General features: G+C 69.3%; 54 protein-coding genes and 2 pseudogenes (2 of these 56 running past the window's edge). 25 read left to right on the top strand and 31 right to left on the bottom strand.

The features are described 5' to 3' along the window. Nucleotides 1-684: the final stretch of a phosphoenolpyruvate carboxylase gene (locus MKK63_RS28620; RefSeq protein ID WP_244007493.1), read on the top strand. Its footprint begins 2,067 nt before the window's first position; the window shows 684 of its 2,751 coding nt (coding positions 2,068-2,751); its start codon lies off the left edge, out of view; the stop codon is at nt 682-684. 162 nt (nt 685-846) lie between these two features. Further along, the gene (locus MKK63_RS28615; protein WP_244007491.1) at nt 847-1,818 is read left to right on the top strand and encodes an HpcH/HpaI aldolase/citrate lyase family protein; all 972 of its coding nucleotides are present in this window, start codon (nt 847-849) and stop codon (nt 1,816-1,818) included. Nucleotides 1,819-2,182: 364 nt separating this feature from the next. Here MKK63_RS28615 and MKK63_RS28610 read toward each other — a convergent pair whose 3' ends face one another. From MKK63_RS28610 to MKK63_RS28595, 4 genes are all read right to left on the bottom strand, one after another. After that, nucleotides 2,183-3,034 (bottom strand): glycosyltransferase family 2 protein, encoded by an 852-nt coding sequence (locus MKK63_RS28610; RefSeq protein WP_244007489.1) that lies wholly within the window; start codon nt 3,032-3,034, stop codon nt 2,183-2,185. Further along, nucleotides 3,031-3,624 carry a class I SAM-dependent methyltransferase gene (locus MKK63_RS28605; RefSeq protein ID WP_244007487.1) on the bottom strand — a complete coding sequence of 198 codons (594 nt, stop codon included), beginning with the start codon at nt 3,622-3,624 and terminating at the stop codon, nt 3,031-3,033. Before MKK63_RS28605 ends, MKK63_RS28610 begins: the two co-directional genes overlap by 4 nt. Beyond that, on the bottom strand, nt 3,621-4,358 hold the full coding sequence (locus MKK63_RS28600) for a PIG-L deacetylase family protein (RefSeq protein ID WP_244007534.1): 738 nt from the start codon (nt 4,356-4,358) through the stop codon (nt 3,621-3,623). Before MKK63_RS28600 ends, MKK63_RS28605 begins: the two co-directional genes overlap by 4 nt. A gap of 162 nt (nt 4,359-4,520) precedes the next feature. Further along, a complete protein-coding gene (locus MKK63_RS28595; protein WP_244007532.1) occupies nt 4,521-4,796 on the bottom strand; it encodes a multiprotein-bridging factor 1 family protein in 276 nt (91 codons plus the stop codon). Between the two features lie 244 nt (nt 4,797-5,040). Here MKK63_RS28595 and MKK63_RS28590 point away from each other — a divergent pair, with 244 nt between their 5' ends. Then, nucleotides 5,041-5,553 (top strand): META domain-containing protein, encoded by a 513-nt coding sequence (locus MKK63_RS28590; RefSeq protein WP_243922753.1) that lies wholly within the window; start codon nt 5,041-5,043, stop codon nt 5,551-5,553. Between the two features lie 94 nt (nt 5,554-5,647). Then, nucleotides 5,648-5,812, top strand: coding sequence for a hypothetical protein (locus MKK63_RS28585; RefSeq protein WP_244007485.1), 165 nt, complete (start codon nt 5,648-5,650; stop codon nt 5,810-5,812). A 381-nt stretch (nt 5,813-6,193) separates the two neighbouring features. Here the strand turns inward: MKK63_RS28585 and MKK63_RS28580 are convergent, their stop codons facing one another. The 3 genes from MKK63_RS28580 to MKK63_RS28570 form a co-directional block, all read right to left on the bottom strand. After that, nucleotides 6,194-6,475: a hypothetical protein gene (locus MKK63_RS28580; RefSeq protein ID WP_244007483.1), complete on the bottom strand. Its 282-nt coding sequence runs from the start codon at nt 6,473-6,475 to the stop codon at nt 6,194-6,196. A 148-nt stretch (nt 6,476-6,623) separates the two neighbouring features. Continuing rightward, complete coding sequence (gene ppa / locus MKK63_RS28575; RefSeq protein WP_244007481.1) at nt 6,624-7,157, bottom strand: inorganic diphosphatase; 534 nt, start codon at nt 7,155-7,157, stop codon at nt 6,624-6,626. Nucleotides 7,158-7,270: 113 nt separating this feature from the next. Further along, entirely contained in the window at nt 7,271-7,777 is a 507-nt protein-coding gene (locus MKK63_RS28570) for a GNAT family N-acetyltransferase (protein ID WP_244007479.1), read from the bottom strand. Between the two features lie 194 nt (nt 7,778-7,971). On the opposite strand from MKK63_RS28570, the gene MKK63_RS28565 reads away from it, so the two are divergent. Continuing rightward, nucleotides 7,972-8,697: a tyrosine-protein phosphatase gene (locus tag MKK63_RS28565; RefSeq protein ID WP_244007530.1), complete on the top strand. Its 726-nt coding sequence runs from the start codon at nt 7,972-7,974 to the stop codon at nt 8,695-8,697. A gap of 9 nt (nt 8,698-8,706) precedes the next feature. On the opposite strand, the gene MKK63_RS28560 is transcribed toward MKK63_RS28565, so the two are convergent. Together MKK63_RS28560 and MKK63_RS28555 are read right to left on the bottom strand one after the other, a co-directional pair. Continuing rightward, nucleotides 8,707-9,564: a prephenate dehydratase gene (locus MKK63_RS28560; protein ID WP_244007477.1), complete on the bottom strand. Its 858-nt coding sequence runs from the start codon at nt 9,562-9,564 to the stop codon at nt 8,707-8,709. Nucleotides 9,565-9,586: 22 nt separating this feature from the next. Beyond that, complete coding sequence (locus MKK63_RS28555) at nt 9,587-10,330, bottom strand: 3-deoxy-manno-octulosonate cytidylyltransferase (RefSeq protein WP_244007475.1); 744 nt, start codon at nt 10,328-10,330, stop codon at nt 9,587-9,589. A gap of 330 nt (nt 10,331-10,660) precedes the next feature. Here MKK63_RS28555 and MKK63_RS28550 point away from each other — a divergent pair, with 330 nt between their 5' ends. Next, a complete protein-coding gene (locus MKK63_RS28550; protein ID WP_244007473.1) occupies nt 10,661-11,629 on the top strand; it encodes a c-type cytochrome in 969 nt (322 codons plus the stop codon). A gap of 128 nt (nt 11,630-11,757) precedes the next feature. Beyond that, the gene (locus tag MKK63_RS28545; RefSeq protein WP_267427388.1) at nt 11,758-12,939 is read left to right on the top strand and encodes a multidrug effflux MFS transporter; all 1,182 of its coding nucleotides are present in this window, start codon (nt 11,758-11,760) and stop codon (nt 12,937-12,939) included. Between the two features lie 125 nt (nt 12,940-13,064). Here MKK63_RS28545 and MKK63_RS28540 read toward each other — a convergent pair whose 3' ends face one another. Together MKK63_RS28540 and MKK63_RS28535 are read right to left on the bottom strand one after the other, a co-directional pair. Then, a complete protein-coding gene (locus tag MKK63_RS28540; RefSeq protein ID WP_244007471.1) occupies nt 13,065-13,568 on the bottom strand; it encodes a GNAT family N-acetyltransferase in 504 nt (167 codons plus the stop codon). 65 nt (nt 13,569-13,633) lie between these two features. Next, nucleotides 13,634-14,830 carry an MFS transporter gene (locus MKK63_RS28535; RefSeq protein WP_244007469.1) on the bottom strand — a complete coding sequence of 399 codons (1,197 nt, stop codon included), beginning with the start codon at nt 14,828-14,830 and terminating at the stop codon, nt 13,634-13,636. Between the two features lie 62 nt (nt 14,831-14,892). Between MKK63_RS28535 and MKK63_RS28530 the strand changes: the two genes are divergently transcribed. Then, complete coding sequence (locus MKK63_RS28530; RefSeq protein ID WP_244007467.1) at nt 14,893-15,711, top strand: AraC family transcriptional regulator; 819 nt, start codon at nt 14,893-14,895, stop codon at nt 15,709-15,711. Nucleotides 15,712-15,796: 85 nt separating this feature from the next. Further along, nucleotides 15,797-16,408 carry an NIPSNAP family protein gene (locus MKK63_RS28525; protein ID WP_244007465.1) on the top strand — a complete coding sequence of 204 codons (612 nt, stop codon included), beginning with the start codon at nt 15,797-15,799 and terminating at the stop codon, nt 16,406-16,408. Between the two features lie 7 nt (nt 16,409-16,415). Here MKK63_RS28525 and MKK63_RS28520 read toward each other — a convergent pair whose 3' ends face one another. The 8 genes from MKK63_RS28520 to MKK63_RS28485 form a co-directional block, all read right to left on the bottom strand. Beyond that, on the bottom strand, nt 16,416-17,522 hold the full coding sequence (locus MKK63_RS28520) for a microcin C ABC transporter permease YejB (protein ID WP_244007463.1): 1,107 nt from the start codon (nt 17,520-17,522) through the stop codon (nt 16,416-16,418). Between the two features lie 4 nt (nt 17,523-17,526). Next, nucleotides 17,527-19,302: an extracellular solute-binding protein gene (locus tag MKK63_RS28515; protein ID WP_244007525.1), complete on the bottom strand. Its 1,776-nt coding sequence runs from the start codon at nt 19,300-19,302 to the stop codon at nt 17,527-17,529. Between the two features lie 74 nt (nt 19,303-19,376). After that, nucleotides 19,377-21,290 (bottom strand): extracellular solute-binding protein, encoded by a 1,914-nt coding sequence (locus tag MKK63_RS28510; RefSeq protein WP_244007461.1) that lies wholly within the window; start codon nt 21,288-21,290, stop codon nt 19,377-19,379. Between the two features lie 327 nt (nt 21,291-21,617). Then, entirely contained in the window at nt 21,618-23,702 is a 2,085-nt protein-coding gene (locus MKK63_RS28505) for a hypothetical protein (RefSeq protein ID WP_244007459.1), read from the bottom strand. 229 nt (nt 23,703-23,931) lie between these two features. Then, the gene (locus tag MKK63_RS28500; protein WP_244007457.1) at nt 23,932-26,751 is read right to left on the bottom strand and encodes a DUF4159 domain-containing protein; all 2,820 of its coding nucleotides are present in this window, start codon (nt 26,749-26,751) and stop codon (nt 23,932-23,934) included. 7 nt (nt 26,752-26,758) lie between these two features. Continuing rightward, nucleotides 26,759-27,670, bottom strand: a complete 912-nt coding sequence (locus MKK63_RS28495) for a DUF58 domain-containing protein (protein WP_244007455.1) — start codon at nt 27,668-27,670, stop codon at nt 26,759-26,761. Nucleotides 27,671-27,773: 103 nt separating this feature from the next. Beyond that, entirely contained in the window at nt 27,774-28,778 is a 1,005-nt protein-coding gene (locus MKK63_RS28490) for an AAA family ATPase (RefSeq protein ID WP_244007453.1), read from the bottom strand. Nucleotides 28,779-28,953: 175 nt separating this feature from the next. After that, nucleotides 28,954-29,502, bottom strand: a complete 549-nt coding sequence (locus MKK63_RS28485; RefSeq protein WP_243922707.1) for a formaldehyde-activating enzyme — start codon at nt 29,500-29,502, stop codon at nt 28,954-28,956. 411 nt (nt 29,503-29,913) lie between these two features. Here MKK63_RS28485 and MKK63_RS28480 point away from each other — a divergent pair, with 411 nt between their 5' ends. Beyond that, a complete protein-coding gene (locus tag MKK63_RS28480) occupies nt 29,914-33,042 on the top strand; it encodes a rhamnan synthesis F family protein (protein ID WP_244007451.1) in 3,129 nt (1,042 codons plus the stop codon). Between the two features lie 19 nt (nt 33,043-33,061). Beyond that, the gene (locus MKK63_RS28475) at nt 33,062-34,591 is read left to right on the top strand and encodes a glycosyltransferase family 2 protein (protein WP_244007449.1); all 1,530 of its coding nucleotides are present in this window, start codon (nt 33,062-33,064) and stop codon (nt 34,589-34,591) included. 374 nt (nt 34,592-34,965) lie between these two features. Here the strand turns inward: MKK63_RS28475 and MKK63_RS28470 are convergent, their stop codons facing one another. Then, entirely contained in the window at nt 34,966-36,243 is a 1,278-nt protein-coding gene (locus MKK63_RS28470) for an FAD-dependent monooxygenase (RefSeq protein ID WP_244007447.1), read from the bottom strand. Between the two features lie 101 nt (nt 36,244-36,344). Here MKK63_RS28470 and tesB point away from each other — a divergent pair, with 101 nt between their 5' ends. The 3 genes from tesB to MKK63_RS28455 all read left to right on the top strand — a co-directional run bounded on the left by tesB (nt 36,345) and on the right by MKK63_RS28455 (nt 39,461). Continuing rightward, a complete protein-coding gene (tesB, locus tag MKK63_RS28465; protein ID WP_244007445.1) occupies nt 36,345-37,244 on the top strand; it encodes an acyl-CoA thioesterase II in 900 nt (299 codons plus the stop codon). A gap of 298 nt (nt 37,245-37,542) precedes the next feature. Beyond that, nucleotides 37,543-37,881, top strand: a complete 339-nt coding sequence (locus MKK63_RS28460; protein WP_010683623.1) for a P-II family nitrogen regulator — start codon at nt 37,543-37,545, stop codon at nt 37,879-37,881. A gap of 80 nt (nt 37,882-37,961) precedes the next feature. Beyond that, nucleotides 37,962-39,461 carry an ammonium transporter gene (locus tag MKK63_RS28455; protein ID WP_243922695.1) on the top strand — a complete coding sequence of 500 codons (1,500 nt, stop codon included), beginning with the start codon at nt 37,962-37,964 and terminating at the stop codon, nt 39,459-39,461. A gap of 106 nt (nt 39,462-39,567) precedes the next feature. Here the strand turns inward: MKK63_RS28455 and MKK63_RS28450 are convergent, their stop codons facing one another. The 4 genes and pseudogenes from MKK63_RS28450 to trmD all read right to left on the bottom strand — a co-directional run bounded on the left by MKK63_RS28450 (nt 39,568) and on the right by trmD (nt 42,342). Beyond that, the gene (locus tag MKK63_RS28450; RefSeq protein ID WP_244007443.1) at nt 39,568-39,762 is read right to left on the bottom strand and encodes a type II toxin-antitoxin system HicA family toxin; all 195 of its coding nucleotides are present in this window, start codon (nt 39,760-39,762) and stop codon (nt 39,568-39,570) included. A gap of 35 nt (nt 39,763-39,797) precedes the next feature. Continuing rightward, nucleotides 39,798-39,986 (bottom strand): annotated as a pseudogene (locus MKK63_RS28445) (DUF1902 domain-containing protein); the annotation flags it as partial. A gap of 95 nt (nt 39,987-40,081) precedes the next feature. Continuing rightward, entirely contained in the window at nt 40,082-41,251 is a 1,170-nt protein-coding gene (locus tag MKK63_RS28440) for a phosphoserine transaminase (RefSeq protein ID WP_244007442.1), read from the bottom strand. A gap of 350 nt (nt 41,252-41,601) precedes the next feature. Then, nucleotides 41,602-42,342, bottom strand: a complete 741-nt coding sequence (gene trmD, locus MKK63_RS28435) for a tRNA (guanosine(37)-N1)-methyltransferase TrmD (protein ID WP_244007440.1) — start codon at nt 42,340-42,342, stop codon at nt 41,602-41,604. A 75-nt stretch (nt 42,343-42,417) separates the two neighbouring features. Here trmD and MKK63_RS28430 point away from each other — a divergent pair. Both MKK63_RS28430 and MKK63_RS28425 read left to right on the top strand, forming a co-directional pair. Beyond that, nucleotides 42,418-43,152, top strand: a pseudogene (locus MKK63_RS28430) (class I SAM-dependent methyltransferase); the annotation flags it as partial. Nucleotides 43,153-43,259: 107 nt separating this feature from the next. After that, complete coding sequence (locus tag MKK63_RS28425; RefSeq protein WP_244007438.1) at nt 43,260-44,051, top strand: DUF4239 domain-containing protein; 792 nt, start codon at nt 43,260-43,262, stop codon at nt 44,049-44,051. Between the two features lie 53 nt (nt 44,052-44,104). Here MKK63_RS28425 and rimM read toward each other — a convergent pair whose 3' ends face one another. The 5 genes from rimM to MKK63_RS28400 are packed head-to-tail and all read right to left on the bottom strand — an operon-like array spanning nt 44,105 to nt 47,316. Beyond that, a complete protein-coding gene (gene rimM, locus MKK63_RS28420) occupies nt 44,105-44,794 on the bottom strand; it encodes a ribosome maturation factor RimM (protein WP_244007436.1) in 690 nt (229 codons plus the stop codon). An 11-nt stretch (nt 44,795-44,805) separates the two neighbouring features. Beyond that, nucleotides 44,806-45,168 (bottom strand): 30S ribosomal protein S16, encoded by a 363-nt coding sequence (gene rpsP / locus MKK63_RS28415; RefSeq protein ID WP_020092607.1) that lies wholly within the window; start codon nt 45,166-45,168, stop codon nt 44,806-44,808. A 7-nt stretch (nt 45,169-45,175) separates the two neighbouring features. Next, nucleotides 45,176-45,508 (bottom strand): chorismate mutase, encoded by a 333-nt coding sequence (locus MKK63_RS28410; RefSeq protein ID WP_244007434.1) that lies wholly within the window; start codon nt 45,506-45,508, stop codon nt 45,176-45,178. Beyond that, entirely contained in the window at nt 45,505-47,082 is a 1,578-nt protein-coding gene (gene ffh / locus MKK63_RS28405; protein WP_244007432.1) for a signal recognition particle protein, read from the bottom strand. The genes MKK63_RS28410 and ffh overlap by 4 nt, the downstream gene beginning before the upstream one ends. Nucleotides 47,083-47,097: 15 nt before the next feature. Continuing rightward, nucleotides 47,098-47,316, bottom strand: a complete 219-nt coding sequence (locus MKK63_RS28400; RefSeq protein ID WP_244007430.1) for a glutathione S-transferase — start codon at nt 47,314-47,316, stop codon at nt 47,098-47,100. 278 nt (nt 47,317-47,594) lie between these two features. Here MKK63_RS28400 and MKK63_RS28395 point away from each other — a divergent pair, with 278 nt between their 5' ends. The 8 genes from MKK63_RS28395 (at nt 47,595) to MKK63_RS28360 (ending at nt 54,471) form a co-directional block, all read left to right on the top strand. Further along, nucleotides 47,595-48,161: an ATPase gene (locus tag MKK63_RS28395; RefSeq protein ID WP_244007428.1), complete on the top strand. Its 567-nt coding sequence runs from the start codon at nt 47,595-47,597 to the stop codon at nt 48,159-48,161. 412 nt (nt 48,162-48,573) lie between these two features. Continuing rightward, nucleotides 48,574-49,611 (top strand): aromatic ring-hydroxylating oxygenase subunit alpha, encoded by a 1,038-nt coding sequence (locus MKK63_RS28390; protein ID WP_244007523.1) that lies wholly within the window; start codon nt 48,574-48,576, stop codon nt 49,609-49,611. A 322-nt stretch (nt 49,612-49,933) separates the two neighbouring features. Beyond that, on the top strand, nt 49,934-50,170 hold the full coding sequence (locus MKK63_RS28385) for a DUF6894 family protein (protein ID WP_244007425.1): 237 nt from the start codon (nt 49,934-49,936) through the stop codon (nt 50,168-50,170). Between the two features lie 60 nt (nt 50,171-50,230). Continuing rightward, on the top strand, nt 50,231-51,292 hold the full coding sequence (locus MKK63_RS28380; protein ID WP_244007423.1) for an MBL fold metallo-hydrolase: 1,062 nt from the start codon (nt 50,231-50,233) through the stop codon (nt 51,290-51,292). A gap of 147 nt (nt 51,293-51,439) precedes the next feature. Beyond that, complete coding sequence (locus MKK63_RS28375) at nt 51,440-53,059, top strand: ABC transporter substrate-binding protein (protein WP_244007421.1); 1,620 nt, start codon at nt 51,440-51,442, stop codon at nt 53,057-53,059. A 99-nt stretch (nt 53,060-53,158) separates the two neighbouring features. Continuing rightward, entirely contained in the window at nt 53,159-53,401 is a 243-nt protein-coding gene (locus MKK63_RS28370; RefSeq protein ID WP_244007419.1) for a hypothetical protein, read from the top strand. A 198-nt stretch (nt 53,402-53,599) separates the two neighbouring features. Next, nucleotides 53,600-54,013: an EF-hand domain-containing protein gene (locus MKK63_RS28365; RefSeq protein ID WP_244007521.1), complete on the top strand. Its 414-nt coding sequence runs from the start codon at nt 53,600-53,602 to the stop codon at nt 54,011-54,013. A 188-nt stretch (nt 54,014-54,201) separates the two neighbouring features. Next, complete coding sequence (locus MKK63_RS28360) at nt 54,202-54,471, top strand: hypothetical protein (protein ID WP_244007519.1); 270 nt, start codon at nt 54,202-54,204, stop codon at nt 54,469-54,471. Nucleotides 54,472-54,488: 17 nt separating this feature from the next. Here MKK63_RS28360 and MKK63_RS28355 read toward each other — a convergent pair whose 3' ends face one another. Further along, entirely contained in the window at nt 54,489-54,851 is a 363-nt protein-coding gene (locus MKK63_RS28355; protein WP_244007417.1) for a hypothetical protein, read from the bottom strand. A 95-nt stretch (nt 54,852-54,946) separates the two neighbouring features. On the opposite strand from MKK63_RS28355, the gene MKK63_RS28350 reads away from it, so the two are divergent. Beyond that, nucleotides 54,947-55,375 carry a DUF1810 domain-containing protein gene (locus tag MKK63_RS28350; protein ID WP_244007415.1) on the top strand — a complete coding sequence of 143 codons (429 nt, stop codon included), beginning with the start codon at nt 54,947-54,949 and terminating at the stop codon, nt 55,373-55,375. A gap of 4 nt (nt 55,376-55,379) precedes the next feature. On the opposite strand, the gene MKK63_RS28345 is transcribed toward MKK63_RS28350, so the two are convergent. Further along, on the bottom strand, nt 55,380-55,629 hold the 3' end of the coding sequence (locus MKK63_RS28345) for a PBP1A family penicillin-binding protein (RefSeq protein ID WP_409564570.1). 2,180 nt of this gene lie beyond the right edge of the window; 250 of the gene's 2,430 nt are visible here — the last part of the coding sequence; the start codon falls outside the window, past its right edge — the gene reads right to left on this strand; the stop codon is at nt 55,380-55,382.

Below are 55,629 nucleotides of genomic sequence, written 5' to 3'. Positions count from 1 at the left end.
GAGGCGCTCGCCGGTGCCTCACGGGCTGCCTACGTGCAACTCCTCCAGACCGAGGGCTTGGTCGATTACTTCCAAGCTGCGAGCCCGCTGGATGAGATCGCCCTGCTCAACATCGGCTCTCGTCCGGCCCGCCGTTTCGGCGCACGGTCACTCTCGGACCTGCGGGCGATCCCCTGGGTGTTCGCGTGGTCGCAGAACCGGCACGTGATCACCGGATGGTACGGTGTCGGTTCGGGGCTTGCGAGCCTCATCGACGTGCGCGGCCCGGAGGGCGAGGCGACCCTGAAGCGGCTGTTCCAGGAGTCCCGCATCCTCCGCCTCGTCCTCGACGAGGTCGAGAAGACGCTGATGATGGTCGATCTCGACATCGCCCGGGCCTATGCGGGCCTTGTCCCGGATGCGGGAATCCGCGACCGGATTTTCGGGATGATCGAGGCCGAGTACGCGCTGACCCGCGCGATGGTGCTGCGGGTGAGCGGCGGCGCGGAGCTGGCCGAACGCTTCCCGCTGTTCCGCGACCGCCTGAAGGGCCGTCTGCCCACGATCAATCAAGTGAGCAGCGAGCAGGTGGAGTTGCTCGCCCGCTACCGCGCTGAGACGGACGAGGACCGGCGCGAGGCGGTGAAGTCGGCGCTGCTGCTGTCGATCAACTGCATTGCGGTCGGCTTCGGGTCGACCGGGTGAGGAGCGCCCGCGCGGTTCTTTCTCCCCGCGAAGGGGGAGGAGACGCGCCCGTCCTCGAATATCCGCTCTCGCTCTGTCGCCGAGCCTGACGAGCGCCACTTTCACCGCCGAGCGGATACCCCGCACCGGCATCAGAACCGTCACCAGGAGAGAGAAACACCCATGAGCTTCACCCTGATCCAGCAGGCCAAGCCGCGCCTGCACCGCTCCGAGCTGGCCGTCCCAGGCTCCAACCCGACCTTCATGGAGAAGTCGGCGTCCTCGTCCGCCGACGTGATCTTCCTCGACCTGGAAGACGCCGTCGCCCCCGACGACAAGGAGAAGGCCCGCACCAATATCATCCAGGCGCTCAACGACCTGGATTGGGGCAACAAGACCATGATGATCCGCATCAACGGTCTCGACACCCACTACATGTACCGCGACGTGGTCGACATCGTCGAAGCCTGTCCGCGCCTCGACATGGTGTTGATCCCCAAGGTCGGCGTGCCGGCGGACGTCTACGCCATCGACGTGCTGGTCACCCAGATCGAGCAGGCCAAGAAGCGCGAGAAGCAGATCGGCTTCGAGGTGCTGATCGAGACCGCGCTCGGCATGGCCAACGTCGAGGCCATCGCCCAGTCGTCGAAGCGCCTGGAGGCGATGTCGTTCGGCGTGGCCGATTACGCCGCCTCGACCCGCGCCCGCTCGACGGTGATCGGCGGCGTCAACCCGGATTTCTCGGTGCTGACCGACAAGGACGAGTCCGGCAACCGCCAGACCCATTGGCAGGACCCGTGGCTGTTCGCCCAGAACCGGATGCTGATCGCTTGCCGCGCCTACGGCCTTCGCCCGATCGACGGCCCGTTCGGCGATTTCTCGGATCCGGACGGCTACACCTCGGCGGCCCGTCGCTGCGCGGCGCTGGGCTTCGAAGGCAAGTGGGCGATCCACCCCTCGCAGATCGACCTCGCCAACGAGGTGTTCACCCCCTCGGAAGCCGAAGTCACCAAGGCCCGCCGCATCCTCGAAGCGATGCAGGAGGCCGCCAAGGCCGGCCGCGGTGCCGTCTCGCTCGACGGCCGCCTCATCGACATCGCCTCCATCCGCATGGCCGAGGCGCTGATCGAGAAGGCGAATGCCATGAAGGGTTGAGGAGAAACGCTGGGGCGGGTGTTCCGGAGACGGAGCGCGACGGCCCCCTCTCCCCGCGCGCGGGGAGAGGCCCGCACGGACCTCGTCGTCCGTGCGGGAAGCGGAGACTCAGCCGAAGCGGCGGCGAGGGGGCGATTCCGGATGGGTCTCGTCCTGAATCGCCCCCTCATCCTCGGCTGCCGCCTCGATGCGCCGACGACAGGGTCGTCGCATCCCTCTCCCCGCAAGCGGGGTGAGGGGAAGCCATGCCGGCCCGCAGTGCGTTCTCCGCAAACTTTGCGGGGGGCGGGCCTGCTTCCAGGCGGCTGTATCCCTAAGCGGAGGTTTTCATCGCAGAACCGGCGGCCACTTTTGCGAAACCGGCTTAGAACGGCCGGTCGCCCGGCAGCCGCGCCGCCGCCATCTCCTCGGGCGTCGGGTCACGGCGGATCACGATTCCTTCCCGCCATCTCGCCGCGATCAGCCCGAGGCGCGCGAATCTGTCGAGCCAGCCGTCCATCGGCCAGAGGCCGTGCCGCGCCTGGAACCGCGACGCATTGGCGACGATATCGCGAAAATGCTGCAGCGGCGGATCGTAGGCCGGATGGTGCTGGTGGTAGGCCCGCGGGCCGCCGAGGAACAGGATCGGCACCCCGGCCGCATCGGCCCGGAACGCGAGGTCGGTGTCCTCGGCGCCGTAGCCCAAGAACAACTCGTCGAAGCCGCCGAGCCGGTCGTAAGTCCCGGCGCGCACCGCAAACGCCAGCGACCAGAAGAGGCCTGGTTGCGGCGCGACCGTCACAGCTCCGGCGTCTGGGAAGACACGCACCGGGTGCGGCTGCCCGAGCCTATCCAGATCGCCCTCGTCCCAGCCATCCACGACGGCGCGGGCCGGCAGGTAGCCGATCTCGCAGCAGATCAGACCGTCCTGTTCGGCGATAGCCCGAGACAGCCCGGCAACAAGGCCCGCGGAGGGGATGCAGTCGACATCGAGGAAGATCAGCGTTTCGGTCCGGGCCGCCCGGCGGCCGGCATTGCGTGCGGCCGCAAGCGGCAGGCCGGCATGGGGGAACGGGACGCGCTCCACCGGGAAGGGCAGGTCCGGAAGGGGTGCCGGAGAATCGCCGATCTCCACGACGACGCAGGTCGCGGGCGGCGCCCCGCGGGCGAGCCCTTCGAGCAGGCGGGCGAGATGCGCGTCCCGTCCCTTGTTGAGGGTGATGACCGTGGCGCTCACGTGGTGGACCCGGCGCGCAGGACGTCGATTCGATACTCGGCCGTCCGGGACTGGTGCTGCAGGCCGGCGAACGGCGCAGCCTGCGCGATGACGGCTTCGGCGACCGCGTCGCCGGATTGCGGATAGTCGGTCACCCCGAGCCAGTGCACCAGGACGATGTCGCCGCCGGGTTCGATCGCATCCCCGATCCGGAGCACCAGGACAGCCAGATCCGGTGGCGCCAGGAAGTACAGGAACTCGGAGAGCACGATCAGGTCGAACCGACCTTCGGGCCAGTCGGCCGGTACGGCGCCCTGCCGGATCTCGACATTGGGTCGGTCGGCGCAGCGGGCGCTGGCCGCGTCCACCGCAGAGGGAACGAGGTCGGTGGCGAACAGCCGGTCGCAGCGCCCGGCGAGGGCGTGGGTGAACACCCCGATCGAGCAGGCAGGCTCGAAGGCCGAGCGGTAACGCGCCCGTGGCAGCGCGGCGAGCGTCGCCGCGTACTTGTCGCGCTCGTAGTCCGAACTGGTGAAGCGCCAGGGATCCGCGTCGCTGGCATAGATGCCGGCGAAGTAATCGGGCGGTACGGTTTCCGTACGCCGGGTCATGCCGAAACCGTGACGAAGCGCTCGTAGGGTCCGCAGAGCCGTTCGATCATAGCGGTCTCCAACCGGAATCCTTGAGGATCGTCCGAGATCAGGTCGGTCGTCTGCGATTCGTGGGCTGCCACGGCACGGGTTTTGGCAGCGCGATACGCGGAGACGTCGAGGCGGAGGCCAGTCGGCGCGGGGCCGACCTCGGTCTCGGGCGGCAGGGTCCAGCCCCAGACCGGATATTCGTAGACCCGCACCCCCGGCATGTGCGGCCGGGCGAGGCCGACGATGGCGGCGGCGGCCTTGTGGTCGCAATGGGGATCATGCCGCCAAGTCACGAACACCGCGCTTGCGCCGCAGGCGGAGGCGGCCTGCGCCATCGCCCGCGCCGCGTCCTCGGCGACCGGCCCGTGGCTCGGCACACGCGCGTCTGGCAGGCGCAGGAAGGTGACGTCCTCCGCCGCGAGCCCGAGGATCGCCACCGCCCGCAGGGTCTCGGCCTCGCGCAGGGTGCGGAGCTTCTCGGGCGGGTAGAGCAGGGAATGCGTATGGGAGCCGCAGCCGTCGCTCACCACCACGAGGCGCACCGGCCGCTCGGCCGCCCGCGCCGCGGCGATCAGACCGCCGCAGCCGAGGCTTTCATCGTCGGGATGGGGCGCCACGATGACCAGACCACCGGCCCCAACCAGCGTGTCGAGGCTCGCCAGAGGCAGGGCGTCGGCCGCCGCCAGGAAGGCATCGGCCCGCATCATCGAGCCGCCTTCCGGACGGTTGCGGAACGCGTGGCATCTCGGAGCGGGGGGCTGAGTAGGTCGGTCACGGTTCGCTCCAAGCAGCGTGCGGTGCTTGTCCCCGGCTATCGACCCGAGCGTCTGAACGTGCCCTGAGCGGCGCGTTCGATGTGCTGCCGGCTACCGGTCGTTCTCGGTGGTGAGCGCGCCGAGACGGGTTCCCTCGTCGGTCCCCGGCGCGGTCGCCAAGTGGACGCCCGGCGTCGGCGTATCGGTGAACACCGCTCCCGCCGCGCAGAGCGCACTGCGCAGGGCCTCGATCTGTCCGCTCGGGGAAGCGCCGTAGCCCGCCTCGAAGTCACGCACGAGCCTCTCATCGAGGCCGACCTTCGCGGCCAGATCCGCCTCGGACCATCCGAGCAGCCCGCGCGCCGCCCGCGATTGGGCCGGGCTCATCGCCGGCGTGCCCGTCCCGCTCTGTGCACCCTCGTCCGATCCTACCAAGGTCACTCTCCCCATCTTCGATCAACAACAACGGTGGCCGTCGCGGATCGTTTCCGGGCTCGGTATCGAGCGCTCGACCACAATTGTGCTGAAATCCTGTCGCATCCGTCGCAACGCGGGGAATCGGAGCGCGCCTGACGGCGCGTCCGGATTTGGAATGACCTGAGCGCAGAGCGCGCGAGATGGGGACTGAACGATGAGAGGGGTGCTGATCGCAACCTTGGCCTGCACGGTTCTGGCTGCGGGTCTGACCGCGGCGACGCAGGCGCAGGCCCAGATGGGGTCTCCCACGGGTTTCGGTAAAGGCAATCGCCGTCCAGGCGGCGAAGACGAGAAAAAGCCCCAGTACGTGCCGGGGGCCAAGGCCAGCGAGAAGATCTTCCCGCTCGATTCGACTTGGACGGCCGTCAGCCTCAACGGCAAGCCGTTCGCGGGCGGAGACCGGCCGAGCTTCATCATCGACAAGCAGTACCGCGCCCGCGGCTACGGCGGCTGCAACACCTTCGCGGCGACTGCTTTTCCGCTCAAGGAGCAGCACATCGCGGTCGGTCCGCTCGCGCTGACCAAGAAGAATTGTGACAAGGGTCTCGCGGCGACGGAACAGGCTTTCTTTGTCGCCCTGCGCACCTCGGCGGTGTGGGACCTCGTCGGATCCCAGCTGGTCCTGAAGAGCCCGAACGGTGAGCTGAAGTTCGACCGCGCCCTTTAAGCAGCCGTTCACCACGCTGCACGAAGGCCGGCCGGGATTCAGACGGTCTTGGCGGGTTTCGGCTCCTACTCCTTGGGTATCGAGGAGGCCATGGATGCCAGTCGGGATCGGTATCGGGCGCGGCGCGGATCTGCGCCCCGGTGTGGCACGGAGCCTGCGCTCTTCCGGGCCCGGCGGTATCCACGCCGGCGCCCTTTGGCTTGCCGCCGCCGCTCCGGTGATGGCGACGCTGCTGCTTCTGGCCCGGCTCGCGTGCTGACGGTACCGCCAGTCACGTCACGCCCCGATCAAGCAGCGTCGGCGGAGCCCTTGGCTCTTGTCGATGGACCGGCGCGGGTCGGCTCGGCCGAAGCGTTGCCGCCCTTCACCAGGGGGAACAAAGCTGCCAAATCCGCAGCCACACCGTACAGCACAGGGTCTGAATTCAGTCCCGCCCGTGGCGGTTGAAGATTGATCGTCCGCATCGTTCGCCTGCGGGCATCGCGCGCACTTGCGAGCATCTGTCCGCGCCCTCATGTCGGTCAGTGAACACGTTGAGCTTGGTCAATGCCGCGTTCCGCGTTTCGTTGCCGCGGGCGCTTGATTTTTTAACACAGGCGGGTTTGCGGCCTCGGCGGGGTCCAGACAGGACGGACCAAGCTCAACCGCGCCGGTGCAGGACGGGAAATCGCTCTGTCTCCAGGCGCGGACACGTCGCTGGAGTCACGCTCATGATCGCCGCGCTCGGGCATCGCGCCCGGCAGCCCTGAGCGGCCTCGATCTGATCGCGGCCGCAGGCATCCGCGAAGCAGACGGTCCCGAGATCCTCGCAGGTTGCGCGGAAACTGCCGAGGGGCGCGACCGCGCGCAGATCCGCCGCCGACGCAGCGCCCTGCATCACCAGGACGCCGACGAGACCGAGGATTACCGGGATTCGAGCCATCTTCTACCCATCAGCGCCTCAGTCACAGCCATTCGTAGCATCGGCGATGCAGAGAAGCGCCGTGCCTTTCCCGCGACAGGGAATCGCCGTCGCGGCCACGCGACCGCCCCCGACGGGGAACGGTGCGCCGACCCGCGAAAGTGTTGGATCAGGCCTTGGCCTTGCCCCGCTCGATCGCTTGTTCGATCAACTGGTGCGCTTCTTCCTTGTCGCCCCACCGGACGAACTTGACCCACTTGCCGGGCTCCAGATCCTTGTAGTGCTCGAAGAAGTGCTGGATCTGCTGGATCGTGATCTCGGGCAGGTCGGTATAGTTCTCAACCCGGTCGTAGCGCTTGGTCAGGTGGCGTGAGGGGACCGCGATGATCTTCTCGTCTTCACCGCCCTCGTCCTGCATCACCATCACGCCCACGGGGCGCGCGCTGATGATCGCGCCCGGCAGGACGGCACGCGTGTTGGCCACCAGCACATCGCAGGGATCGCCGTCGCCCGATAGGGTATGGGGAATGAAGCCGTAATTCCCCGGATAGAACATCGGCGTATACAAGAACCGGTCGACGACCAGCGCGCCAGATTCCTTGTCCATTTCGTACTTGATCGGCTCGCCGCCGAGCGGCACCTCGACGATCACATTGACGTCGTGCGGCGGCTTCTTGCCGAGCGGGATGGCGTCGATTTTCATGGCGTTCCGCTTCCAGGATTCGGGGTGCCGATCGTGTCCCGGTTCTCTTAGAGGCGCGGCCCGAACTTGCAAATCGGTTGGCGCTCCGGTTCCGCAACGCGCTTGGGAAAACGTTAGCCGAACAGGAAGCCAACCTTCGGGAGCGGAACACCCGCCACCCGGTCCAGCACCCGCGGGCCCGGCTTGCCGCCGAGACCCTCGTAGAAGGCGCCGGCGCGGTCGTTGTCCTCCAGGCTCCAGACGCCGAGATGCGTCAGGCCGTGATCGGCGAGATCGTTGCGGACAGCCCGGAACAGGCGGCGACCGAGGCCGACGCCTTGGTATTCGGGCAGGAGATACAACTCATCGATCTCGGCCTCGGTGCCCAGCGCCCGGCTGCGCGTCCGCCCGTAGGACGCGTAACCGACCACGTGGTCAGCGGTCTCCATGACCGCGACCGGGCGGCCCCGGCGCAGGACGCCCTGCCACCACGCCCGGTCCCGGCCTGCGATCAGGCGCTCCAGGGCAACGCCCGGGATGAGGCCGCGATAGGCCTCCCGCCAGGACGCATCGAACACCTTCGACACGCCGCCGAGATCGGCCTCGCGGGCCCGGCGGATGCTCGTGGTGCGCGTGCTCATGGGCTTCGGGCTCCCCTCGTCCGACCGGCGGAGAACCCGCGCGGTCCGCCTAGGTTCGATGCCGATCCGGGCGGAGTGAAGGCAAGATCGGCGCCGAACACCATGGGGACAGGCGGCCGGTCGGTTCGGCGGTGAATTGCCGGCTCGGCGGGCGGCTGATAGAGCCCGCGCTCCTTCCCCGCGGCAGCCCGTCTTTGTTCAACCGCTTCCTCAAGCCCGAGACGCGCTACGCGCGCCGCATGGCCCGAATCGCCCGCTTCGAGCGGCCGATCGCCGGCCCCGGCGACCGGCTGCGGGCCTGGGCCAACATGCTGCTGATGGATCACGGCGTGTTCCGGCTCGCCTATCTCAACCGCCACCGGGTCGGCTCTGGGAGGCTCTGGCGCTCCGCCCAGCCCGGCCCGCACCAACTTGCCCGCTTCCGGGCCGAGGGCGTGCGCACGGTCATCTCGCTCCGTGGCGGGCGCGAGCACGGCTCCTGGCCCCTGCAGCGGGAGGCCTGTGAACGCCATGGGCTGAAGCTCGTGGAGTTCGTGCTGCGCTCCCGGGAGGCACCGGACCGGGCGGCCATCCTGGCCGCCAAGGCGTTCTTCGCCGGCATCGAGTACCCGGCCGTGATGCACTGCAAGTCGGGCGCCGACCGGGCCGGCCTCGCCTCGGCCCTGTACCTGATCCTGCACGAGGGCCGCCCCGTGGCCGAGGCCGCGCGTCAGCTCTCGGCCCGCTACGGCCATCTGCGCTTCGCCAAGACCGGCATCCTCGACGCTTTCTTCGTCCGTTACCGGATCGAGGGCGAGGCGAAGGGGATCGACTTCCTCACCTGGGTCGAGACGATCTACGATCCGGAGGCGTTGAAGCGGGATTTCCGGCCGGGCTTCTGGTCGGATGTGGCGGTGGACCGGGTGCTGCGGCGGGAATAGTCGAGCCCTTCACTCCGCCGCCGGCCGTGCCGCCTCGCGGAACGGGTGGGCTGGGTAGGTGCCGATCACCCGCAACTCGCGGGAGAAGAAACCCAGCTCGTCGAGCGCCCGCGCGAGGCCGGGATCCTCGGGGTGGCCGTCCACCTCCGCGTAGAACTGCGTAGCGGTGAACTCGCCGTCCATCATGTAGCTCTCGAGCTTCGACATGTTGACGCCGTTCGTCGCGAAGCCGCCCAGCGCTTTGTAGAGGGCCGCCGGGATGTTGCGCACGCGGAACACGAAGCTCGTCACGCAGGCTTGCGTCCCGGGCGCCACCGGCTCGGCCTCGGGGGAGAACACCACGAACCGGGTGGTGTTGTGCACCTCGTCCTCGACGTCGCGCGCCAGGATGTCGAGGCCGTAGACTTCGGCGGCCAATGCCGGCGCCAGAGCCGCTCGGCTCGGATCCCCGAATTCCTTGATCTCCCGGGCCGCACCCGCGGTGTCGCCCGCCACCACGGCCTTCAGCCCGAGGCGGCGAATGATCCGCCGGCATTGGCCCAGCGCATGGACGTGGCTGTGAACGCTCTTGAGTGCCTCGATCGGCGTGCCCGGCAGCACCATCAACTGAAAATGGATCGGCAGGAAGTGCTCGGCCACGATGTGCAGCGGCGAAAGCGGGATCAGATGGTGGATATCGGCGACCCGGCCCGCGATCGAATTCTCGATCGGAATCATGGCCCGCTGGGCCCGGCCCTCCGTGACCGCCGCGAAGGCGTCCTCGAAGCTGGGGCAGGGCAGCGGCGTCCAATCCGGATAGGCCTGCGCACAGATGATGTGCGAATTGGCCCCGGGTTCCCCCTGATAGGCGATGGTGCGGTCTGTCATGGCTTGCAGATTCGTCAGGCGATCAGTTCAGGCGTCGGCCCTGGAGCAGAGCGCGGGCGCGCTCCAGGTCGGCGGGGGTGTCGACGCCCAGCGGCAGGTCGTCAACGATGACGGCGTCGATGCGCATGCCGGCCTCCAGTGCCCGGAGTTGCTCCAGCTTCTCGCGGAGCTCAAGCTCGCCCGGCGGCAGGGCGACGAAGCGGGTCAGCGCGGTCCGGCGGTACGCGTAGAGTCCGATATGGTGCCAGAGCGGCCCGTCGCCCCAGGGCGCGCGGGCGCGGGTGAAGTAGAGGGCGCGCAGCCGCCCGGGTCCGACCGCGTGGCCGACCAGCTTCACGACGTTCGGGTTGTCGGCCTCGTGCGGATCGGTGATCGGTGCGCAGAGCGTCACGATGTCGACGGTGCGGTCGGCGAGCGGCAGGATCGAAGCGCCGATGATCGCCGGATCGATGGTCGGCAGATCGCCCTGCACGTTGACGACCACGTCGTGGCGCCCCTCAGGATCGACGATCTCCAGCGCCTCGGCGAGCCTGTCGGAGCCGGACGGGTGGTCGGAGCGGGTCATCACCGCGAGTCCGCCTACGGCCTCCACGACCCGGGCGATCTCCGCCGTGTCGGTGGCCACCACCACGGGACCGATCCCAGCCTCGACGGCCCGGCGCCAGACATGGACGATCATCGGCTCGCCGGCGATGTCGGCCAGTGGCTTGTCGGGGAGCCGGGTCGCCGCGAGGCGCGCCGGAATCAGGACCAGGGGATCGGACATCGCGTTCGGACCCGACGATTCGCACTAGTGGCGCGGGTCGAACGGCCACGCCCGCGTGCGGGCCGGCTGCTTAACAGGCCGGCTTCCGGTTGTCGTCCCCTCGTGATCCCTTCGCCAGGACGCCGCATCGGCAAAAAGATGCCGCCCGGTGACAAGCTTGACGATTCGATTGCACAATTCTGCGCCGGAGCGACGCGGAGGTCGTCGGCGGCATTGTCAGGAACCGCCCGGAACGGCTAAGGCAACCTCGAAATCTTCCAATGTCCGGCGTTCGAACTCGCTCGCCCATGTCAGGTGCGCGACGGGGCCGGGCCGAGACGCGAGAAGAGCATGAACTCGTTCGAGGTGAACAAAGTCCTGGGCGCGGTCCTCGGCGCCCTGCTGTTCGCGGCCGGATCGGGTTTCGTCGCCGAATTGATCTACCATCCAAAACCGGCGGGCAAAGCCGGCTACGACTTGCCCGAGCCACAGCCGGAGGCCGCCGCCAATGCTGCGCCGGAGGCCAAGGTCGAGCCGATCGCGGTCCGGCTCGCCAGCGCCAATGTCGAGAAGGGTGAGGCCGGCACCAAGGCCTGCCATGCCTGCCACAACTTCGAGAAGGGCGGTCCGAACAAGGTCGGCCCCGCCCTGTACGGGGTGGTTGAGCGGCCGAAGGGCTCGCATCCGGGCTTCGACTATTCTTCGGCCATGAAGGAAAAGGGCGGCGCCTGGACCTACGCGGATCTCGACGAGTTCCTGACGAACCCGAAGGGCTACGTGAAGGGCACCAAGATGGCCTTCGCCGGTATCGCCTCGCCCCAGGAGCGCGCCAACGTCATCGCCTACCTGCGCACGAACGCGGAGACCCCGAAGCCGCTGCCGGCCGTCGAGAAGTCCGAGGCGCCCCCTGCGGCTACCCCTGCGGCGGCGAAGCCTGAGGAGAAGCCGGCCGCCGCACCGGCCGACAAGCCGACGGCTGCGCAGCCGGCCGCCTCCAAGCCCTCCGAGGGCAAAGACAGCCCGGCGAAGCCCGCCGATACCAGCACCGCCAAGCCGGTCGAGGAGAAGTCCCCGGGCAGCCCGCGTGCACCGAGCGAATCCAGCGACCGCAACGCCCCGTCGCCGCCCGCCGGCGCCCATGACGGCGACCAGCAGGGCCAGCCGTCGAGCGTCATCCCCGCCGAGCCGACCGCGCCGTCGGCGCCGGCCGCCAAGGAGCCGGCCGCGAAGGCCGATCCCGAGGCGGTCGACAAGGCCAAGGGCCTTGAGGTCGGTGTTCCGACCAAGGATATGAACGCGCCGCAGCCGAAGCAGGAGTAACGGGTGCGGCCGCGCACGTCCGGGCTTCTGCCTGTCAGCCGCGTTCCGCCGGCATGGCGTTGGGCGCAACCCTTGCTCCGGGGCTGCGCCCCGGCGTCCTGCCGGGATTGAAACCCGTGTAGGACCCCTTGGCTGACCGAAGTCCCGATGGACGGGAGCGCCGGGCGCCCCTCCCGCTGCTCGTTGCCGTGACCATGACCGGGACGGTGGCGCTGCACATTTTCGTGCCAGCGCTGGCCGCCGTCGCGGTCGATCTCGGCACCAACGCGGCCGGTGCGCAGCTCACCATCACGGTCTACTTGATCGGGCTCGCGGGCGGTCAGCTCCTCTATGGCCCGCTCTCGGACCGGTACGGACGGCGGCCGATCCTGATCGGCGGGCTCGGCCTCTACCTCGCCGGGCTGCTGCTCGCGATCCCGGCGCCGAACATCGGCGTGCTGCTCTTGGCGCGGGTGCTCCAGTCGCTCGGCGCCTGCGGCTCGCTGGTGATCGGCCGCGCCATGGTGCGCGACGTCTCGACCCGGGAGGATGCCGCCCGCAAACTGGCGATCCTCACCACCGCGATGACGCTCACCCCTGCGCTGGCGCCCGCCATCGGCGGTGTGGTCAATGAGGCCTTCGGCTGGCGGGCGGTGTTCGTGGTGCTGGCCGGCCTCGTGGCGGTGCTCGGCGCGCTGGTGGTGTTCACCCTGCCCGAGACCAACCGGCACAAGGTGGCGCTGCCCGGCTTCGTCGCGGTGTTGGCCGGCTACCTGCGGCTCGTGCGAGTCCCGGTCTTCCGCGCCTATCTCGTGGCGGGGGCCTGCGGCGGCACCAGCCTCTACGCCTTCCTGGCGGTGGCGCCGTTCCTGCTCGTGGACCGCCTCGGACGCTCGTCGCAGGAGGTCGGGTTCGATTGCCTGATCGTGGTGTTCGGCATGGTCGGCGGCGCGGTGCTGGCCAGCCGGCTCGCTGCGCGGGTGCCGATCCGGACAGCGGCGCGGCGCGGCAACCTTCTCTGCATCGCGGCGGCCCTGACCCTGCTGGTGGTGGACCGGGCCGGGATGCTCGGCGTCGTCAGCCTGATCGTGCCGCTTTTCGCCTACGCGGTCGGCGTCGGCCTGCTCAGCCCCAACGCGGTGGCCGGGCTGATGAACGTCGATCCGCACGCGGCGGGCTCGGCTTCTAGCCTCTACGGCTTCACCCAGATGACCTTCGGGGCGATCTTCACGGCGGCCGCCTCCGCGTGGCCCGCGACCTCGGCGACGCCGGTGGCGCTGGCGCTGCTCTCGGCCGGGCTGATCGCCGCCCTCGCGCTGCGGCGCGCGTGAGGTACCCGATCCTGGTCTCGAAAGGTCGAGACGCTTCGCGGGTGAAGGACTTAGCCCGGCGAAGACCTGTCAGGGCGCTGCCCTGACGATCCGCCACAGGGCCTCGGCCCTTTGGAATCCCGTTGTCAGGCTGGGATCGCCTCGACCAAGCCGGAGACACGGTCGCTGAACTCGTCGGTCAGCTCCAGCCACAGCAGGCGTGCCGGATTGACCGGACCCGGCAGGGTCAGCCGTCCGGGCGGGATCGGACTGAAGCCGAAGCGGCTGTAATAGGGCGCATCCCCTACTAGCATCACAAGACCGTCTCCTGCCTGCCGCGCCGCCTCGATCGCCGCGCGGGTGAGGGTGCCGCCGATGCCGCGGCCTTCGAAGCTCGGATCGACCGCGAGCGGCCCGAGCATCACGAACGGTGTGGTCCCGGCTTGCAACGGGCCCATCCGCACGGAGCCCACCAGGAAGCTGCCCACCCACGCGGTGACGCCGAGATCGAGCCGCGCGGCCGCACCTTCGCGCAGCCGATAAGCGGTTCGGGCGAAACGGCCGGGGCCGAAGGCCCGGGCCTGAAGACGCTCGATGGCGGGGGCGTCCTCCGGCCACTCGGGCCGGATGACGAGGGACAATGCGGTCACGATACGCTCTCGGGGCGGATGGGCGCCGCGTATCAGCGCAGGGCGCGACCCGCAAACCGCCGGGGTTACTCGGCGGCGGCCAGGGCGGGCTGATCGGCTGCCTGCGTCAGCTTCAGGAAGCCGATCGCCGAAAGCCAGATCACCGCGCCGCAGGCGGAGGCTACGCCCAGCACCAGCCCGAAGCCGCCGCGGTCGTGCAGCAGCGCGATCGCCGGCACCACGAAGCCGCTCGCCGTGAAGCCCACGAAGTAGCGCACGCTGTAGGCCCGCGTCCGATAGGCCGGGGGCACGTAGCGGGCGATCATCGCGTCGTTGATCACCACCTGCCCGTAGATCGACGTCATGGCGATCACGAGCCCCGCGAGGAGCGGCAGGCCGGTGTTGAACGCCGCGATCCCGAGTCCGAGCGGTTGCAGAACCGAGAGCGTCACGAACAGCGTCGGCAGGCTGTAGCGGTCGATCAGGCGGCCCATGGCAAGCTGCATCAGCGCGCCGAACAGGAACACCACCGTGGCCAGCGACCCGGTGAGCGCCAGCGGCAGGGCGTGGCCGACCCCCTCGTCGATCACCTTGGGCAGGCTGATCGTGGTCAGGTTGAAGGTCAGGCCGCCCGCGAAGATCGCCAGGGCGAACATCGCCATCAGGGCCCAGGGGCGGGTCACGGAGATCGCAGCGCCGCCGCCGGCCTTCTTCCCCGCCGCGTCGCCGTCGCCCGGCACCAGCGCCAGGAACGCCGCCCCGCAGGCGAGACAGATCAGGCCCGGCACCACGAAGGCCGCGCGCCAACCGACGGTCGCGGCGAGCAGGGCCGTGACGCCGGAGGCAGAGGCCGCGCCGAAATTCCCCCAGACGCCGTTGAGGCCGAGGTCGCGCCCGAGGCGCCGGGCATGGGTCACCAGCATGGCCGAGCCGACCGGGTGATAGATCGCCGAGGCCACCCCGAGGACGCAGAGCCAGAGCGCGAAGGCGAGCGGCGTCGATGCAGTGGCGACGCCAAGGCACGACAGGCCGTAGCCGAAGAAGAACACCGCCAGCATGGTGCGGCGGCCGAACCGGTCGGCCAGCGATCCCATCGGCAGCGAGCACAGGCCGAAGGCCACAAAGGCGCCGGTGGCAAGCCCGATCAGCTCGCCGTAGCCGAGCCCGGTCTGGCTCGCGATGGCGATCACGGCGGTCGGGTAGATCAGCAGCACGAAGTGGTCGAGGGCATGCGCGACGTTGACGAAGCGCAGGGTGCGGCGGGACAGGGTATCCGAATCCATCGCGGCGTATCCTCCAGGATCGGACCCTGATAGCCTGACCCGATGGCGGTGTCGGGCCGGATATGGATGGGAACGGGCCAAACGTGTCGCCGCCACGATCGACCGCGGCGGCCGATTACCAAGCCATCCCGCGCTCGATCGCAGTGGTCCGAAAGCCGCTGACGGCGGGGAGCAAGACGGGGCTGCACCATCACATCCGTGCGCAACTTCTCTACGCCACAGCGGGGCTGATGTCGGCCTCGGCCGAGGACGGGGCCTGGGTCGTGCCGGAGGGCCACGCGCTCTGGATCCCGGCACGCCTTCCGCACACCACCGTCACCCACGGTCCGGTCGCCCTGTGCACCGCCTATCTCGACCGGGCCGCTGTCGCGACGTTTCCGGAGACCTGTCGGGTCATCGCGGTGTCGCCGCTCCTGTCGGCCGCCCTGGTCGCCCTGGCCGAGGAGCCGGTGCTCTACGCGGAGGACGGCCGCGGCGGCCATCTCGCGGCCCTGGTGGTCGACGAGATTGCCCGCGCGCCTGCGACGCCACTCACGCTGCCGCTGCCGCGCGATCCGCGCCTGCGCCGCGTCTGCCTGGGTCTGATCGAGGATCCGGCCTCGGAGGACGACCTCGACGCCTGGGCCGACCGCGCCGGGGCGAGCCGGCGCACGCTGACCCGGGGCTTTCGCATGGAAACGGGCCTGAGCTTCGGCGATTGGCGGGCCCGCGCCCGGGTGATCCGCGCGCTGGCACTCACCGCCGAGGGACGGGCGCCGCGGGCGGTGGCGGCGGCGGTAGGCTACCGCAGCGCCCAGGCCCTGCGCCTGACGGTGGCGCGGGTTCTTGAGGGGCCACGGCGGGCGACCGAGGATCCTGGCCCGGCCCGTGGCGCGATCTAACTTTCTCCGCGAGACGCGGCGCCCGCTTCGCTGATGACGGAGCGGGCGGGACCGCGCAGGCGTCGACCGAAAGCGGGAACAGGCCATGCTCTACGAACTCGCAACCCTATCGTGTCCCCTGCTGGCGCTCGGGGACGTCTGCGCGCGGGCGCGGGCCTGGACCGAGGACGCGGAGGCTGGAACGCTGCTCGGGTGCTGGCGGACCGATATCGGCACCCTCGGGCGGGTGCTGGTCCTGCGGGGCTTCGACACCCCGGAGGCCATGACGGCCGAGCGGCGGCGCGCCCTGATGAGCACTGCGCCGTTCCAGGGTCGCGACCTACTCACGGCCTTCGCGATGGAGAGCTATGCACCGTTCCCGTTCCTGCCGCCGCTGCGGACCGGATCGCGCGGCGGCGTCTACGAGATCCGCACCTACAGGCTCCGGCCCGGCGGCCTCGTGCCGACTCTGGCCGCCTGGGAGGCGGCGATCGAGCCGGCCCGGACCTATACCGACCACCTCGTGACCAACCTCTACGCCCTCGACGGGCCGCCGCGGATCACGCACATCTGGGCCTTCTCCAGTCTGGAGGAGCGGGCGAGGCTCCGCGGGGATGCCTACGCCGCCGGGATCTGGCCGCCGAAGGGCGGGCCGGACCAGATCCTCGAAGCGACTTCGACCATCGCACTGCCGGATCCGGGCTCGCCCCTGTCGTGACGCGGCCTCAGGTCGCCCGCGCGGAAAAGTCGATCCGCGGGTCGATCCAGACATAGATCAGGTCGGACAGCAGGTTCACCGCCAGCCCGAGCAGGGAGAAGATGTAGAGCGTGGCGAACACCACCGGGTAGTCGCGTCCGACGATCGCCCGGAACGACAGTTCCCCGAGCCCGTCGAGCGAAAAAATCGTCTCGATCAGCAGCGAGCCGGTGAAGAAGGCCGAGATGAACGCTCCTGGGAACCCCGCGATCACGATCAGCATCGCGTTGCGGAAGACGTGTCCGTAAAGCACCCGCCGTTCCGACAGCCCCTTCATACGCGCGGTCAGCACGTATTGCTTGCGGATCTCGTCGAGGAACGAGTTCTTGGTCAGCAGCGTCGAGGTCGCGAAGGCGCCAATCACGAGTGCGGTCAGCGGCAGCACCATGTGCCACGCGTAATCCGTCACCTTGTGCCAAGTCGAAATACTCTCCCAGCCCTCGCTGGTCAGGCCGCGCAGCGGGAACCACTGATAGAACGAGCCGCCCGCGAACAGGATGATCAGCATCAGCCCGAACATGAAGCCTGGGATCGCATAGCCGATGATCACCACGAAGGAGGTCCAGCGGTCGAACCGCTCGCCGTCCTTCACGGCCTTGCGGATGCCGAGCGGGATCGAGATCGCGTAGGACAGCAGCGTCATCCACAGGCCTAGCGAGATCGAGACCGGCAGACGCTCCTTGATGAGCTGGATCACCGTCACGTCGCGAAAATAGCTGCGGCCGAAATCGAACCGGACATAGTCCCAGATCATCTTGGCGAAGCGCTCGGGCGCCGGCTTGTCGAAGCCGAACTGTTTTTCCAGCTTGGCGATGAATTCCGGGCTCAAGCCCTGTGCGCCGCGATAGCGCGAACTCGCCTCGCCGCTACCGCCCGCGGGCCGGCTGCCGCCGCCGAGATCGCCGCCGCCGCCGGTCACGCGGGACATCGCCCCGTCGCGCTGGCCCTGGAGCTGCGACAGCACCCGTTCCACCGGGCCGCCGGGGGCGAACTGGATGATCGTGAAGGTGATCAGCATGATCCCCAGCAGGGTCGGGATCATGAGGCCGATGCGGCGCAGGATGTAGGCGATCATCGCGTCATTCCCGCCCGATTCGCTTGGCCTTGTCGGCGTCGAACCACCACGTGGACGGCGCGCCGAGGTCGTATTTCGGCGGGTTCGTTGGGCGGCCGTAGACGTCCCAAAGGGCGAGGCGGTGGGTCGAGGCGTACCACATCGGCACCCAGTAGCGCCCGGCGCGCAGCACCCGGTCGAGGGCCCGACAGGCGGCGGTCAGATCCGCCCGGGACTTGGCGTCGGCAATGGCGGTGAGGAGCGCATCGATGGCGGGATCCGCGATCCCCGACAGATTGTTCGAGCCCGCCGTCTTGGCCGCACGGGAGCCGTAGGTCTCGCGCAGCTCCGCGCCGGGTGTCGGGCCGCTGCTGTAGCGGCGCGGCGTGATGTCGAAGTCGAAATCCTTGAGCCGGGCCTGGTATTGCGAAGGATCGACCACGCGCAGGCTGGCCTTGATGCCGAGCAGCCCGAGGTTGCGGATGAACGGCTGCGTCACCGCATCGAAGACCGGATCGTCGTCCAGGAACTCGATCGTCAGCGGACGTCCGCCGGGCAGCAGGAGGCTGCCGCCGGAGCGCGTGCAGCCTGCCTCCCGCAGCAGCGCGTCGGCACGCTTGAGCAGTGCCCGGTCCTGGCCGGACCCATCCGAGACCGGCGGCGTCCAGGCCTCGCCGAACACCTCCGGGGGCAAGTCCTTCAGCGGCTCCAGCAGGGCGAGTTCCGCGGCCGAGGGCTTGCCTGTCGCCTTGAGGTCGGAGTTCTCGAAGTACGAGGCGGCGCGCGTGTAGGCGCCGTACATCAGGTTGCGGTTCGACCATTCGAAGTCGAAACACAGGCCGATCGCCTCGCGCACCCGCGGATCGCGGAACGCGTCCCGGCGGGTGTTGATCCACCAACCTTGGGTGCCGCTTGGCCGCGCGTCGGGAACGGTCTCGAGAGTCACGCGGCCCTCGGCGCGAGCCGGGAAGTCGTAGCCGGTGGCCCAGACCCGGGCGGTGAATTCCTCCCGGAACGTGAAGGCGCCGCTCTTGAACGCCTCGAACGCCACGGTGCGATCGCGGAAATACTCGTAGCGGATCGTGTCGAAATTGTTCTGGCCGACATTCACCGGGAGGTCGGCGGCCCAGTAATCCTGTACCCGCTCCAGCCCAATGGAGCGGCCGACATCGACCGTGCCGACCCGGTAGGGGCCTGAGCCGAGCGGCGGTTCCAGGGTCGAGGCCTCGAAGTCGCGGGCGCCGTAATAGGCCGCGGAGAAGATCGGCAGCTGCGCCACGAACAGCGGCAGGTCCCGGGCTCGGCCGGTCTCGAAGGTCACGATGAGACGGTCGTCGCCCTCCGCCCGGGCGTCCGTCATCGGGCGAATGACCTCGGAGATCTCCGGGTGGCCCTTGTCGCGCAACAGCTTGAGGCTGAAGGCGGCATCCCGCGCAGTGAGCCGCGAGCCGTCATGGAACCGGGCCTGTGGGCGCAGCCAGAACGTGTAGGTCAACCCGTCCGGGCTGACCGTAACGGCGCGCGCCAGCAGGCCGTAAATCGCATCCGGCTCATCGAGGGCCCGGACCATCAGGCTGTCGAAGGTCAGAGTCATGCCGGCGGCGCCTTCGCCGCGCAGCACGAAGATGTTGAGCGTGTTGAAGGTGTTGAACGCCTGGTTGCCGGTCGTGCCGGAGAGCGTCGCCGAGAAGCGGCCTCCGCGCGGGGCGATCGGGTTCACGTAGTCGAAATGCTCGAAGGCGGGCGGATATTTCAACTCGCCGAAGCTCGAGAGGCCGTGGCGCTCCGCCTCCTCGGCCATCACCGGCCGGGTCAGCACGAGGGCGCCGGCGCCGCAGACGACGCCGCGCCGAGTGGGTGCCCAGCGGCGGCCCGTCAACGGGGCGCCCCGGTCTTGGCTGCGAGCGCCTGATCGTACCACCACGTCGTCGGGAAGCCGGAGCTGGCGTAGAGCGGCAGGATCGCCGGGTGGCCGAACCGGTTCCAGCGCAGGGTCCGCTGCTGGTTCGAGGACCATTGCGGCACGACGTAATCGTGGGCGAGCAGCACCCGGTCGAGCGCCCGGGTGGCGGCGATAACGGTCGGCCGGTCTTTCGCAAAAATAACCTTCTCGATCAGCGCGTCGATCCCGGGATCCTTGATGCCGATCAGGTTGCGCGAACCAGTCTTGTCGGCCGCCGCCGAGCCCCAGTATTCCCGCTGCTCGTTGCCGGGGGAGAGCGACTCGCCCCAGTTCGACGTGGTGATCTCGAAGTCGAAGTTGCGGATCCGGTTTTGATACTGCGCCGGGTCGATCACCCGCAGGGTGGCGTCGATCCCGATCAGCTTCAGCTGCGCCGAGAAGGGCAGGATCACCCGCTCGAAGGTGTTCTGGAATTCCAGGAACTCGACGGTGAGCGGCTCGCCGGTCGCCTTGTTGACCATCTTGCCGCCGCGCTGCTCGTAGCCCGCCTCGCGCAGCAGGCCGACCGCCTCGCGCAGGTTCTTGCGCACGGCCTCCGGGCCGTCGTTCACCGGGTTGGTGTAGGGCGTGGTGAAGACCGACGCCGGGATCTTGTCCTTGACGCTCTCGAGGATCGCCTTCTCGTCGCCCTCCGGCAGGCCGGAGGAGGCCAGCTCCGAGCCGAAGAAGTAGGAGTTGATGCGGTTATAGAGCCCGTAGAACAGGGCCTTGTTCATCTCCTCGTAGTTCATCGCGAGGTTGAAGGCCCGGCGCACGCGCGGATCCTTGAACTTGTCCTTCCGGGTGTTGAACACGAAGGCCTGCATGATGCCCATGCCCCGGTCGGGGAAGGCCTCCTTGATCAGGCGGCCCTCCTTCACGGCCGGGAAATCGTCGTAGGCGGTGGCCCAGTTCCGGGCGATGTTCTCGTTGCGGAAATCGTAGAGATCGCCCTTCAGCGCCTCGACCAGCACGGTCCCGTCGCGAAAATACTCGAAGCGCTCGGTGTCGAAGTTGTAGTGCCCGGCATTGGCCGGCAGGTCCTTGCCCCAGTAGTCGGGCACGCGGCTGTAGGTGGCGCTGCGGCCGGGATCGAACTTGGCCAGCCGGTAGGGACCGGAGCCGAGCGGCGGCTCGAGCGTGGTCTCGGTCGGATTGCGTTGCTTGCCGTTGGCGTCCTTGGCCATCCACCAGTGTTTGGGCAGGATTCGCAATTGCCCGATCACCTGCGGTAGCTCGCGATTGCCGGTCTCCGAGAAGGTGAAGGTCACCTCGTGCGGCCCGGTCGCCTCGGCCTTCGCCACCGTCTGGTAATAGGCCGCGTAGAACGGGCTGTTGGCCTTCAGGATGTCGAAGGACCAGACCACGTCCTCGGGGGTAATCGGCATGCCGTCGTGCCAGCGGGCGTTCTCGCGCAGGCGATAGGAGACCGAGCCGAGATCGGGTGCCACCCGCACCGCTTCGGCGATCAGTCCGTAGGAAGTGAATGGCTCGTCGGACGACTGGGTCATCAGCGGATCGTAGATCTGCTGGATGCCGTTCTCGAGATCGCCCTTCAGGCCGGACACGATGATGTTGAAGTTGTCGAACCCGCCCTGAGTCCCGAGGCGGACCATCCCGCCCTTGGGGGCGGCGGGGTCGGCATAGTCGAAATGCCTGAAATCGGGCCCGTATTTCGGCTGGCCCATCAGCGTCAGCGCATGGGTCCACTGGCCGGTCGCGGCGGGTATTGAGGGCGGATCGGACGGCATAGCGGCCGGTTCCTGCGCAGCGGCGGGAGCGAGCTGCAGGCAGGCGACGAGGAGCGTCGCGGCGAGGAGGCGTCCAGTCACGGTCTGCGCAGTCACGGGCAGGCTGTCTCCGGTGTTAGGATCGGCGTGGGTCGCGGGCGGTCAGCGAGGCTCATAGGCTGGACGTGCCCCGGGCGTCGAGCGCTTGCGCACGCACCGCATTGCAGGACAACGCGTGGGTTCTCCCTTCCCCCTCTGCAAGGGAGGGTGGCCCCCGGAGGGGGCGGGAGAAGGGGAGCGACGGTGCCGGATGAAACGCTGGCCTTCATGAAGGCTGCGCCCATTCCTGAACGCTGGTTCCCCTTTCCCGACCCGGCCTGACGGCCGGCCCATCCTCCCCCGCAGAAGGGGGAGGGGATCCGCCGATAACGCGCGACAGCTGCCTCACGCGGCCCGGCCCCGCCGCCCCTCCACCAGCCACATGGCGAGCAGGGCCGCGGCCAGGGCCGCCAGGGCTGCGAGGCCGAGCGCAAGCGGGTAGACTTCGACGCCGCGGATGTTGGCGCTGTCGCTGGGTCGGAAGCCGATCCAGTCCGCGCCCGAGAGCCGTCCGCCGCGTACGACCGCGAGGCGCGGCACCTCGACGGCGCCCCCCGACCCGGCGACGCGGCGGATCGACCCCCCCGAACCGTCCGCCACCGGCTTCAGCCGCTCGGTGTCGCTGAATACGTCGGCGAGCTCGCGGGGATTGGCCGGGCCGACACTCACGAATGCCACGAGGTTCCCGGACCGCAGGGTGTGCAGTCCGAGGCTTTCGGCATCGAAGGTTGCGGTGAAGAGGCCCGGTTCCTGGGGCTTGAGCGTCAGGGTCGTCACCTTGCCGGTCGGCCCCGTGACGGTGACCGGCTCGGCCTGATCCGCCATGGTCTGGCGCTCGACCCGGACCTCGCGTCCGTGTCCGGTCATCTGGGCGCGCAGCGCTTCCTCTTCGAGGGCCGGCTCCTTCATCAGCCAGTGGCCGAGGCGGCGCAGCAGGTCGAGATAGGGGCCGCCCTCCTGGTAGCCCCGGGCCCAGAGCCAGGCATGGTCCGACAGCAGCAGAGCGACGCGGCCCTTGTCCTCGCGCGAGAGGGCAAGGAGCGGCAGCCCCTCTGCGCCCGACAGGATCGGCTGGATCCCGGGGCGGGTGCGGGCCTCGATGATCCGCAGCCAGTCGCCCCAGGCGGGCGGGTTCGCGTCCGAGCCCGGTAGGGCGCGGGTCACCGGGTGGCGCTGGCCGACCTGGGTCGGCGTCGCCTTGTAGGGCTTTTCCACCACGCGCCCGTCGGGATCGCCCGGCAGGATGCCGGCGAGCCGGGTGCGGGCGAGGCTCGCCGGGCCGGCGAATTCGGGGCCGGCGGCGATGAGCAGGGCGCCGCCCTCCCGGACATAGCGGACGATGTTGTCGAAATAGGCCTGTGGCAGCACGCTCTGGTTGGCGTAGCGGTCGAAGATGATCAGGTCGAAATCCTTGATCTTCTGGACGAACAGCTCACGCGTCGGGAAAGCGATCAGGGAGAGTTCCGAGATCGGCGTGCCGTCCTGCTTCTCCGGCGGGCGCAGGATGGTGAAGTGGACGAGGTCGACGTTGGCGTCGGACTTCAGCAGGTTGCGCCACGTCCGCTCGCCCTGGTGGGGCTCGCCGGAGACGAGGAGCACGCGCAGCTTCTCGCGGATGCCCTCGATCGGCAGCACCGCGCGGTTGTTGACGTTGGTCAGCTCGCCCGGCAGCGGCTCGACCTCGATCTCCACGACGTTCGGGCCGCCGTGCTCGATCCGGGTTGTCAGCGAGAACGGCTTGTCGGAGGCGACGTCCCGCCGGCCGATCTCCTCGCCGTCGCGCCGTATGGTGACGACCGCGTGGCCGGTGCCGCCGCGCTCCATGACCTCGGCGCGGATGGTCAGATCCTTGCCGACGATGCCGAAGCGGGGCGCCTCCAGCAGCTTGATCTGCCGGTCGCGCTCATCGGGATGGCCGGTGACGAGGACGTGCAGCGGCGCCTTGATGCCGAGCTGGGCCATCGCGGTCGGGATGTCGTGGACTACGCCGTCCGTGAGCATCACGATGCCGGCCAAGCGCTCAGGCGGCACGTCTGCGAGCGCCTGGCCCAACGCCGTGAACAGCTTGGTGCCGTCGTCGCCGTCCTTGGCGTCCGGCACGTCGATGAACCGGGTCTCGATGTTGGACAAGGCCCCGAAGCGGCGCTGCAATTCGGCCCTGACCGCATCGGTCATCTGCGGCCGGTCGCCGAGCGCCTGCGAGCCGGATCGGTCGACAACGATCGCCGCGATGTCCTTCACGGGCTCGCGGTCCTCGCGGACCAGGGCCGGGTTGGTCAGCGCCGCGAGCACCAAGGCCAGGACGACGACGCGCAGCAGGGCGGTGCGGCCCCGGGCCAGCACGGCGAACACCGCCAGGACGGCGACGATCACACCCAGCACGGCGATGGCCGGCCAGGGCAGGAGGGGGGTGAAGCTGAGGCTCAGCATGGGGCACCATCGATCCCTCCCCCCTCTGCGGGGGAGGGTGGCCCGGCCGTCAGGCCGGGTCGGGTGAGGGGAGCGACGCTGCCGGAAGGGTCGCGATGGGCGTCAGATCCTGACTCGTCGCGCTGCCCCTCTTGCGGGACTTCGTCCCGGCCCGACCCCCTTCGGGGGCCACCCTCCCCCGCAGAGGGGGGAGGGGGAGCGGCGTTGCGCGCGGCATCACGAAAAAAACTCACTGCCCCAGCCGCTCCAGCAACGCGGGCACGTGTACTTGATCCGCCTTGTAGTTGCCGGTGAGCGTGTACATCACGATGTTCACCCCACCCCGGAATGCCATCTCGCGCTGGCGCTGGTCGCCGCCCACCACCGGGTAGAGCGGCTCGCCGCGACGCCCGACTGCCCAGGCGGCGGCGAGGTCATTGCTGGTGATGACGATCGGGCTCACCCCGTCGCCGGCCCGGGCCGGGCGGCGCTCGGCACCCTCGGCGGCCGGCGGCAGGGCCTCGACCCAGGTCTGGCCGGTGGCGTAGCGGCCCGGAAAGCTGTCCACGAGGTAGAACGCCTTGGTGAGCACGTGGTCGAGCGGCACCGGCTCCAGCTCCGGCACTTCGAGCGTCGCCAGCATCGTGCGGAGATACGTCGCCTCGGGGGAGGGCGGCCCGCCCGGCCGGGCGGTCAGCGCATCGCGCGTGTCGAACAGGATGGTGCCGCCGTTGCGCATGAACGCGTCGATCTTGCGGATCGCGATCTCGGAGGGCTGCGGCCGGTTCGGCGCGATCGGCCAGTAGATCAGCGGGTAGAAGGCCAGTTCGTCCTTGGCGGGGTCGATGCCGGCTGGCTCGCCCGGCTCCAGGGCTGTTCGGGTAGCGAGCATCTGGGTCAGGCCGGTGAGGCCGGTGCGGCTGGCCTCGTCGACGGCGGCGTCGCCCGTGATCACGTAGGCGAGCCGCGTGACGAGGGCCGACTCGGTGCCGTTCGGCCGATTGACCGCCGGCTCCTCAGCACGAACGGGCACGGCCGGCAGGGTCGCGAGCAGGACGACGCCCGCGAGCGCCAGCACAGCCGGGCGTCCGCGCAGGCGGGACACGAGGCCGCCGCGGCCCAGGAACCCGCCGAGCCAGAGGCCCGCCAGGGTGTCGAGGGCCAGCAGCAGCAGCGCCAGGGTGAACAGGCTGGGGCGCAGATCGACGGTTTCGGCCCCGGCGAGCGTGCCGAACCGGGCGCCATCGAGGGCGGCGGTATCGAGGGGCTTCAGCCGGTCGTCGGGCTTGAGGGCGTTCACACTGATGCCTCCGTCCGGCGGGCCGTAGAAGCCCGGCGGATGCTCAAGGGTCGCCAGGTCGGCGTAATCGGCCGATACCGCCGTGGCCGAGGCCGGTGGTGAGCCCAGCGCCCCGAACCCGTCCAGCGTCACCCGCGGGGCGAGGACCGGGGCGGCCGCACGCGGTACTTCGCCCTGAGCCGGCGCCGCGGCGCCGGCCAGGGCGACCACCCGCCGGAGCATGTCGATGAACAGGCCGGAGAGCGGCAGGTTCGACCATGTCGTGTCGGCGGTGACGTGGAACAGCACGATCGTGCCCTGGCCACGCTTCTGCGCAGTGACGATCGGGGTACCGTCCTGGAGCGAGGCCCAGGTTCGGTTCGGCAGGTCGCCGTCGGGCTCGGCGAGGATCTGGCGGCGCACGCCGATATCGGCCGGCGGCGTCAGGCCGGCGAACGGGCTCTCGGGCGGGAACGGCGCGAGCGTCTTTGGGCTGTCCCAGGACAGGTTGCCGCCGAGCGTCCGGCCGCCCCGGCGCAGCCGCACCGGCACCAGCGGATCGCTGCCGGCCGCGAGGCGCGGGCCGGCGAAGCGCAGGAGCATCCCGCCCTCCCTCACGAAACTCTCGATCCGCGCGGTGGTCTTCTCATCCAGCGCCCCGACATCGGCCAGCACGAGGACCGAGACCTGATTGTCGAGGAGCTGGTTGATCGACTCCGCCGTGCCCTTGGCCCCGCGGGGCTCCTGCACGTCCGCGAACGGCTGGAGTGCCCGGGCGAGGTAGTAGGTGGGCGCCAGAAGGGGTTGGGCCTGATCCAGGGTGCCGCCGAACACGAGCCCGACCCGCCTCCGCTTGCCGCGCTCGTCCTGCAGCACAACGGCGCCGGCCGAGCGCTCGCCCGCGATTTCCAACCGGCTGATGCTGTTGCGCAGTTCGACTGGCAGCTCGAAGGTGGCCTCCGTTTCGGTGGCGTCGGCCGCGAAGGTGAAATCGCGTTCGGCGAGCGGCAAGCCCTTCTGGTCGAGTGCCCGGATCACGCCGGAATCGCGCCCGTTCGGAACCGCCCGCAGGGCATGGGTGACGAGCTTGCCCGCATTCTCCGTGGCGGTGAGGGCCAGGGCCGGCGGCCGGTCGGCCCGCAGCACGGTGAGCGCGGCACCCTTGTCGCCGGCGAGGTCCACGAGCCCCTTGGCAAAGCGCGTATCCTCCGCCCCGGCGACGCCGTCGCTGATCCAGACGAGGCCGGCACCCCGGTTCTTGTCGAGGAAGGTCTCGATCGTGGCGAGATGCGCGTCGCGGGTGGGCAGGGTCGGGCGGGGCGCCAGGGCGCGCAATCGTTCCAGGGCCGCGACCGGAGTCTTCGCCTCGAACGCCGCGGGGGCGTCAGCGAGCCCGATCACCGCCACCGGCCGGCCGTCGCGGGCGGCGCCCTCTACGGCGTCGGTGGCGACACGCAGCCGGTCGCGCCAGTCGTGGGCGGCGGGGAAGCCGTTATCGAGGAGCACGAGGAGCGCGCTTCGGCCGCCGCCAGCTCCGACGCCGCCGGCATTCCAGACCGGGCCCGCCACTGCCAGGATCAGGGCGGCGGCGATCAGCAGGCGTAGGATCAGCAGCCAAGGCGGCGTGCGCGCAGGCGTCTGCCGCTGCGGGATCAGGTCGGCCACGAGCTTGAGCGGCGGGAAGTTGATCCGCCGCGGGCGCGGCGGGGTCACCCGCAGCAGGAACCACAGGGCTGGCAGGCCGATCAGGGCGGCAAGGGCGAGCGGGGCGGCGAAGGTCAGACCCAGCATGACGGCCTCACTCCGTGCCGCGGGCGGCGATCAGCGTGGCGAGGCGCAGGGCCGCCTCGCTCGCCGGCCGGTCCGTGCGGTGGATCGTCAGCGTCCAGCCCTGGCCGCGGGCGATGGCCGCCAACGCGGCCCGGTGCTCGGCGATCCGGGCGCGGTAGCGCGCCCCCCAGGCATCGGCATCGCCGATATCGAGGCTGAGGCTGCCTTCGAGATCGTGCAGCACGGCCTGACCGGTGAACGGGAAGGTCTCCTCGATCGGGTCCACCACCATCAGGAGATGGCCACGGCTACCACGACCGGCGAGGTTCTGAACGGCGTCGGCGATCCGGCCCGGTTCGGTCAGGAAATCGCCGATCAGCACCACCTCGTCGAATCGGGCGGGGGTGGCCCGGGGCGGCAGGTCCTGTGTGAGGCCAGCTGCGTCAGCCACGAGGGCCTGGGCCAGGCGCTCGACGATGCCTCGCGACGCGCTGGCCCGGGTCAGCCCGAGCAGACCGACCCGCTCGCCGCCCTCCACGAAGGCGTCGGCGAGCGCCAGCCCGAGGATGAGCGCGCGCTCGACCTTGGGCGCCGAGGCCAGATCCGAAACGAAGCCCATGGAGGCCGAGCGGTCGATCCACAGCCAGATGTTGTGGGCCGCCTCCCATTCGCGCTCGCGCACGTAGAGCCGGTCGTCCCGGGCCGAGCGGCGCCAATCGACCCGCGCGGCTGCCTCGCCCGTGACGAAGGGACGGAACTGCCAGAAACTCTCGCCCGGACCAGCGCGGCGGCGGCCGTGGAGGCCGTGGGCCAGCAGGCTCGACACCCGACGTGCCTCCAGGACGAGCCGGGGCATCTTGTCCGACAGGGCGGTCGCGCCCTCGCTCTCGCGCCGGCCGGGGGTGCGCCTGCCCGCGTCGAGGGCGTTTGTCGCGACCATCGTCAGCGCAGCCCTTCGGCGCAGCTCAGCGCAGACGATGGCTCGAAGGTACGCATTTTCTTCATGTTAGCCGGCATCCACCCAACTCGAAAATGCTTCCGGATCAGATCTTCTCCGCGAGCTTGGCGATCAGGCCCTCGATGGTTTCGCCGTCTGCGCGGGCAGCGTAGCTCAGCGCCATCCGGTGCTTCAGCACGGGCTCGGCCAGGGCCTTCACATCGGCCACCGAGGGGGCGACCCGGCCTTCGATCAGCGCCCTGGCGCGGGCGGCGAGCGTCAGCGCCTGGCTGGCGCGGGGGCCTGGACCCCAGAGGAGCTTGTCCTTTACGATCGCGTTGCCGCTGTCCGGCCGGGCGGCGCGCACGAGGTCGAGGATCGCCTCCACCACGGCCTCACCCACCGGCAACCGGCGCACGAGGCGCTGGGCGGTCAGCAGCTGCTCGGTGGACATCACGACCCGCGGCCGCACTTCATCGACGCCGGTGGTCTCGATCAGGATCCGACGTTCGGCGGCGCGGTCGGGGTATCCGACGTCGATCTCCAGCAGGAACCGGTCGAGCTGCGCCTCGGGCAGCGGGTAGGTGCCCTCCTGTTCGATCGGGTTCTGGGTGGCGAGCACGTGGAACGGACGGGGCAGGTCGTGGCGGGCGCCGGCTACCGAGACGTGGCCCTCCTGCATCGCCTGAAGCAGGGCCGACTGTGTGCGCGGGCTCGCGCGGTTGATCTCGTCGGCCATCAGCAGCTGGGTGAAGACCGGCCCCTGCACGAACCGGAAGGCACGGCGGCGCTCGGCATCCTCCTCCAGGATCTCGGTCCCGAGGATGTCGGAGGGCATCAGGTCCGGGGTGAACTGCACGCGCCGCGCGTCGAGGCCGAGCACAGTGCCGAGCGTCTCCACCAGCTTGGTCTTGGCCAAGCCCGGCAGGCCGACGAGCAGGCCGTGCCCACCCGCCAGGATGGTCACGAGGGCGAGATCGACCACCTTCTCCTGCCCGAAGATCACCCCGTGGATCGCGTCCCGCGCCGCGCCGACATCGGCGAGGCAGCTCTCCGCCGTCGCCACAATGCCGTCGTCGAGGGTGGTGGCCGGGCTGATCCCCTGCGTCATGCCGCTATCCATCTCCTGCCCGGGCCTTCGGAAAGGCCCGCCGGTCAATCCCGTAAGTGTGGGGCTGATGATACCGGGCTGGCAAGGTCGGGATCGCCGCACGCCGATTCGGGGCGCCGAAGCGAGCCCCGGTCCGGCCCGCGGAAACGTGTTCCGGCGGGCCGCTGCGGCAGGGTCAGATCTTACCCTGGAGGCCCATCGTGTAGTATTTGTGCACGATCTTGTCCTGGTTCTCGAGGAGCCAGTCGATCGAGGGCTCGTTGGTCATCGCCTTGCGGATCGCCTCGGTCATGCCCTTGCGCTGGATCTCGAACAGCGCCTTGTGGTCGACCGTCTCGGCCTGGATCACGCCCGGGCTCAGCCACACCGAGCAGATGATGCCCAGGTCGTTGGCCTTCTCCTTCGGGATGTACCCGGCCCGCACCGCGTCGAGCACGCCGTTGGCGATGGCGAACTGCACCGTGCCCATCAGGATCGACGTGTACTTGCTCTCGGTCACGCTCACCTTGGAGACGCAGAGCGTCACCGGGCGGACCATGATGTCGGTGTTGAGCAGCGCGAAGACGCGGCTGTGGCCCACGACCTGATCGCCCGTCAGGGTCGCCAGGGCGGTGCCGACCGGTCCATCGAGTTCGCCGATGATGACCTCGGGCTCGGCGGCGGTGTTCGGCGGACCGCCCGCCACCAGGGCTTCGCCGGCGCGGAGGATGATGCGTTCACTCATTGCGGTAGGCTCCATCGTGTGCGGTCTGCGCCGGACGGGGCAGCGTCACGCCTTTCCGCGGAGCGACCCCGGGCTTCCGCGGTCGCTCCGGTCGCGGATCGACCGGCGGGGCCGCGCGTGCCGCCGACGCCTGCCGTGAACGCGGCTCGTACACGAAGCGGGCGACCGCGGGATAGGGACGCGCGGGAATTTCCGGGGGCCGCCCCCTGAGCCCCGGGCGCTGCGACGTCACCAGTCCCGCGGCCGGGTCTTGGCGGCCGGGTCTTGGCGTCGGCGACCCGGACCTTTAGGAAGGCGCCCAGGCCGGGGCGGTCCCGCCCGCGATCGCCGGACCGGCCGAACCCCCCTGATGTCTCTCGCGGATCGCGACGTGGGCAGCTGTTCGGGCTTCTCGCGTATCCGGACCCCACCATGCGCCTTCGCAATGTGTTCGCCGCCGGATTACCGGAAAAGGCCGGCCTCGCCGGGGCGGCGCAGTCCCTCGCGCGTCCGCTGACCCGCCGGCTCAAGCGCCGCCGCGGCGAACCCCGGCAGGCGGACCTGATCCAGGCGGTCAAGGCATCCGGCTTGTTCGATCCCACTTGGTACGCCCGGCGCTATCCAGACGTGGTCGGGGAGGGGATCGATCCGGCGGTGCATTACGCGGTCCATGGCGGCCGCGAGGGTCGCTGGCCGCACCCGCTGTTCCACGGCGACCTCTACCTCGATTCCGTGCCGGGGCTCCGGGCCGAGGGCATCAACCCGGTACTCCACTACCGTGACCGCGGTGCCGAGGCGGGGATCCGCCCCAACCCGCTGTTCGATCCGGACTGGTACGCCGAACGCTATCTCGGCGGCGCAGAGCATCGCGGCCAAGCCTTCCTGCACTTCCTGGCCAACCCGGGCACCGACCCATCGCCGCTGTTCGACACGGCTTGGTACCTGTCCCGCTACCCGGATGCCCGGGCTGCCGGCGGCAACGCCCTCGCTCACTATTACGAGGCGGGCCGGAAACAGGGCTACCTGCGCAATCCGGAGGAGTTCGCCGGGTTGTCGCGGCACGTGGACCTGATCCGCCGCTCCGGGATCTTCGACGCGGAATTCTACCGCGCGCGCTGCCCCGAGGCCGAGACCAGCGGGCTCGAGCCCCTGGAGCACTACGTCATGGCGGGCGGCTATCGCCGCTATGCGCCCCATCCGCTGTTCGACCCCGATTGGTACGCGGCCCAATCCGCCGCCGTGCGGGCCGACGCTCTCAATCCCCTGGTCCATTTCTTGGAGCATGGTGCCGCCGAGGGGCTGGATCCCGGCCCCTGGTTCGACACGCGCTGGTACGCCGAGACCTACCTCGCCGACGACGATGTCGCGCAGAACCCGCTGGTGCACTTCCTCGCGGACGGGGGACGCAGCACCAGCCCGTCGCCGCGCTTCGACGCGCCATGGTATCTCGCCCGCTACCCGAAGGTCGCGGCCCTCGGGCTCAACCCGCTCGTCGATTACGTGCTGACCGGCCTGGAGGCGGGGCGGCTCACCCGCCGCGTTCCCGGAAGCGCGGTGCCGGAGGCGTCCGACGCCCGCTTGTCCTGCCTCAAGCGGGAGCCGCGCCGGCACAGCCGCACGGCCCTGTTCATCACCCATTGCCCGGAGGGCCGGATCCGCGGCCACGTCGAGCCCTACTTGAAGGCCTTCGCGGAGAACGGGGCCGATATCGTCCTGATCATCGCCGCCGACCAGCGGAAGAACGCCGTGCCGCAGGCGATCCTGGATCTCTGCACTTCGGTCTATCTGCGCGAGAACAAGGGCTTCGATTTCGCCGCCTGGGCGCATGTCCTGCTGGAGGACGTCGATCTCCTCGACTCGGAGACGCTGTATCTGGCCAACGACAGCCTCGTCGGTCCCCTCGACGGGAACGATTTCGCCGCGCTGCTCACGAAGATCGATGCGTTCCCGGAGGCGGTAATCGGGCTCGCCGACAACTTCTACTATAGTCACCACCTGCAGAGCTTCTTCCTGGCCCTGAAGCGGCGCTGCCTGTCGTCGTACGCGTTCAACCACTTCCTCCTGTCGGTGGCGAACTGGCCGGACAAGAACTCGGTGATCACCGAGTACGAATTGACCTTCTCGCAGCGGATGCGGGCCGCGGGGCTCGGGATGCGCAGCCTGTTCTCGGCGCAGAACAAGCACATGTCGCTGGTCAACGATCCGCGCAACAACCGCACCCTGTTCGACTGGGAGAACATGCTCAGCCAGGGCTTCCCGTTCGTGAAGCGCTCGCTTCTGGGCGAGCATGCCGCGATCGGCGGAACGGCGGTGCGGGAGGCGATTGCGGAACGCGGCTTCGACCTCGACCGGCTCGACGTAACCTACACGTATCCCGGCGCCAGGATCTGGGCGGACCTGCGCGAACCCGAGGCGCCGGAGCGGCCGCTGCGCGTGTCGTTCATCTCGCCGATGAACTACGCCAACGGCCTCGGTGTCGCGGCCCGCAGCTACGCCCGCGCGCTTCACCGCGCGCCGTTCGCTCTGAACATCCATCCGATGGCGCGGCCGTTCCACGTCCACGCCCGGGTGGCGCCGGCTTGGCAGGCCCGGACCTTCTCGGGACCGTCGGATGTCGCTCTGGTGCATTTCAACGGCGACAGCTGGCACTCGCTCATGAGCGACGCACAGCAGGCGACAGCCGCGCAGGCGCATTTGAAGATCGGGCTGTTCGTCTGGGAGACCTCCCACGTGCCGGGCGGCTGGTTGCCGACCGTCGACGGGCTCGACGCGATCTGGGCGCCCACCGAGTTCTGCGCGGCGATCTTCCGGCAGATCACCGACATTCCGGTCGATGTCGTGCCCTACGTGGTCGAGAACGAGGCCGGCGAGCCGGCGAGCGCCGCCGCGAAGGCGAATCTGCGCAAGGCTTTCGCGATCGACCCGTCCAAGCGGGTGGTCCTCTATGCCTTCGACGGGTCGAGCTACCTCGCCCGTAAGAATCCGCACGCGCTGATCCGGGCGTTCCGGGCGGCCGGTCTCGGGCAGGCCGGCTGGCAGCTCGTGCTCAAGACCAAGCACGTCTTCGACCTGCCCGAGGAGGGCAAGAAGCTGCTCGACCTCGTCGGCACCTCGGGCGATGTCGTGGTGATCGACCAGCCGCTCTCGCAGAACGAGCTCGGCGCCCTGTTCGACCTCTGCGCGGTCTACGCCTCGTCGCATTCCTCGGAGGGCTTCGGCCTGACGATCGCCGAGGCGATGGAGATGGGCAAGGTCGTGGTCGCCACCGATTACGGCGGCTGCCGCGACTTCCTCGACGCCACCTGCGGCTTCCCCGTGAAGGCCGAGGTCACCGCCCTGGACCAGACCTACGGCCCCTACCTGCGCGGTGCCGAGTGGGGACAGGTGGACGAGGCCGACCTCGCCCGTGCCCTGACCGATGCGGCCCGGGCAGTGACGGGCGGAGACGCGGCTCGGATCGGTGCCGCTGCCCGGGCACGCATCCGCGAGCGGCTGTCCACCGCCGCGGTGGCGGCCGCCATGGAGGCGAGCCTGTCTCGCCTCCGCGCCGAACGGTCCTGATTCCCCGGAGACGCGACCTGTGTTGAAGAAGAAGCCGGTCCCGGCCCCGTCGGCCTCCTGGGGGGCGCTCGCGTGGCCGGACGCGATCCTGCCGCTGCCCCTCGACGCGCAGTTCCGCCCCCTCGACGAGCGCCGGCTCGGCCAGATCGCCGCCCGGCAGCTGCCGTCCTGCCGGGCCGTGTTCGTCGCCCCGGCGGCCTCGGAGCTGCGCCCGGACCTCGTCGCGCAGCTCACGCGTACCCTGGCCGAGCGGCCCGATATCGGCATCTTCTACGGTGACGACGCCGTGGTGGACGGCACCGGACAAGTCCGCAGCGTCCATTGCAAGCCGGCCTTCAACCCGGCTCTGCTGATGGCCGACGATTACATCGGCTCTCCGCTGCTGATCCGTATTGCGGCCTTCGCGGGCCTGGTCCCGGATTTCCGTCAGCGCTACCCGAGTGCCGCGTGGTTCCGGTACCTGCTCGGGGCGATCTCCGCCGGCATCGGGATCGATCGGATCCCCGAGACCCTGATCGCCTCGCCGCTGGAGCGCCCGAAGGCGACGCGCACGGCCCGCGCTCACGCCCTCGACCGCTGGTTCGAGATGACGGGCGTCCCGCTGCGCACGAGTCCCGGGCTGACGCCGGACACGCTGGAGATCCGCCGGACGCTCGATCCGCGCCCGTCCGTCACCCTCGTGGTTCCGACCAACCAGAGCCGCCCGAAGGACGATCAGGGCCGCCCCGTGGAGGGCGCCAAGCCGCACGTGATCAACCTGCTCGACAGCCTCGGCCGCAGCACCTATCCGGCCGACCGAATCCGGGTGCTGATCGGCGACGACGTGGCCGACGATGCGATCTATCGCGGCCGCTCCGACCGCTTCGCCCTGACCCGCATGCTGACGACCCGGGCACCGGGAGAGCGGTTCAACTATGCCGCCAAGATGAACACTCTCTGGCGGGCCGCCGAAACCGACATCGTCATCTTGATGAACGACGACCTCGTGGTGCGCCGGCCCGGCTGGATCGAGGCGCTGCTGACCTTCGCGCTCGACCGGGGTGTCGGCGGCGTCGGCGGCCGGCTTTTGTTTCCGAATAGCAAGATCCAGCATGCCGGCATGACCGGCGGCATCTTCGACGTGTTCGCCCATCCCTGGTACAACCGGGATGCTGCGGAGCCCACCTATGGTGACTGGGCGTTGACCCAGCGCGACTGCTCGGCGGTGACCGGCGCCCTCTTCGCGACCCGCAAGGCCGTGCTCGACGCCGTGAATGGTTTCGACGAGGATTTCGCCCTCGACTTCAACGACGTCGATCTGTGCCTGAAGATGCGCCAGCTCGGCTACCGCATCGTCTACACGCCGTTCGCCGAGATGGCACACCACGAGAGCGCGTCGCGCCAGACCAGCTTCGCCCCGGGCTCGCAGACCGCGCGCTTCCTGCGCCGCTGGCACGACGTACTGGCGGAGGATCCCACCTACTCGCCGCAACTGCGCACCGATACCGACGTGGTCGCCCCCCGGGCCGACGCGACACGCTGGATCACGGAGCGGCGGCGGGAGGGCTGATTGCGGTTCCGCTTCCCCGCAAGCGGGGCGAGGGAAGTGTCGCGGTTTTTCAAACCCCGATGTTTGAATATCGTCGCTGGCACGGGAGAGGACGCCGGTCGCGCTCCGCCGCCAGCGTCGTCCTCGCGCGCCGGATAATTTCGATCGGGTGGAAGTCAGATCGACGCCAGATTCGATGAAGCAAGACCAGCAAATGGGCCGGATCCGCGGGTAAAACTCCTTATAAAGCCACTCTCATGACCCGTGGAGTAGACGACGGTGCTGTCGCCGATTCAACGGGCACTGCGCCTCGCGTTCCGGCGCTGGTCGAGGCGTCGCTGCGCTGGATGCGCCGGGCCCGCACGCTGGTCGTCGGCTGAGAAACAGGGCGCCCACTACAGGGCCTCCCCGCGCATCAGCCGGGGCCGCGATCCACGCGCGGCGGCAGCCTCGCCGATGAAGAAGCGCTTGAGCCCCGGCAGCCGGTCCACGAGCCCGAGGCCGAGATCCCGGGCGAGCCGCAGCGGCAGCGCATCGTTCGAGAACAGGCGGTTCAGCCCGTCGGTCGCCGCCGCCATGGCGAAGCTGTCGAAACGCCGGGCGCGCTCGTAATCGCGCAGGACATCGGGGCCGCCGGGATCGAGGCCGAGGCGCAGCGCACCGGTCACCGCCTCGGCGAGGGAGGCGGCATCCGCCAAGCCGAGGTTGAGTCCCTGGCCGGCGATCGGGTGGATCACGTGGGCGGCATCGCCCAGCAGGGCGAGGCGCGGCGCGTAAAAACTCCGGGCGAGGCCGAAGGCCAGGGGGTGCCGGCTCGGCCCATGCTCCAGGGCGAGCGTCCCGAGATCGAGGGTGAAGCGGCGCTCGATCTCGGCCAGCACCTCGTCGGGCTCACCGGACAGCAGGGCGTCGGCCGCGTCGGCGCGCTCGGTCCAGACGATCGAGGAGCGATGGCCCAGGGCTCCGCCGTCCCGCAACGGCAGGATCGCGAACGGGCCCGCGGGCAGGAAATGCTCGATGGCTCGCCCCCCGTGTGGTTGGGCGTGGCCGATGGTCGCCACGATGCCGACCTGCGGATAGGACCAGCCGACCCAGCCGATCCGGGCCGCCTCTCGCAGGCGCGAGCGTGCGCCGTCGGCGGCGACCAGGAGATCGCCGCGCAGCTGCACGCCCATGGTCAGCTCCGCACGGATCGCCGGGCCCTCGGGCGTCGCGCGCATCACGCCGGCCAAGACGAAGGCGACGCCGGCCTCCCGGCAGGCCTGCCCCAAAGCCTCGGCCAGGGGCTCGGCCTCCACCATGTGGGCGAAGGGCTCGCCGTCGACCCGATCGTCCTCCGCCTCCTGGTCGAACGCGCAGCCGAAGGTCAGGAAGACCGGGCGCACCGGATCGGCGAGGCGGCTGTCGCTGATCACCATTGCGGTGATGGGCTCGGCCGCCTCCGAGAGCCGGTTCCAGACACCGAGGCGGTTCAGCATCCGGCGCGCCCCTGCCGCCACCGCGTAGGCCCGGCCGCGATGGCGCGCCGGGTCGGCGCCGGAGGGATCGATCACCGTCACGGCGAGTGCGGCTCCATGGGCCTGCTTGAGCGCGAGCGCCAGGGCGAGGCTGGGCAGGCCGCCCCCGGCGATCAGGAGGCGGCGGCTACCGGGGCGGGGCGTCTCGGCCGTCATCGTGGCGGATCTCCGGTGTGACTCCCGCGCGGGAGACGTTGGCTTGGTCGGTTCGATAGGCCTATGTCGCACGCGGGCAACGAACGGAAACCCCGCGCGCCATGACGGACGCCAATACCGACGCGATGACCGACGCCGTCGCCGAACTGATCGCCATCCTCGACCTCGAACGCCTGGAGGTCGACCTGTTCCGCGGGCAGAACCCGAAGACCGGCTGGCGGCGGGTCTTCGGCGGACAGGTGGTGGCCCAGGCGCTGGTCGCCGCCACCCGCACCGTTCCGGACGATCGTCCGGTCCATTCCCTGCACGCCTACTTCATGCTGCCGGGCGATCCCCGCACGCCCATCGTGTACGAGGTCGAGCGGATCCGGGACGGGCGCAGCTTCACCACCCGACGGGTCAAGGCGATCCAGCACGGGCGGGCGATCTTCGCCACGACGGTCTCGTATCAGGTCGCGGAAGAGGGCCTCGTTCACCATCCGGCGATGCCGGACGTGGCCGGTCCGGACGGGCTTCTCGACGGCAAGGCGCTGGCGGCAGCCGGCTGCAGCGGCATGCCGGAAGCCATTGCCGCGTACTTCGGCCGCGAGCGGCCGATCGCCCTGCGTCCGGTCGACCTGAACCGCTACATTGCCGCCGAGAAGGGCGGCCGGCCACCCGAGCCGGTCTTCAATGTCTGGCTGCGGGCTGCCGCGACCCTGCCGGACGATCCGGCTCTCCACCGGGCGGTGCTGGCCTACGCCTCCGACATGACCCTGCTCGACGTCTCGCTGATCCCGCACGAGCGCTCGGTGTTCGATCCGGCCATCCAGGCCGCGAGCCTCGATCACGCGCTCTGGTTTCACCGTCCCGTGAAGATCGATGACTGGCTGCTCTACGCCCAAGACAGCCCTGTCGCCGGCGGCGCCCGCGGTTTCGCCCGCGGGCAGATCTTCGACCGCGTCGGCAACCTCGTTGCCTCCGTGGCGCAAGAAGGACTTATCCGGCTGAAGCGGGATTAAAACGCGTTCCCGCGCGTGCGTTGCGGATTTGTCACTCACGGAAATGCTGCTTGTTGAGCAGATTGCCGCAATTGGAGGCACGTCCGTCCCAGTAAGTGCACGTCGCATGGTCGTGGTCGATCAATCCGTGGGCAGATGACAGGTCGTGGAAAAGGTTCCCGGTTAAGCTTATCTGGCACAGTCCTTGAATAGCGGCGTTCGACCGCGGGCCATCCCGAGCCCGCGGGCGACCCCGCCGGGTCGCCTGCGGATTGGGTGACGGCAACGGTTCCCAGGCATTTCCAAGGGGGCGTCGCCCATGAAGATCGTGATGGCCATCATCAAGCCGTTCAAGCTGGAGGAGGTGCGCGACGCGCTCACCGGAATCGGCGTGCACGGCCTGACGGTGACGGAGGTGAAGGGGTATGGCCGGCAGAAGGGCCACACCGAGATCTACCGCGGCGCGGAATACGCGGTGAGCTTCCTGCCCAAGCTGAAGATCGAGGTCGCCGTCGCCTCGGACCTGACGTCGAGCGTCATCGACGCCATCGCGGGGGCGGCCCGCACCGGCCAGATCGGTGATGGCAAGATCTTCGTGATGCCGCTCGAAAAGGCCGTGCGCATCCGGACCGGCGAGACCGACGCCGACGCGCTCTGATCCGTGGCCCGGCGCGCCCGGGCCCGCAGAGTCCAGACTTTCTGAAACGATACGAATTTGAGACCGGGAGCCACGTGCCCATGAAACTTCGTCACGCCCTCATGCTCGGTTTGGGAGGGGCGGCCATCGCCGCCATCCTGATCGAGCCGTCGCTTGCACAGACGCCGACGCCGGAAGCCGCCTCGCCGCCGCCGTCCCCGATCCCCAACAAGGGCGACACCGCCTGGATGTTGATATCCTCGGCCCTCGTGCTGATGATGGCGGTGCCGGGCCTCGCACTGTTCTACGGCGGCCTGGTGCGCACCAAGAACATGCTCTCGGTGCTGACCCAGGTCTTCGCGATCGTGTCGATCGTCGGCCTGCTGTGGGTGTTCTATGGCTACAGCCTCGCCTTCACCAACGGCGGCGGTATCAACGACTTCGTTGGCGGCTTCTCGAAGGCCTTCCTCAAGGGGATCGACGCCAACTCCACCGTGGCGACCTTCTCCAACGGCGTCGTGATCCCCGAATACGTCTATCTGTGCTTCCAGATGACCTTCGCGATGATCACCCCCGCGCTGATCGTTGGCGCCTTCGCGGAGCGGATGAAGTTCTCCGCCCTGGTGGTGTTCACGATCCTCTGGGTCACGCTCATCTACTTCCCGATGGCCCACATGGTCTGGTACTGGGGCGGCCCGGATGCGGTCGGCAACGCCGCGAAGGCGCTCGCTGCCGCAACGGACGACGCGTCGAAGGCCACCGCTCAGGCGGCGCTAGACGCGGTCAACAAGGATGCCGGCTTCCTGTTCCAGAAGGGCGCCCTCGACTTCGCCGGCGGCACCGTGGTGCACATCAACGCCGGCATCGCGGGCTTCGTCGGCTGCCTGATCATGGGTAAGCGCATCGGCTACGGCCGCGATCTGCTCGCCCCGCACTCGCTGACCATGACCATGATCGGCGCCTCGCTGCTGTGGGTCGGCTGGTTCGGCTTCAACGCCGGCTCGAACCTCGAGTCCAACGGCACGGCGGCGCTGGCCATGCTGAACACCTTCGTGGCGACCTGCGGCGCCGCCGTGGCGTGGCTGTTCGCCGAGTGGGCACTCAAAGGCAAGCCGTCTCTGCTGGGCATGCTCTCGGGCGCGATCGCCGGCCTCGTGGCCGTCACCCCGGCCTCCGGCTTTGCCGGCCCGATGGGCTCGATCGTGCTTGGCCTCGTCGCCGGCGTGGTCTGCTTCGTGATGTGCTCGACGGTGAAGAACGCGCTCGGCTACGACGACTCGCTCGACGTGTTCGGCGTGCACTGCATCGGCGGCATCCTGGGCGCGCTGGCGACCGGCATCCTGGTCGACCCGAACCTCGGCGGCGTCGGCATCCCCGACTACACCTCCAAGCCGGGCGAGCTGGCGGTCGGTGCCTACGACATGATGGGCCAGCTCATCATCCAGGCTGAAGCGGTCGGCCTGACCCTGCTGTGGTCGGGCATCGGCTCGGCGATCCTCTACAAGCTCGTCGACCTGACGATCGGCCTGCGGGTGACCCAGGAAGAGGAGCGCGAGGGCCTCGACATCGCCGATCACGGCGAGCGCGCCTACAACTACTGAGACGTGTGGCGCGGCCTTGCGGGGCCGCGCCTCCGGAATGGAAAACCCCGGCTCCGCGTGGGCCGGGGTTTTTCTTTGGCGATTTGGCCGCTGGGGTCGGCTCGCCTCAGAAGGATTTGGGCAAACCGGCCTGCTTCAACACGGCGTTGGCCGTCTGGCGGGATTTGATGCTGGAATCGACGACGACCTTTCGGCCAGTCTCGTTATGGCGCCAGATCTCGTGATCATCCCGGCCACTGCGAAAGAAGCGATACCCCTGAGCCTGCAGGAGCTTCTTGAGCGGCGGTGTGAAGTCGGGCACGCGGCTCCCACGCGCAGCCGATCATGCGCGTAGGCGATGAGATCGACCTCGATGCCTTCGCTCTGATCGTCTTCGAGAAGATCCTGGATCATCCCGGGGAGCTTCCGCCGCAACGCTTCGAGCGAAGGCGCCTCTGTCGCGAGCCCTGGAACATCGCTGTCCGAGACGTACCAGACGGCTGCGTCCGCATCCCAGGCGCAGCGAACAACGGCGTGGCGGCTCATCGCGGAACTCCGAGGCTTGTATCGAGACATCGCGCGATCCCGTCATTGGGGCAAGGCTGCATCGCCTCGCCCACAGAGGAGAGGTGCGGCCCCGCTCACGCCGCCTGCGTCAGCGCCGCCTTCTCCTCGGAAAAAGCCCAGTCGAGCCAGGGCGTCAGCGTCTCGAGATCCGACGTCTCCACCGTGGCGCCGCACCAGATCCGCAGGCCCGCGGGGGCGTCGCGGTAGGCTCCGATGTCGAGGGCGACGCCCTCCCGCTCCAGCCGCTCGACGATCCCCGCCGCAATGGCCGAGACCGCCGCGTCGCCCCGGGCGAGCACGTCCGGATCGGCGATCACGAGGCAGACGCCCGTGTTCGAGTAGGTCGCCGGATCGACCGCCAGCGGCGCGATCCAGGGGGTGCGCGCCACCCAATCGTAGATCGCCTTGGCGTTGGCGTCCGCCCGCGCGTGCAGCGCCGAGAGACCACCGATCCCCTCAGCCCAGGTGAGCGTATCGAGGTAATCCTCCACCGCCAGCATGGAGGGCGTATTGATCGTGTCGCCCTTGAAGATGCCCTCGATCAGCTTTCCGTCCTTGGTCAGGCGGAACACCTTCGGCAGCGGCCAGGACGGGGTGTGGCTCTCCAGGCGGGCCACGGCGCGTGGCGACAGGATCAGCATGCCGTGCGCGGCCTCGCCGCCCATCACCTTCTGCCAGGAGAAGGTCACGACATCGAGCTTGTCCCAGGTCAGCGGCTGCGCGAAGGCTGCCGAGGTGGCGTCGCAGATCGTCAGGCCCTCGCGGTCGGCGGCGATCCAGTCGCCGTTCGGCACCTTCACGCCGGCCGCGGTGCCGTTCCAGGTGAAGACGACGTCGCTGTGCCGGGTATCGATCGCCGCGAGGTCGGGCAGCACGCCGTAGGGCGTCTGGTGGATGCGTGGCGCGATCTTGAGCTGCTTCAGCGCGTCCGTGACCCACTCCTTGCCGAAAGCTTCCCAGGCCGCGACCTCGACGGGCCTTGGCCCGAGCATCGTCCACATCGCCATCTCGACGGCGCCGGTGTCCGAGGCCGGCACGATGCCGATCCGATAGTCGGCGGGCACCTGAAGGACGGAGCGCGTCAGGTCGATCGCCCGGGCGAGCTTGGCCTTGCCAATCGGCGACCGGTGCGACCGGCCGAGCGCGGCGTCGGCCAGGGCGGCCGGGGTCCAGCCCGGACGCTTGGCGCAGGGGCCGGAGGAGAAATGGGGCACGCGCGGGCGCTGCGTGGGGCGGGTGGTCATCGCGAATCCATCCTGGCAGAGGGGCATTCCTCGCAGGGAGGAGGTCCCGAACTCGCGCATGCGCCGAAACCCGGCGTCTGGCAAGCGTCGGCCAGCGTTGCGATCCCCACGGGGTGGCCCCGGGCGGGACAGGCAGTCCGGGAGCGCGGAACAGTCGATTAAGCCTGACCCGTTAGGCTTAATGCTGTGCCGCGTAGCGTTTGAGGTACATCGATGTCTATGCACAGCGCCGCGATAGTGGCGATCTGGTCCGCTCTGCTTGTGGTTATTGGAGCCTTAACGGCCCACATCGCGCTCCCGTATCGCCTGCGACGTCCGATGCCGCAGACGCTGCAGATCGATCCGTTGGATTACGACCGGGACGGTCCTGTGATCGATCTTGAGGCGGCCTGACCCGCGCCGTCGAGGTCCGGCCGCCGCTCTGCGGTGAGGCGCTCGGCCTGTTCCCGCCGCCAGCGGGCGATGGCGGCGTGGTTGCCGCCGGAGAGCACGTCGGGGATCGCGCGGCCCTCCCAGTCCCGAGGCCGCGTGTAGTGCGGGTATTCGAGGAGTCCGCCCTCGAAGCTTTCCTCGATACCGGATTGCACCTTGCCCATCACGCCGGGCAGGAGCCGCACGCAGGCGTCGAGCACCACCAGGGCGGCGATCTCGCCCCCTGAGAGCACGTAATCGCCGATCGAGACCTCCTCCAGGCCGCGTCCGGCGATCACCCGCTCGTCCACGCCCTCGAACCGGCCGCAGACGATCAGCGCGCCAGGGCCTTCCGCGAGGGTGCGAACCCGCGCCTGGGTCAGCGGCCGGCCGCGGGGGGACATCAGCAGGCGTGGGCGCGGGTCGTCGGGCGGGCTCGCGGCGTCAATGGCGGCGGCCAGGACATCGCAGCGCAGCACCATGCCGGCGCCGCCCCCGGCCGGGGTATCGTCCACCGCCCGGTGGCGGCCGAGCCCGTGCTCGCGGATGTTGCGCGCCTCCAGGCTCCAAGTGCCGCGGGTCAGAGCATCGCCCGAAAGCGAGATGCCCAGCGGGCCTGGGAACATCTCCGGGTATAGGGTGAGGATCGTGGCCCGCCAGGGCGTGTCCGTGTGCGTCATGGCGCTTGATCGCGCGCCGGGTGCGGCACGGTCAACGCCACCGGCACCAATCCGGCCCGCGGGCTGTTACCGGCCATGATCCGGATCCCGACCCTCATCCCCGCCGTGTTGGCCGTCGTCCTCGCCGGGCCGGTCTGCGCGGCCGAGCCGCTGGCGCCTGCGGGTGCTCCGGCCGACGCCTTCCCGAAGCCCGACCGGCCGGTGGCCGAGATCGTCGCGCCGCGCTGGTCCTCGGAAGCCGCGCGCGACAAGGCCGGCGAGTTCGCCGAGGTCGCCCGGGGCATGGGCTTCGCCCCGGGTGAGACGGTGGCGGATATCGGGGCGGGCAGCGGCTACGACGTGGTCCGGCTAAGCCCACTGGTCGGCCCGGGCGGCCGGGTGCTCGCCGAGGATGTCACGCCGGATTACCTCGCCGCCCTGGAAACGCGTGTGAAGGGCCTCGCCAACGTGACCGTCGTGCGGGGCGAGCCGCATGATCCGCGCCTGCCTCCAGCCTCCGTGGATGCCGCGATCCTCGTGCACATGTACCACGAGATCACCCAGCCCTTCGGCCTGCTCTACAATCTCGCCGCGGCGATGCGCCCGGGCGGTCGCGTCGGCATCGTCGACGCCGACGATATCCCGTCCCGCCACGGCACTCCTCCGGCGCTCCTGCGCTGCGAACTCACCGCCGCTGGGTATCGCGAGACCGGGTTCCATCCGTTGAAGGATGGCGCCTACCTCGCGGTGTTTGCGGCGCCCCCGGCCGACCAGCGACCGTCACCGGAGACGATCCGGCCCTGCCGGGACGGGGCGACGCGGCGGTGGCGGCTGCCGGGGGATCGCTGTCTTGGGACGCGTACGGCGCAGGCCTTCACGCTTTCTCAGCCCAAGGTTGTCAGCATCGCGGCCCCGTCGCCCATGATGCAGGCCGCCGCATGCTCCTCGGACTCTGGCTCGACCAACCCCTCTGGGCGATCTTCGCGGTGCTGGCCCTGCTGTTCGGCGTCCTCGGCGTGATCCTGTACGGGCTCTCGCACCTGCGCCGCACGCGTCCGATGATGCGCCGCCTCGGTGCCGGCATGGTGCCCACCTACTTCACCGCGCTCGCGACCCTGCTCGCCCTATTGACCGGCTTCGTGGCCAACGATGCCTGGGAGCGTCAGCGCGCGGCCTCCCGCGCCCTCCAGGCCGAGCGCGCCGACGCCCTGGCGCTCTACGATCTCAGCCTCGCCTCGGCCTCCGACATGCGCAACATCCGGTCGGCGCTGGCGGCCTATCTCGACGCGGTGATCGAGCGGGAATGGCCACGGATGAGCGAGGGCGGCTACGCCCCGGAAGCCGGGGCCGGGTTGCGGCGGCTCTTGGAGACGGTGTCCGATCCGAAGATCACCACGGAGGCGGGCGCGCCGACCCATGCTGCCCTTCTCAGCGCCGCCATGGCTCTGCGGGGTGACCGCGGCGAACGGCTGGCGCTGAGCCAGACCGCGAGCGACGGCACCAAGTGGCTTACCCTGCTGATCCTGGCGGCGCTCACCCTGGTGGCCCTGGGGCTCGTCCACACGGAGCACCCGGCCGCCCAGGCGACGGTGCTGACGACCTTCTCGTTGGCGATGGTCACCACCCTCGGCCTGATCGCCCTGCACGAGCGCCCCTTCGACGGGCCGCTGGCGATGAGCGCAGAGCCGCTGGTGATCGCCCGGGCCGCCGTGGTGGCGCCGGCGCCCTGAGCAGGGTCCGCGGGAGTGGCTGCCGGTTTTTCGACGGAACACCTGCTGCGAGATCAGCCCGGATCGTCGGTCGGCTTCTCGCCCGGCGGCGCGAACAGATCGTCCGGCGCCACCACGGTGACGCGGCGTTGCGCCACGTCGAGCACCGGCACGAATGCCTTGGTGAAGGGGAGGAGCGCCGTCGCGCCGCCGTTCGGCGGGCGCAATTCCAGAAGGTCGCCGCCGCCGTAATTCGGGACGGCCACGATTGTCCCGATGACTGTGCCGGCTTCGTCCAAAGCCGTGGCGCCGATCAGATCGGCGGCATAGACCTCGTCCTCGTCCTCGGGGGCGCTCAGGCGATCGCGCGGAATGAACAGGGCGACGCGATTCAGCGCCTCGGCCGCAGTCCGGCCGGAAACACCCGTCACCCGGGCAATCAGCATGTCGGGGGATGTGCCGGGGGCGATGCGCACCTCGGCGAGCGTCAGGCTGCGCCCGTCCGCGGTCAGCAGAGCGCCATAGCTGGCGATCGCCCGCGGCTCGGCCGTGTAGGATTTGAGGCGGACCTCACCGGTGAGCCCATGTGCCCGCCCGAACTCGCCCAACAGGACGAGGTTCGAATCATCGGGCGGGGCGGCCGGCTTCGCGGCCGGCGCCTTGGGCGAAGTCGCGGCGTCGAGCGCAATCGCGCCGATCGCCGCGTTTACGCGGCTCCGGCGGCCGCCGTCGCGGGGGGAGGGACCTGCGGGGCGGCGCGCCATGGTGAAGCGCCTTACGCCGCAGCGTCCTCGGCGGGTGCGGCGGCCTTCTCGGCACGCTTGGCGGCGCGCTCCTTGGCCTTCTCGCCCGGCTCCGCCTTTTGCGGGTTGTTGCGCGTCGGGCGCTTGGCAAGGCCGGCCTGATCGAGGAAGCGCAGGACCCGGTCGGTCGGCTGCGCGCCCTTGGCGAGCCAGCTCTGGATCTTCTCGTTGTCGAGCACGATGCGGGCCGGATCGTCCTTGGCCTTCATCGGGTCGTAGGCGCCGACCTTGTCGATGAAGCGGCCATCGCGCGGGGCGCGGGCGTCGGCGACGACGATGCGGTAGTAGGGGCGCTTCTTGGCGCCGCCGCGGGTGAGACGGATCTTGAGGGCCATGGTCTGACTACTTTCGCTGTTGTTCGATCTGGGATTCGTGGTCCGCCTTGATCGATTGGTGGTGCCGGATGACTTCCTTGACCACGAAGGCCAGAAACTTCTCGGCGAAATCGGGGTCGAGATTGGCATCGACCGCGAGTTTGCGGAGCCGGGCGACCTGACGGGCCTCCCGGTCCGGATCGGAAGGGGGGATCCCCTTTCGGGCCTTGAGCTCGCCGACCCGCTGCGTGCAGCGGAAGCGCTCCGCGAGAAGATGGATGAGCGCGGCATCGAAGTTGTCGATGCTGTCGCGCAGGCGCGCGAGTTCGGGATCGACGGCTTGCGCCGCGAGCACGTTCATTTCTTCTTCCCAGGCATGAACCCACCGAGACCCGGCAGCTTCGGACCGCCCAGGCCCGGAAGCCCCGGCATCTTGGGCATGCCGCCCCCGCCGAGGCCCGGCGGCATCGGCGGCAGCTTGCCGCCGAACTGCTTCTCGATCTGGGCGATCTGCTCCGGCGTCGGCTCCGGCATGCCGGGGGGCAGGCCGGGCATGCCGCCGCCCATCCCGCCACCGCCCATCCCGCCACCACCGAGCCCGAACATCGAGCCGAGCGCCTGCCCGATCCCGCGTTTTCCGGAGCCCATCGCCTTCATCATGTCGGCCATGGTCCGGTGCATCTTCAGGAGCTTGTTGATCTCCGAGACGTCGACGCCCGAGCCCGCCGCGATGCGCTTCTTGCGGCTGTTCTTGAGCAGATCGGGGTTCTTGCGCTCCTGCGGAGTCATGGACGAGATGATCGCCCGCTGGCGCTTGAACATCTTCTCGTCGAGGTTGGCGCCCTCGACCTGCTTCTTGATCGCGCCCATCCCGGGCAGCATACCCATCAGGCCGCCGATGCCGCCCATCTTCTCCATCTGGGCGAGCTGCATGGACAGGTCTTCGAGATCGAACTTGCCCTTGCGCATCTTCTCCGCGGTGCGGAGCGCCTGCTCGTGGTCGATGGTCTCGGCCGCCTTCTCGACCAGCGAGACGATGTCGCCCATGCCGAGGATGCGGTTGGCGACGCGGGACGGGTGGAACTCCTCGAGCGCGTCGACCTTCTCGCCGACGCCGACGAGCTTGATCGGCTTGCCGGTGACGGCGCGCATGGAGAGCGCCGCGCCGCCGCGAGAATCGCCGTCCATCCGGGTCAGTACGATGCCGGTGACACCCAGCCGCTCGTCGAAGGCCCGAGCGGTGTTGACCGCGTCCTGGCCGGTGAGCGCGTCGGCGACCAGCAGCACCTCGTGGGGCCGCGTCGCGGCCTTCACCTCGGCGGCCTCGGCCATCAGGGCCTCGTCCACGGTGGTGCGGCCGGCGGTGTCGAGCATGACCACGTCGAAGCCGCCGAGTCGGGCCGCCTCCATGGCGCGCTTGGCGATCTGCACCGCGGACTGACCGGCCACGATCGGTAGGCTCTCGACGCCGACCTGCTTGGCCAGCACCGCGAGCTGCTCCATCGCGGCTGGGCGGCGCGTGTCGAGGGAGGCGAGCAGCACCTTGCGCTTCTCGCGATCGGAGAGGCGCCGGGCGATCTTGGCGGTGGTGGTGGTCTTGCCCGAGCCCTGCAGGCCGACCATCAGGATCGGCACCGGGGCGGGGGCGTTGAGGTCGACGGTCTCGGCATCGGTACCGAGCATCGCCACCAGCTCGTCGTTGACGATCTTCACGACCATCTGGCCGGGCGTCACCGATTTGAGCACGACGGCGCCGACCGCCTTTTCCTTCACCTTGTCGGTGAAGCCGCGCACCACTTCGAGGGCGACGTCGGCCTCCAGCAGGGCACGGCGCACCTCGCGCATGGCGGCGGTGACGTCGGCCTCGGTGAGCGCACCGCGGCGGGTGAGCCCCGAGAGGATGCCGGAGAGGCGATCGGACAGGCCTTCGAACATGCTCTGAACCCGCGCTTACTGTTCGAGCCCGGCGCGCTCGACCCGGCGCGCCTGGAGATCGGCCTCGAAGCCGCGGACAGCCTTGGCGAATTTGTCTCGGCAATCCGGGTTGCAGAAGCCCACCACGGCACCGTTGTAGAGCGTCAACGAGTCGGCCGAGATCGGCTTGCCCGACCACGGGCAGATCTCGTTGATCGCGTCCTCGATCTTCAACGCTTCTTGATCTCGCGTCATGGGGGTGCCTCGGCCGGCGGATCCCGTCACCGCACATCGGCCAACACCTATCGCGCCCGAGGGCGCACACGCGCTGTCGGGCGTTGACCTCCGGTCTCACGGGACCGGTCGGCTTGGCATCGGTCGATCTGCGAAGGATCGGGAGCGCGTGGCGTAGCCGCGATGGCGCGGAAAGTCAATTTCCGGGTTGCGGCTCCCGTCGTGGCCACTGCCACCTTTACCGATCGTTAAGCATGTTCCGATTGTCTACGAGGCGAATTCGTTCAGGACGCCGCCCCATGTCGGAACCCGCCCGCTCCCTGCCGCCCGAGTCCAGCGGCCGCCCCGCGCCCGGGCCGCTTCGGGACTGGCTCTCGGCGATGAAGACCCACAGCCCGGCTGACGCAGCGCGCCCGGACCAGAAGGCCGGCCCCGGTGCCGCCGAGACCGCGTGGTCGCCGCGGGTCGTGGCGCCCGCTGGGCCGTCGCAGGCAGCCGAGACCGAGGATGCCGACATCTCCGAGCTGATGGCCGAGAACCTGATGCTGAAGGCCAAGCTCCGCCTGGAGGCCGAGCACCAGGACCAGCTGCAGGCGCTCCTCGCCGAGGAGATCCGCACCCTGCGCGCGCATATCCAGGACGAGATCGGCTCCCTCGACGATCTGCGGGCGGAACAGGCGGAGATCCGCGCGGAGCGCGAGCGCTTCAAGACCGAGCGCGCAGCGACGCAGGCTGAGCGCGAGCGGGCCGCGGGCGAGCGTTCCGCCCTGATGGCCGAGCGTGACGCCCTGCGGGAGGAGCGCGACGTGTGGCGTGCCCGGACCGAAGCTTTGGCCCAGCCGCTGTTCCAGATGCAGAAGCGCTGAGCCCTGAAAAGCCGAAGGGCCACCCGCGAGGGTGGCCCTTCCATTGCCGAACCATGTCGTCCGGCGGAACTGTCCCGATGATCGGGTCTCTAGCGCGTCTTAGAACGACACGCCGGAGGCGACGGTCCAGGTCCGATGAGCCGAGACACACGGCTGATGACAATGAGACACTGGATCACCTCCTTTCGTTGGTTGCGGATGAACGGAAGGTAGGCGGTGCGAGGCGGCTTGTGAAGCCCCGCGCCTGCGCCCGTTTGTCCTCCCGAAATCTGGGCTTTACGGGCCCGTACTTTCCCGCACCGGCCGGCGGGCGTAAGACGGGGTTGTCACGCCCGCAGCCCGAGCCGCCTTGAACGCGCCCTTCACCAACCCGCTGCGTCCCGCCGACGAAGCCGCCCTCGATCCTGACGCGATGCGCCAGCCGCTCGGGAACGCGTGGTACTGCGTCGGCCAGTCCCGCAACCTCAGCAAGGCCGGCGGCAAGGCGGGTCTGCGTGCGGTGGAGCTGAACGGCGAGCAGATCGTGCTCGGCCGCGCTCCGGACGGTGCCGCCTTCGCGCTGCGGGATCGCTGCCCCCACCGTGGCATGGCCCTGTCCAAGGGCCGGTTCGACGGCGACACGCTCATGTGCCCGTTCCACGGCTGGCGTTTCGGCACGGATGGGCGCTGCCGCGACGTTCCGACCCTGTCGGAGCATGACGTCGCGGATTACTCGCGCATCCAGGTCCAGCGCTTCCCGATCCGCGAGAGCGCCGGCTTCCTGTGGGTCAACCCCCATATCGGCCCGGCTGGCCGCGATATCGCGGCTGTGCCCGAGCTTGATTTCACGCCCGCCGGATCCCTGGTGGTCGAACTCGTGGTCCAAGCTTCCTTCGATCTCACGACCCTGAGCCTCGTCGATCCCGGCCACGTCGCCTTCGTCCACGATTCGTGGTGGTTCCGGCCCTCGAAGCAGCTCCGCGAGAAGGTGAAGACCTTCCAGCCGGTGCCCCACGGCTTCGTCATGACGAGCCATGCCACCACGACGAGTTCCCCGGTCTACCGGTTGCTCGGCGGCGTGCCGGAGGTCGAGATCGAGTTCCGCCTGCCGGGCGTGCGCCTTGAGCGGATCCGTGCCGGCGAGAAGCGCGTGGCGAACTACACTTTCGCGACGCCGCTGACACCGGACCGGACGCTGCTCACCAACGCCCTCTACTGGAGCATGCCGACGCTGAACCTGCTCAAGCCGGTCGCCCGCCCGTTGATGCGGCAGTTCCTGACCCAGGACCAGCAGGTGCTCCAGCACGCGCAGGACGGCCTCGACCGCAAGCCGACCATGGTGCTGTTCGGCCAGGGCGACCTGCCGTCGCAATGGTATTTCCGCCTGAAGCGCGAAGCGCTGGAAGCGAGTCGCGACGACCGCGCGTTCACGAACCCGCTGGAGCGCAGGGAGCTGCGCTGGCGCTCCTGAGCGCGTCGCGGGCCGGCACCCCTTATCTCTCGCACCGGAGAACGGACCCGCGCAGTTCCAGGCTGGCGTGCGCGCTCTGGCGAGACAGCAAAGCTGTGAAGCCCGCAGCCCGCGTTGCGGGGGAGGGCGCGCGGACCGCAATCGACTGAACCCGCGTCATATCCGAGCCGGTTATGGGGATCTGAGAACCCATCGCGAGGTGAAGGCGAGCCGCGGATTGGATGCGCGGTAAGATCAATCGAGATCCAAATTTAAGATCCTATTAACCATACACAGAGCAGTAATATCCGCGCAGTACCTCTTTTCGAGACGCTTCGCGCCGATGCCTCGCTTCTTCATCGATCTTCACGACGGCTCGCAGCCGATCCGCGATGACGTCGGCTTCGAGCTGCCGGACCTGCCGGCCGCCCGCGCCAAGGTCACCCGGATCATGTCGGCCATCGCCCGCGACATGCTGCCCGATGTCGAGCGCCAGGATTACGTGGCCTGCGTGCGCGACGGCGTCGGCAAGGTCGTCTTCCGGGCGCGCCTGTCGCTGGCCGCCGAGGCGGTGGACTGAGGCTCGCCGTCGCAAGGCGGAGAACTTGACCGGCGCGCGCCACCCGCCATTTCCGGGGGTATGAAACGGCGAAGCCTGCTTACGGTCGCGAGCGCGGCCACGGTGATGACGCTCGGCGGCGTCGGCTATGCCGCCCACCGGCGTGGACGGAACCCCTATTATCGCGGCCCGGTCTCGGACCATTTCGACGGGCTGCGCTTCTTCCTGCCGGACCAGGCGACCGACAAGTCGCTGCCCGACGTGATCCGCTGGCAGGCCAAGCGCGCCCGGGAGCCCTGGCCGACGAACTTCCCAAGCCCCTTTCCGGCGGAGCGGCCGCCCGAGCGCGTCGGCGGCCTGCGGGTCGTGCTGATCGGCCACGCGAGCTACCTCGTCCAGGTCGCGGGCCGGAATATCCTGATCGATCCGGTCTTCGCCAAGCGCGCGAGTCCGGTCCGTTTCGCTGGACCGAAGCGGGTCAATCCGCCGGGCATCGCCTTCGCCGACCTGCCGCCGATCGATGCGGTGCTGATCACCCACAACCATTACGACCATCTCGACGGGCCGAGCGTCGCGCGAATCTGGCAGGCGCATCAGCCGCTCATCGTCGCGCCGCTCGGCAACGACGCGATCCTGCGCGGCTTCGACGATACGATGCATGTCGAGACCCGCGACTGGGGCCAGTCGGTCGATCTCGGCGACGGGCTGCAGGTTCACCTGACCCCGGCCAACCACTGGTCGGCCCGGGGCGTCCGGGATCGGCGGATGGCCCTGTGGTGCGCCTTCGTGATCACCTCGTCCCGGGGCGTGCATTATCACGTCGGTGACACGGGCTTCGGCGATGGGGCCCTGTTCCGGGACATCCGCGCCCGCTTCGGGCCGCCGCGGCTGGCGACCCTGCCGATCGGCGCCTACGAGCCTCGCTGGTTCATGCGCGCGCAACACGTCGACCCTGCCGAGGCCGTGCAGGCCTTCCGCCTCCTCGGCGCCGAGCAGGCGCTCGGACACCATTGGGGCACGTTCCAGCTCACCGATGAGGGCATTGAGCGGCCCGTGGAGGCGTTGAATGCAGCGCTCGGGGCCGCCGGCCTCCCGCCGGAGCGGTTCCTGGCCCTCAGGCCTGGTCAGGTCTGGGAGGCCTGAGAGCAGCGCCGCGCGCTGCCGCCCGATTGGGCATGATGCGTGCATGATACTGTATGCAGCATGGGGTCACGGTGGGAGAACGCCGTTGCGCGCCTGGAGAGCGGGCGCCGCTCCATGCGGCGCATCCGCTTCCAGCCGAGAGACACGATGGACTCGATCAAGCCGACACGCCGCTCGCTGATGGTGGGAGGCGCGGCACTGGCCGCCTTGGGAGCCCCGGGCCGGGCCGGCGCGCAGGGCGTGACGCCGGGTAGCCTGACCTACGGCATCTCGATGACCGACCTGCCGCTCACCACTGGCCAGCCAGACCGGGGCGCCGGCGGCTACCAGTTCACCGGTTTGACCCTGTACGATCCACTGGTTGCCTGGGAGCTCGACGTCGCCGATCGGCCCGGCAAGATGGTGCCCGGGCTCGCCACGTCCTGGGAGGTCGACACGGCCGACCCGAAGGTCTGGATCTTCCACCTGCGCGAGGGTGTGACCTTCCACGATGGCTCGGCCTTCGATGCCGACGCGGTGATTTGGAACTTCGACAAGGTGCTCAACAAGGAGGCGCCGCAGTTCGATCAGCGGCAGGCCGCGCAGGTGCGCCCGCGCCTGCCCGGCGTCGCGAGCTACCGCAAGCTCGACGGTAGGACCGTCCAGGTGACTACCAAGACGCCCGACAGCCTGTTCCCCTACCAGATGCTCTGGTTCCTGATCTCCTCGCCCGCCCAGTACGAGAAGGTCGGCCGGGACTGGGCGAAGTTCGCCTTCGAGCCGTCGGGCACCGGGCCGTTCCGTCTGGGTCAACTCGTCCCGCGGGTGCGCCTCGAACTCCTGCCGAACGTGAGCCACTGGAACCCCAAGCGGGTGCCCAGGCTCGCCAAGCTGACGCTCAGCTGCGTGCCCGAGGATCTCGCCCGGGTGAACGCCCTCCTGTCGGGCAACGTCGACCTGATCGAGGCGCCGGCGCCGGACGCCGTCCCGCGCCTCAAGGCGGCCGGCATGCGCATCGTCGGCAACGACACGCCGCATGTCTGGAATTACCACCTGTCGATGTTGGAAGGCTCGCCCTGGCGGGACCTGCGCCTGCGCAAGGCCGCCAACCTCGCCATCGACCGCGCCGGCGTCGTCGAGTTGATGGGTGGGCTGGCGCAGCCGGCCGTGGGACAGGTCCAGCAGTCGAGCCCCTGGTTCGGCAAGCCGAGCTTCCAGATCAAGACCGACGTCGATGCGGCGCGTAAGCTCGTTGAGGAGGCGGGTTACTCGGTGAAGAACCCGGTCAAGGCTACGATCCTGATCCCGACCGGTGGAACCGGGCAGATGCTGTCGCTGCCGATCAATGAGTACGTGCAGCAGAGTTGGGCGGAAATCGGCATCCAGGTCGAGTTCAAGACGGTGGAGCTTGAGGTGGCCTACACGGCCTGGCGTCAGGGGGCGGCGGATCCAAGCCTGAAGGGGGTTTCAGCCGGCAACATCGCCTACGTCACCTCGGATCCGTTCTACGCGATCCTGCGCTTCTACGATTCGAAGCAGATCGCCCCGAACGGCGTGAATTGGAGCCACTACCGTAACCCTGAAGTCGATGCCCTCTGCGACAAGGTCAAGGCGAGTCTCGATACCGATGAACAGAATCGGCTGCTGGCGCGCATCCACGAGATTGTCGTCGATGACGCCGTGCAGGTTTGGGTGGTGCACGACACCAATCCGCACGCCCTGTCGCCGCGGGTGAAGAATTATGTTCAGGCCCAGCACTGGTTCCAGGATCTTGCGACGCTGGCCTGACCACGGTCGATAGCCTTGAGGTGGCTGGAAGGATTTGGATTTTCGGGGAACGATCTTCGCGAGGATGTGTTGATTCTTCAACGCACGAAGGAGTGTCCCATGAAGACCCTGCTTGCCGGCGCCATCCTGGCTGCCTCCCTCGCGAGCGTCGTTCCTGCAGCGGCGCAACGCATCGATATCGGGCCGGACGGCCCCAGCGTGGATTTGCGCTCCCGTGGACAGCGGGAGCGGGATTTCCGGCGGGACGAGTATCGCCGCGACCGCGCCGACGAGGACCGCATGTACCGTCCTCAGCGCTACGACGATGACCGGCCGGTCGTTCGTCGCGGTTATGGCTACTGATCTGCGCCGACCACGACGAAGCCAACGATGATTGAACACGGGAGGGGTCGGTGAAAGCCGGCCCCTTTTCACATGGACGAGCCCAACGACGAGGCTGTCGAGACTTCCCGAGTTGCTGCAGTCCTGTGATTTCGCACTTGCAGCAAAGCGAATCGGCGATTAGGAAGATCACGCATCATATTTCGGGAGAATTTGGCAATGACCCTTCGTGTTCTCAGTGGTTTCGCTGCGGTTGCCTTCGCCGTGTCCAGCCTGTCGGTTCCGGCCGCGCTGGCCAAGCCCGTCAGTGGCGCGAGCGCCGTCAAGATGATCGACACCGACAATGACGGTACGGTGGACATGAAGGAAGTCGAGGCCGTGGCCTCGTCCACCTTCGACCGGCTCGAGAAGGATGCCGACGGCACCCTCGACGCCCGTGAGCTGAAGGGCCGCCTGAGCGCGGCCGGCGTAAAGCGGGCCGATCCGGACAGCGACGGCACCCTCGACAAGAAGGAATACCTGGCCGCGGTCGCCGAGCGCTTCAAGATGGCTGACCCGGACGGCGACGGCACCCTGGACGCCAAGGAGTTGAACTCCAAGGCCGGCAAGGCGCTGACCGCCCTCATCAAGTAAGCCGACCGGGCGACCCGTACGGTCGCCAGAGATCGAGGAAGCCCCCGCGGATCCGTCCGCGGGGGCTTTTCCGCTTCTGGCATCGCCGGGCCGATCGCCGGATCGTGTCGGCGCAATCAACATGGGTCAATGCGGAACGCCCTGAGGTGCCCGAGAAATCCTGCCTGTGCGGCAGGAGGGAACGCGTGATGCACGAGCCTTCGATTCGGGAACCCACAGATTGGCCGCCCGAGTTCTGGGACACACTCGGCGGCACGGTGACCGCCAGGGTCGAACCGGTCATCGGCCGGGGCGACAAGCAGCGCAGCCCGGTGATCGACTATCTGCGGGATCTGGAGGCTGTGGCCCGGCGTCAATGCAGCAGCCGCGACACGGTCCAGATCATTGCCTCAGGGCGGCGGCTGCTCGGCGACTGCAGTGAGATTGGCCCCTCGGACGGTCCCTTCACGCGGACCTAAGGTCAATGCGGCATCGGTTACCCGACCGCGCCGCCCCGCTGCGCCCGGGACCGGAGCCATATGATCACGTCGGCGACCGCCCAGGCCGCGCAGGTCGGCGCCAGCCATTGCTGAAGGTTCGGAAGGGACCATCCGTACAGGAACTCGGCGCCCAGATGCGCCTGGAGGGCATCCCAGCCCGCATGCTTGACGTCGTGCTCGCGCTGTCCGGCCTCCCGGCCGTAACAGTCGGTGGAGACGAGGAGCGCGGCGGTACCCTCCGGCCGCGGCGTGCGCAGCAGAGTCAGGGCGGCCGCCATGCCGGCGGTTTCGAGGATGGCCGTCAGGGCGTGACTGGTTGCGGGGTTCGCGACCATGAAGGCGACGAGCGTACCGAGCATGAGTGGCGCTTACACCAGGGCGGCCGAGGCGTCACCGACCGGGGATGTGGTGCGGCGCGGGCATAACGGAACCGTACGATCAGGAGCGGGTGGGTATGGATGACCCTTACGATCTCGGCCGCTTCGTCGCGGCGCAGGCGGACGTCTACCCGCGCGCCTTGTCGGAACTGGAGGCGGGGCAGAAGCGGAGCCACTGGATGTGGTTCATCTTCCCGCAGATCGCGGGCCTCGGCTCCAGTCCGATGGCCCAGCGTTACGCGATCAGCTCTCTGGACGAGGCGCTGGCCTATCTCGCACACCCGACGCTCGGCGCGCGCCTGCGGGCCTGTACGGCGGCGGTGAACCGGGTGTCCGGGCGCTCGGCGCACGCGATTTTCGGATCCCCCGACGACATGAAGTTCCGCTCCAGCATGACGCTGTTCGGAGTCGCCGCCCCCGGCGAGCCCTGCTTCGCCGAGGCGCTGGCCACCTATTTCGGGGCCGAACCGGACACGCTGACCCTCGCCAGATTGGGGAAACGCTGAGCTTTCAGCGGCCCCAGAGCCCGACGCGCTCGGCGCGCGCCTGCTCCTCGGCACCCAGCAGATCCTGCGGTGCGTCCTCCGCGGCGCGAGCGCCGCCGGCGGCCAGGATCAGCCCGGCCAGATCCTCGCCATCGATCTGGCAGCGCGCGGAGGCGCCGTCGGAGAGTCCGGAGCAGACCACCTCCCGCCGCCGCAGATAGTTCGCGAGTTGGCGGGCCAGATGGCCGCGCTCGCCTTCCACGCCGAGGAGATGC

The sequence above is a fragment of the Methylobacterium sp. J-088 genome (genome assembly GCF_022829295.1).
GTDB lineage: Bacteria > Pseudomonadota > Alphaproteobacteria > Rhizobiales > Beijerinckiaceae > Methylobacterium.
Note: the sequence above shows the minus strand (reverse complement) of the source record. Positions and strands in the feature narration are given on the sequence as shown.

Coding starts and splice junctions, on each gene's coding strand:
- MKK63_RS28595 (WP_244007532.1), bottom strand. CDS start 4,796: ATGAGCCCGGCCCAATCGCGGGCGGCGCGCGGGCTGCTCGGATGGTCC.
- MKK63_RS28530 (WP_244007467.1), top strand. CDS start 14,893: ATGGATGGGAACGGGCCAAACGTGTCGCCGCCACGATCGACCGCGGCG.
- MKK63_RS28615 (WP_244007491.1), top strand. CDS start 847: ATGAGCTTCACCCTGATCCAGCAGGCCAAGCCGCGCCTGCACCGCTCC.
- rimM (WP_244007436.1), bottom strand. CDS start 44,794: ATGGCGCGCCGCCCCGCAGGTCCCTCCCCCCGCGACGGCGGCCGCCGG.
- MKK63_RS28550 (WP_244007473.1), top strand. CDS start 10,661: ATGAACTCGTTCGAGGTGAACAAAGTCCTGGGCGCGGTCCTCGGCGCC.
- MKK63_RS28485 (WP_243922707.1), bottom strand. CDS start 29,502: ATGAGTGAACGCATCATCCTCCGCGCCGGCGAAGCCCTGGTGGCGGGC.
- MKK63_RS28605 (WP_244007487.1), bottom strand. CDS start 3,624: ATGACCCGGCGTACGGAAACCGTACCGCCCGATTACTTCGCCGGCATC.
- rpsP (WP_020092607.1), bottom strand. CDS start 45,168: ATGGCCCTCAAGATCCGTCTCACCCGCGGCGGCGCCAAGAAGCGCCCC.
- MKK63_RS28585 (WP_244007485.1), top strand. CDS start 5,648: ATGCCAGTCGGGATCGGTATCGGGCGCGGCGCGGATCTGCGCCCCGGT.
- MKK63_RS28440 (WP_244007442.1), bottom strand. CDS start 41,251: ATGACCACCCGCCCCACGCAGCGCCCGCGCGTGCCCCATTTCTCCTCC.
- MKK63_RS28350 (WP_244007415.1), top strand. CDS start 54,947: ATGGATGACCCTTACGATCTCGGCCGCTTCGTCGCGGCGCAGGCGGAC.
- tesB (WP_244007445.1), top strand. CDS start 36,345: ATGACGGACGCCAATACCGACGCGATGACCGACGCCGTCGCCGAACTG.
- MKK63_RS28385 (WP_244007425.1), top strand. CDS start 49,934: ATGCCTCGCTTCTTCATCGATCTTCACGACGGCTCGCAGCCGATCCGC.
- MKK63_RS28500 (WP_244007457.1), bottom strand. CDS start 26,751: ATGCTGGGTCTGACCTTCGCCGCCCCGCTCGCCCTTGCCGCCCTGATC.
- MKK63_RS28590 (WP_243922753.1), top strand. CDS start 5,041: ATGAGAGGGGTGCTGATCGCAACCTTGGCCTGCACGGTTCTGGCTGCG.
- MKK63_RS28400 (WP_244007430.1), bottom strand. CDS start 47,316: ATGACGCGAGATCAAGAAGCGTTGAAGATCGAGGACGCGATCAACGAG.
- MKK63_RS28425 (WP_244007438.1), top strand. CDS start 43,260: ATGCTCCTCGGACTCTGGCTCGACCAACCCCTCTGGGCGATCTTCGCG.
- MKK63_RS28505 (WP_244007459.1), bottom strand. CDS start 23,702: ATGCTGAGCCTCAGCTTCACCCCCCTCCTGCCCTGGCCGGCCATCGCC.
- MKK63_RS28520 (WP_244007463.1), bottom strand. CDS start 17,522: ATGATCGCCTACATCCTGCGCCGCATCGGCCTCATGATCCCGACCCTG.
- MKK63_RS28395 (WP_244007428.1), top strand. CDS start 47,595: ATGTCGGAACCCGCCCGCTCCCTGCCGCCCGAGTCCAGCGGCCGCCCC.
- MKK63_RS28600 (WP_244007534.1), bottom strand. CDS start 4,358: ATGCGGGCCGATGCCTTCCTGGCGGCGGCCGACGCCCTGCCTCTGGCG.
- MKK63_RS28455 (WP_243922695.1), top strand. CDS start 37,962: ATGAAACTTCGTCACGCCCTCATGCTCGGTTTGGGAGGGGCGGCCATC.
- MKK63_RS28360 (WP_244007519.1), top strand. CDS start 54,202: ATGCACGAGCCTTCGATTCGGGAACCCACAGATTGGCCGCCCGAGTTC.
- MKK63_RS28380 (WP_244007423.1), top strand. CDS start 50,231: ATGAAACGGCGAAGCCTGCTTACGGTCGCGAGCGCGGCCACGGTGATG.
- MKK63_RS28365 (WP_244007521.1), top strand. CDS start 53,600: ATGACCCTTCGTGTTCTCAGTGGTTTCGCTGCGGTTGCCTTCGCCGTG.
- trmD (WP_244007440.1), bottom strand. CDS start 42,342: ATGACGCACACGGACACGCCCTGGCGGGCCACGATCCTCACCCTATAC.
- MKK63_RS28570 (WP_244007479.1), bottom strand. CDS start 7,777: ATGAGCACGCGCACCACGAGCATCCGCCGGGCCCGCGAGGCCGATCTC.
- MKK63_RS28370 (WP_244007419.1), top strand. CDS start 53,159: ATGAAGACCCTGCTTGCCGGCGCCATCCTGGCTGCCTCCCTCGCGAGC.
- MKK63_RS28460 (WP_010683623.1), top strand. CDS start 37,543: ATGAAGATCGTGATGGCCATCATCAAGCCGTTCAAGCTGGAGGAGGTG.
- MKK63_RS28375 (WP_244007421.1), top strand. CDS start 51,440: ATGGACTCGATCAAGCCGACACGCCGCTCGCTGATGGTGGGAGGCGCG.
- MKK63_RS28560 (WP_244007477.1), bottom strand. CDS start 9,564: ATGACAGACCGCACCATCGCCTATCAGGGGGAACCCGGGGCCAATTCG.
- MKK63_RS28515 (WP_244007525.1), bottom strand. CDS start 19,302: ATGGCCGAGGAGGCGGAGCGCCACGGCCTCTCGAGCTTCGGCGAGTTG.
- MKK63_RS28470 (WP_244007447.1), bottom strand. CDS start 36,243: ATGACGGCCGAGACGCCCCGCCCCGGTAGCCGCCGCCTCCTGATCGCC.
- MKK63_RS28390 (WP_244007523.1), top strand. CDS start 48,574: ATGCGCCAGCCGCTCGGGAACGCGTGGTACTGCGTCGGCCAGTCCCGC.
- MKK63_RS28525 (WP_244007465.1), top strand. CDS start 15,797: ATGCTCTACGAACTCGCAACCCTATCGTGTCCCCTGCTGGCGCTCGGG.
- MKK63_RS28555 (WP_244007475.1), bottom strand. CDS start 10,330: ATGTCCGATCCCCTGGTCCTGATTCCGGCGCGCCTCGCGGCGACCCGG.
- MKK63_RS28495 (WP_244007455.1), bottom strand. CDS start 27,670: ATGGTCGCGACAAACGCCCTCGACGCGGGCAGGCGCACCCCCGGCCGG.
- MKK63_RS28355 (WP_244007417.1), bottom strand. CDS start 54,851: ATGCTCGGTACGCTCGTCGCCTTCATGGTCGCGAACCCCGCAACCAGT.
- MKK63_RS28410 (WP_244007434.1), bottom strand. CDS start 45,508: ATGAACGTGCTCGCGGCGCAAGCCGTCGATCCCGAACTCGCGCGCCTG.
- MKK63_RS28480 (WP_244007451.1), top strand. CDS start 29,914: ATGCGCCTTCGCAATGTGTTCGCCGCCGGATTACCGGAAAAGGCCGGC.
- MKK63_RS28580 (WP_244007483.1), bottom strand. CDS start 6,475: ATGGCTCGAATCCCGGTAATCCTCGGTCTCGTCGGCGTCCTGGTGATG.
- ppa (WP_244007481.1), bottom strand. CDS start 7,157: ATGAAAATCGACGCCATCCCGCTCGGCAAGAAGCCGCCGCACGACGTC.
- ffh (WP_244007432.1), bottom strand. CDS start 47,082: ATGTTCGAAGGCCTGTCCGATCGCCTCTCCGGCATCCTCTCGGGGCTC.
- MKK63_RS28535 (WP_244007469.1), bottom strand. CDS start 14,830: ATGGATTCGGATACCCTGTCCCGCCGCACCCTGCGCTTCGTCAACGTC.
- MKK63_RS28490 (WP_244007453.1), bottom strand. CDS start 28,778: ATGACGCAGGGGATCAGCCCGGCCACCACCCTCGACGACGGCATTGTG.